Below are 57,671 nucleotides of genomic sequence, written 5' to 3'. Positions count from 1 at the left end.
CGGAGAGCCCGATTCCTCCTCGCCCTCAAAGAAGAAGGTGATGCGGCAGGGCAGGGATCCATGCACGGCCTTCCAGGCGCGACAGGCTTCGACAAAGGTCATCAGTTGCCCTTTGTCGTCAGATGCGCCGCGCCCGCGGATGACAGGTCCGTGCGCGGTGTCTTCGATGGCAGGATCGAAGGGCGCGCTGGTCCACAGATTCAGCGGATCGACTGGCTGCACATCATAATGGCCGTAAAACAGGATATGCGGGGCGTCCGAGTCTTCTCCTACATGACCGACAACCATGGGGTGGCCCGGAGTTTCCCGTTTTTCCGCGTCAATTCCGATACTGCGCAGATCGGTGACCAGCCAATCTGCGGCGCGGCTGACCTCGTCTTTAAATGCGGGATCGGTCGAAATGGACTGTATCCGCAGCAACTCCATTAGGCGGTCGATCGAGGCGTTAAGATCATCGTCAATCCGGTTCAGCACGGTGTCTAGCGGCATAGGGGGCTCCTGCTTTTCTAGGTTTGGCGAACCCTAACAGCGTGATCAGCGCCGTCCAGAGTGGTTGCAGGGAAAACCAAAGCGATCGCGCGAAGTATTGTAACAAAGCGGTGCCTGCGTCGTTTCCACGCGTTCGATGGCCGTAACAATACTTGTCGTAGAAGGCGCAACCTTCTATTTGATGCAAATCAAAGTTGGGTTCACATGTTCGGCTGTAACCAGCTGTATAAAGGAACACAAAGCCGCCAAAGCAGGGTACACTGTATAAGTGGCAGACTATTTGCCCAGGGGAAACCGATATTGGGCGCTCAAGGAGGGTCCGTTGGACTATACTGCTCAGCTCGATTCAGCGATTGCCAGGCTGCATGATGAAGGACGTTATCGGACCTTTATCGACATCGAACGTCGCAATGGACATTTCCCACATGCGGTGCGCACGCGCCCGGATGGGTCACAGCAGAACATCACTGTATGGTGCGGCAACGACTACTTGGGCATGGGGCAGCATCCGGTTGTTCTGAATGCCATGCACGAGGCCGTTGACGCCGCAGGCGCAGGCTCGGGCGGTACGCGCAACATCTCTGGCACCACGGTCTACCACAAAAGGCTTGAGGCCGAGCTGGCTGATCTGCACGGCAAAGAAGCCGCGCTGCTGTTCACCAGCGCGTATATCGCCAATGATGCGACGCTCAGCACGCTGCCCAAACTGTTTCCCGGTCTGATCATCTATTCCGACGCGCTGAACCATGCCTCGATGATCGAAGGTGTGCGCCGCAACGGCGGTGCCAAGCGTATCTTCCGGCACAATGACGTGGCGCATCTGCGCGAGCTGCTTGAAGCAGACGATCCGCAGGCGCCCAAGCTGATCGCTTTCGAGTCGGTCTATTCGATGGATGGGGATTTTGGCCCGATCGAAGAGATCTGCGATCTGGCGGATGAATTTGGCGCGCTGACCTACATCGACGAAGTGCACGCGGTCGGCATGTACGGCCCACGTGGTGGCGGCCTGACCGAGCGGGATCGCCTGGCCCATCGGATCGACATTATCAACGGCACTCTGGCCAAGGCGTACGGCGTGATGGGCGGCTATATCGCGGCCAGCGCCAAGATGTGTGACGCCGTGCGCTCTTACGCGCCGGGCTTCATCTTTACCACATCGCTACCGCCTGCTGTTGCAGCTGGGGCTGTTGCTTCGGTTGCGCATCTAAAGACCGCGCAGGATCTACGAGATCAGCATCAGACCCAGGCAAAGATCCTCAAGCTGCGGCTGAAGGGGATGGGTCTGCCATTGATCGATCACGGCAGTCACATCGTGCCCGTGATCGTCGGCAACCCTGTGCACACCAAAAAGCTCAGTGACATGCTGCTGGACGATTATGGCATTTACGTGCAACCGATCAATTTCCCGACCGTCCCGCGCGGAACCGAAAGGCTTCGTTTTACCCCGTCTCCGGTGCATGGACCCGACGAAATGAACCGTTTGGTGCAGGCGATGGACGAACTTTGGTCACATTGTGCGCTAAATCGCGCCGAACTTGCCGGATAACCTCACGCCAAAGTGTGCAACGAGTTTGCCGCGTGTTAAGCTTACGCTAACAAAATAAGCAGACGAATCATTGTTGAGATGATTCGCCGCTAACGCGAAATACGCGACAGGCAGAATGGGGCAGCAGGGATGATTGGGCGCAGATCACAGCGCAATTCCGAAGAGGACGTGGATGTCAGACCAAAAGGGTTTGACGATTACGAGATTCGTCTAGGCGACAAGATGCGCGGCGAACGCGCAACGATGGGCAAATCTCTTTTGGACGTTCAACGCGAGCTGCGGATCAAAGCCAACTACATTGCTGCAATTGAAAACGCCGATCCCGATGCGTTTGACACACCCGGCTTCATAGCCGGGTATGTGCGTTCTTATGCGCGGTATCTGGGTATGAACCCTGATGACACCTTTGCAACCTTCTGTATGGAAAGCGGGTTTGAGGTGGCGCACGGCATGTCGGCCGAGGCGTCCGTGGTTCGCAAGCCCACTGGCGGACTGCCAGCGCGTGGCCCGATGGGGCGCGATCCGTTTATCTCGCCCAACACGCCCTTCATTCCGGGCAAAGAACCCCTGGTCAGTCAGATTGAACCGCGCGCCATCGGCTCATCGCTGGTGTTGTTGGCGGTGATTGGCGGCATCGGCTATGGCGGCTGGGCTGTTTTGAACAAGATTCAGCAGGTTCAGGTCAGCCCAGTCGAACAGGCACCGGTGGTCCTGTCGGATCTCGATCCGCTTGATGCGGCGCGCAGCAGTGCTGCTGATGCCGAAGTGGAAACTGCGAGCACCGAAGCATTGGATCGTCTTTATCGTCCTCAGGCGCTGGACGTACCGGTTCTGGTGGCCCGTGATGCACCGATATCCACTCTTGATCCACGCGAGGTGGGTACCTTCCGTCCACCGGAATTGCCAAAGTTCGAAGTGGCTGAGTTCCACACAGTTGAACGTCCGGCGCTACCGCAGGTGGTCGAACAGATCGACACAATGCTCAAGATCGTGGCCGTTGACCCCGCTTGGATGCGTGTGACGGCTGCGGATGGCAGCGTCATTTTCGAAGGCACGCTGGGCACGGTTGAGCAGGGTAGCGTATTTGAAGTGCCGTTGACCGAAGAGCCGCCGTCATTGCGTGCGGGCGCATCCGGGTCGGTTTATTTCTCGATGAATGGTGAACATTACGGCCCGGCGGGCGCACCAGGCACCGTTGCCAAAGGGGTTGTCCTGTCGAAAGACGCAGTATCCGAGACCTATGCGGTGGCCGATCTTGAGGCAGAGCAGAACAGCGCGCTCAAGCAACTGGTGGCGGAACTCCAGACCGAGGCGACAGAAGCGCCCGCCGAGTGATCTAGCCATTGCGATAACCCGGTTGCCGAACTATCTACTGTCGCAACTCAGGCAGATGCGGATCCGTCCTTATGTCCCTCAATCACGTACGTCCCTGGCGCGACATATACCGTCGCAAATCCCGTCAAATCATGGTCGGCAATGTCCCTGTTGGGGGTGATGCGCCCATTGCGGTGCAGACCATGACCAACACGCTGACCACCGATGTGGCAGGCACCGTGGCGCAGGTTCAGGCGGCGGCTGAGGCGGGCGCGGATATCGTGCGCGTCTCGGTCCCGGATGAGGCATCGTCCAAAGCGCTGAAAGAGATCGTGCGCGAAAGTCCGGTGCCAATCGTGGCAGATATTCACTTTCACTATCGCCGTGGCATCGAAGCCGCTGAGGCGGGGGCAGCCTGCCTTCGCATCAATCCGGGTAATATCGGGGATGAAACCCGCGTGAAAGAGGTCATCCAGGCCGCGCGCGATCACAACTGTTCGATCCGTATCGGGGTCAACGCGGGGTCACTGGAAAAGCATCTGCTTGAGAAATACGGCGAGCCGTGCCCCGAGGCGATGGTCGAAAGCGGACTGGAACATATCCGCATCCTGCAGGACAACGACTTTCACGAGTTCAAGATCAGCGTGAAGGCCAGCGACGTTTTCCTGTCTGCCGCTGCTTATCAGGGCATTGCCGAAGCTACCGACGCACCGATCCATCTGGGCATCACCGAAGCCGGAGGGTTGGTCAGCGGCACCATCAAATCCGCCATCGGTTTGGGCAACCTGTTGTGGATGGGGATCGGTGACACGATCCGCGTCAGCCTGTCCGCAGATCCAGTGGAAGAGGTGAAGGTCGGGTTCGAAATCCTCAAGTCGCTGGGGCTTCGTCATCGCGGCGTGAACATAATCTCATGCCCGTCCTGCGCGCGGCAAGGCTTCGACGTCATAAAAACCGTCGAAGCGCTGGAGCATCGGCTGGAACACATCAAGACGCCCATGTCTCTGTCGATCATAGGTTGCGTCGTAAACGGTCCGGGTGAGGCGCTGATGACGGATGTTGGCTTTACCGGTGGCGGGGCAGGGTCCGGAATGGTTTATCTGGCGGGCAAAGCCAGCCACAAGATGTCGAACGATCAGATGATTGAACACATCGTTGAACAGGTTGAGAAGAAAGCAGCAGAACTGGACGCCGCAGCAGAGGCAGCGGAGTAGATGTGTATCGTCAGGATCATTTCGTCGAAGGCATTTCTGCAAGGTCAACAAAAACGAACTGCCGGTCTTCACTGAAATGAACTGGCGGTACTCTTAGATTTTGGTTGGTTGGGCCTTTTCTGGGCTGGCCCCACAAATCAAAATGTACGGCTAGGCATGGATCGAAGAATCCACCGTAGTCCCCAGCGTTTGTTTGAACGATGCATCCATATCCCCCGACATTTATGGGGCTGACGATCAGCCATTCCAGTTGGGCGAAGGCCTCTTTGTCGAGGTCGCGTGTAAGAGATCCGTCATTCAGAACTGCAGACCAATCTTCCTGAGTTATGCTTGGGTCGAGCTGGGCCATCGCTGCGGCCATTTCGGTAAGGTCGCGACGCCACAGCACAACGGGTTTCCCATCAAATAGAAGAGTTTTGGCATCACCGGGTTCCCAGTTTTTTGTCGGGACAGAGTGTACGCTGGATTGATATTTGGCTTTGACGTCAGCTGTAGGTTTCGTGCTGGAAGTTAGAAAAAACAGTCCTGCCACAACGGTCAGCAAGGCCCAACCTGCCGTTACATAGTAAACGAGAGGACCCCTGTTTTTCATTTGTTGTCTGCTCTGAATCGGTACAATTAACCGCGTTCAGGTAGAATAATTATCTAAATGCATTCACCGCTGGAAGCGGTTTCGATCTACTGAGATGCATACAGCGTCAGTAAAGTAACCCGTGGTTTACTCCAATCAGATACTTCTAAAGCCTTGAATTAGAGAAACGACAAAACTCTGGCCTATGCGTGGTGTAGGGCGGCGATGCCGCCCCACTTCCTTAACCCTGTTCTGCGCGTACGCCGTCCGCAATTTGCTTCATCTGATCGGCGGGCAGGAAGCCACGCAGCATTTCGGTGCCCAGAACAAAGGACGGGGTGCCCGAAATCTGCATTCGCTGCGCCAGCGCGCGGGTGCGGGTGATTTCGTCCGACACGCGGTCGCTGTCCATCGCGGCAATGATTGCATCGCTGTCCAGACCCAAACCGTCCGAGATGCGGCGCAGCGAGACTTCAGAAGGCTCGCCGGTGAACTCCAGCAGGGCGTCATGGACCTGCTTGTAGGCATCGTCGCCAGCCACGTGCTTGGTGGCGACGGCAAAGCGCGAAGACAGGACAGACGCGTCACCCAGAATCGGGAACTCCTTGATAACCAGACGGATGTTGCCGTCTTCGGCCAGCAGGCTGGCCACTTCGGGGACAGCACGGCGGCAATATCCACAGCGGTAATCCATGAATTCGACCAGAGTGATATCCCCGTCCGGATTGCCACCGACCCAGCTATAGCCATCGTTGAACAGCTCGTCCGCGTTGGCTGTGACCAGCTCTTTGTCTGCAACAGCTTCGGCAGCAGCGTTGCGTTGTTCGAGAATGTTGATCGCCTCGATGATCACTTCGGGGTTTTCCAGAAGGTATTCGCGCACCTGCGCGCCGAATTCGGCCTTTTCGGCATCGCTCAATGCGTTCAGGTCCAGCGCCTGCGCCGAGGTCGCCGCCATGGAAAGCCCCAGAAGGGCGGGTGCAGCATGTCTGAGGATCATTTCCGTTTCCTTTTGCTTTTCTTGAATCGTTCCGACGCAATCAACACGTCTTGTGCCCTTTGCCAACCCGGTGAACCTTCGGGCAGTCGCGCTACGGCGCGTTTCGCGTGAATTCCGGCATCTTCCAGCCGCCCTTGCAGCGCATACCGCTCTGCCGTCACGGTTGATGCCATACCGTTATTACCAACCTTTGAATAGGCCACACCCAAATCCTGCATCAGGCGCGCGTTGCGAAAATCTCGGGAACGGGCCTGTTCCAGTGCCGTCAGGGCCTGATCGGTTTCGCCCTGCGCCAGCAAGGCGCGTCCATAACCTGCAAGGATCAGCGCGTTGTTCGGAGCCATTTCCACGGCGCTCTGAAACGCTTGCACTGCGTCGTTTATCTGCCTGTTTTCCAAAAGGATTTGCCCTTTTAGATCGTAATAGAATGGGTCATTTGGGCGGATGGTCAGCGCCTCATCTATGGCGGCACGGGCGCGGGACAGGTCGCGGTTCTGGTGATATGCCGATGCCTCGCGCATCAGCCGGATGTCACGGTCGGATTCTTCTTTGGCACGCCGCAAAGTCCAGCTTGGCGACCGCAGGAATGCTGACAGCTTGCCTTTGACGCGGGCGAACCAGTAATCGGCACTGGAATTGGGCACGGCCCTGTCACCAAATTCGTCCAGAAAAGCTTCGGCGGCACGCAGGCGTTCGCGGCTTGTTGGGTGCGACCGCATGTAAGGGTCCTGATTGGCAACGCTCAGCAATTCCTGACCAGCGAACTTCCGGTGCAGCTCGACCATGCCGCTGGGAGAAATTTGGGCCCATCTCAGATAGCTGGCGGCACTTCGATCGGCCGAGGATTCTTCGGCACGAGTGTGGCCCAGAAAACTGCGAAGGGCCGCGCCCTGAGTACCTGCGGCGATGCCGATGGCTGCTTCGCCACCACCGGCAGCCGCCGCCAGCAGGGCCAGAGCGGTGCCAAGGCCGGCATTGCGCCGTGCTGCCTTCAGGTTCTCGGCCCGTCGCGCCAGATGGCCATTGGCGATATGGGCGGCTTCGTGCGCGATGACGGCTTGCAGCATTTCAGGGCTCTCGACGCTCAGAATCAGGCCGTAATTCACATAGATCGCGTTGTAGTCGATGACGAAAGCGTTGAACGTGTTGTCATTGACCACCAGAATCTGAACGCGATTGGTGTTTAACCCGGCAGCGCGAAGCACAGGAAAGGCCAGTTCACGCAGCCCATATTCGATATCAGGATCACGGATCAGGCTTTGCGCATGGGCTTGCGCCGCCGCCACGAGCCAGACGACAGCTGCAAGCATCAGAGCCGGGATTGACGCCAGCCTGGATACGCGTTCAAAAGCCATGGCTGCAACATGGGAGATGGGCATGAGAAACTCAACCCGGTCCGGGGTCGATCCGTTTATTGTGATGGACGTGATGGAGGCCGCGCGCAAGGCGGAAGAGGCCGGACGCCACATCATCCACATGGAAGTGGGACAGCCCGGAACTGGTGCTCCTCAAGGGGCAACCGAAGCCCTGGCAAAGGCAATGGAACAGGGTCCTTTGGGTTACACGGTGGCTTTGGGGCTGCCCGCGCTCAGGCAACGGATCGCGCGGCTTTATGGCGAATGGTATGATGTTGACCTGAACCCGGATCGAGTGGTGATCACCCCTGGATCCTCAGGCGGGTTTCTGCTGGCCTTCACAGCGTTGTTCGACAGCGGGGACCGGGTTGGCATCGGCGCGCCCGGTTATCCGTCCTACCGCCAGATCCTCAAAGCGCTGGGGCTGGTGCCCGTCGATCTGCCAACCGCGCCGGAAAACAGGTTGCAGCCCGTAGCCAAGGATATTCAAGGGATGGACCTGAAAGGTCTAATGGTTGCCTCGCCTGCAAACCCAACCGGCACAATGCTGGATCATGCAGCTATGGGCGCGCTGATTGAAGCCGGGCGTGGGCAAGGGGCGTCGTTCATCAGCGACGAAATCTATCACGGGCTGGAATACGAAGCCAAAGCCGTGTCCGCGCTGGAGCTGACGGATGAGTGTTATGTGATCAACTCATTCTCAAAGTACTTTTCGATGACCGGCTGGCGCGTTGGATGGATGGTCGTGCCCGAGGATCAGGTGCGTGTGGTCGAACGGATAGCCCAAAACATGTTCATTTGCGCCCCCCATGCCAGCCAGGTCGCGGCATTGGCCGCGATGGATTGCGAAGACGAATTGCAGGCCAATCTGGACGTCTATCGCCAAAATCGTGCACTGATGCTTGCGGGGCTGCCCAAGGCCGGGTTCGCAAACATCGCCCCGCCTGATGGCGCGTTTTATGTCTATGCCGATGTGTCTGACCTGACCAATGACAGCCGAGCCTTTGCGGCAGAGATTCTGGAAAAGGCAGGTGTCGCGGTCACGCCGGGGTTGGATTTCGACCCGCAAAGGGGTCATACAACCCTGCGCTTTTCCTACGCCCGTGCGACGGGTGATATCAAGGAAGGTCTTGCCCGTTTGCAGCGTTTTATGGCGGACCGAAAGGCCGTTGGCGCGCAGGTTTGAACCGTTCACAAAGTTCCCCGTGTGGTGTAGGGTTCGATCCAAACGATCTCGGGAAAACTTGAGGCTATGAGCAGGATCTTCTTTTGCATCGCTCTGATCTGGGCGCTGGCGAGTGGCGCGGTCGCGCAAGACTTCAGCGCTCTGGCGCGTATTCAGCCGGACCAAAGCCGCATAACAGACGTCGGGCGCACTGGCGTGCGGGTGGATATCGGCCTCAGCCAGGGGGTGCCGTACCGGATTTTCACCTTGCAGGATCCCTACCGGATGGTTTTGGATTTTAACGAGGTCGACTGGACCGGGTTGAAGCCCCGGGACTTCCTGCAATCTGATCGTATCAGCGGTGTTCAGTTCGGGGCCTACGTTCCGGGTTGGTCGCGTCTGGTGCTGGAACTGGGCGCGCCTATGGCGGTCGAGACAGCGCAGTTGACTGTCGCCGAAGACTCTGGCGCGGCTTTGTTGACCCTTAACCTCAAAGGCACGGATTTCGACACGTTCAACGCAACTGCGGGCGCGCCACGTAATCCGGGATGGGACCTGCCTGAACCCGCCAACCTGCCGCAAACAGCACCCCGCAGTGCTGACCAGCCCCTTCGCGTCATGCTGGACCCGGGGCATGGCGGTATAGATCCAGGGGCCGAGGTTGGTGGGGTCGATGAGAAAACCCTGATGCTGACCTTCGCACGCGAGCTGCGCGAAGTTCTTTTACGTTCAGGCGGATATGAGGTGGTCTTGACGCGGGTCGAAGATCAGTTCGTCTCGCTTGAGCGCCGGATTGCTTTGGCTCATCGGGCCGGGGCGGACCTGTTCATCTCGCTGCACGCTGATTCCCTGTCCGAGGGACAGGCACATGGCGCGGCGGTTTATACGTTGTCCGAGGACGCCTCGGACGTGGCGAGTTCAAAGCTGGCGGAACGGCACGATCGCGGGGATTTGCTGTCTGGTGTTGACCTCAGCGGCTCGGATGATCAGGTGGCTGATATCTTGCTGGACCTCGCGCGGCAAGAGACCAGGCCACGCACACGGTCCCTGGCCACAGCGATTGCCAACGGTATGGCGCAGCAGGGCGGCCCGATGAACCGCAAACCGCTGCGCACGGCGTCTTTTTCGGTGCTCAAGGCCGCAGATATCCCTTCGGTTCTGGTCGAACTTGGGTTTCTGTCCAGTCCTAGAGATCTAAAAAATCTCAAGGATCCGGATTGGCGGGCAAAAATGACGCTGGGGATTTATCAGGGGCTTGAGGATTGGCGCCAACAGGATGTGATCCGCAAATCCCTGATTGGCCAGTGACCTTACGGCGCAAAACGGCTAGAATACGCTTGGTGTTTTGACCCTTGGGCGGTGCGACACTATATAGGCACCACCGCGAGAAAAAGGCAGTAACGTGATCCGGTTCATACTTTCGATTTTCGGGGCGATCTTCAGTATCGTCACCTTGGGTATCTTCATGGTCGCACTGGTAATCGGTGCGGTGTTCTGGATGTATGGCCGCGACCTGCCAAGCCATGAATCGCTGGCCCAATACAAGCCGCCAACCATCAGCCGGATTTATTCGGGCGAAGGGCAGTTGATCGACGAATTCGCGCAGGAACGTCGCCTGTTCACCCCGTCCGAAGACATCCCCGATCTGGTAAAGCAGGCTTTCATTTCTGCGGAAGACAAGAACTTTTATACCCATCAGGGGTATGACCCGCGCGGCATTATTGCTGCCGGCGTTGAGGCCGTACGCACCAAGGGCGAAACCGTGCGCGGGGCGTCGACCATCACCCAGCAGGTGATGAAGAACTTCCTTTTGTCGGGCGACCGTCGGGCTGAACGCAAGATCAAGGAAATTATCCTCGCCACCCGGCTTGAGGATACCTTGGACAAGGAACAGATCCTCGAACTTTACATGAACGAGATCTTTCTGGGCCAAAACTCCTATGGCGTAACCGCTGCCGCGCAGACCTATTTCAACAAGACCTTGCAGGAACTGGCCCCGCATGAGGCCGCAATGCTAGCGGCCATGCCCAAGGCACCGTCCGACTATCACCCGGTTCGTCAAAAAGAGCGCCTGCTGGCCCGCCGCAACTATGTTCTGCGTGAAATGAATCAGAACGGCTATATCGATCAGGCGACCTATCAGACCGAGGTCGAATTGCCGTTGCGCTCGGTCCAGAACGGCGATTTCGAAAGCTTCCGTACCGCTTTGCCGCCGCGTGACTACTTCACCGATGAAATCCGTCGTCAACTGAGTGAGGATTTTGGAGAAGGTGAGTTCTTTACCGGCGGCTTCACGGTCCGTGCGTCTGTAGACGAAGAGATGCAGGTCGAAGCGGCGCGTGCCCTGCGCGAGGCGTTGCAGAAATACGACCGCTCACGCGGCAAATGGCGCGGCACGGGCGAAGTCGTTGCAGAAGAACAACTGACCGACGAAGCGCAATGGCGCGAAGCGCTTGCGATCATGGAAATCCCGCGTGACGTTGTTCTGCCAACGCGCTGGCATCCGGCTGTGGTTCTGGACGTGGCCGACCAGCAATTGACGGTTGGTATCGAGGACGGCCCCGCCGATGGCGCCGTCCCGCGCTCGGACATCAAATGGATGCAGGGTGATTTTGCTGCAAACTTCAAACGCGGCGACGTGATCCTTGTGATGGCCGGGGAAGAGGGGCAATGGTCCGCCCGGCAGGTGCCCGAAGTGCAGGGCGGCTTTGTTGCGATGGATGTGAACTCGGGCCGCGTTTTGGCCATGCAGGGCGGGTTCTCGTATCAGGACACTGTGTTCAACCGCGCCACGCAGGCGCAGCGTCAGCCTGGCTCATCCTTTAAGCCTTTCGTCTATGCCGCTGCGCTGGACAGTGGCTATAGCCCGGCTACCATCGTTGTGGATGCACCGATTGAGGTGAACACCCCACAGGGACTGTGGCGTCCCAAAAACTCGTCAAACAAATTCTACGGACCAACGCCGTTGCGCACCGGGATCGAGCAGTCGCGGAACCTGATGACCATCCGTCTGGCGCAAGAAGTCACGATGCCGGTTGTTGCGGGGTATGCGGAACGTTTTGGCGTCTACGACCGGATGGGGGCTTTCCTTGCGAACTCGCTGGGATCCGAGGAGACGACGCTGTATAAAATGGTCGCCGCCTATGCCATGTTTGCAAATGGTGGTGAGCGGGTCGAACCCACGCTGGTTGACCGTATTCAGGACCGGTTTGGCAAAACCATCTATCGCCACGATGATCGTCAGTGTCTGGATTGCGATTCCACATGGATGGCGCCCGACGAATCTCCGACCCTCGTGACAGATCGCGCGCAGGTCATGGACGCCATCACGGCCTATCAGCTGACGTCGATGATGAAAGGCGTGGTGGATCGCGGTACGGCATCGCGCGTTGTGAATCTGCCGGTTCCGACAGCGGGCAAGACCGGAACCACCAACGAATCCAAGGATGCGTGGTTCATCGGGTTTACCTCGAACATCGTGGCGGGCTGCTACATCGGGTATGACCGCCCGCGCCCGATGGGACGAGGGGCTTATGGTGGCACGATGTGTGGCCCTGTGTTCCAGAGCTTCATGGAAAAAGCTGTCGAGAAATACGGTGGCGGTCCGTTCGAAGTGCCGGAAGGCGGGCACTTCATCAAAATCGACCGGTTCAGTGGCGCACGACTGCCTGACGATGCCAGTGGTGACTATGTCGTTGCTGAATTCTTCCGTGACGGAGTCGATGGCTTTATCGACCGCGTCTACGATGGCGGTTTTGCGATCGGTTCGGACCTGCCGTTGTTCGAGGAAGTGCAGCGCGCAGGCGTACAGGTGCAGACCTCGACAGGTCAGACGGTGACTGTTGGGCCCAAAGCCACGCAGGGCGACCTGAGCACAGGTGGTCTTTATTGATCGGCGTGACGCAGCAGAAATTGAAGCAAGTCGGCCTCTGCATCCTGTGTGATCGGGCCGCGTGATCTCCAATAGATCGACAAGGCACATTTTGCGGCGGCCCATTGGGCCAGCCGGAGCCGTGGTACGTTCAAGGCGCGGGCATACAGCGAAAGACAATACTCAATTTGCGTGGGTTGTCGCACCAGGTCGGGCATCCCTTTGGGGTGTCGCAAGGCATTCGCCAGCTCAAAAGCCGGGTCGCCAAAATAGCCTTTGGCGTCAATGATCTTGGGGCCGTCAGGCGTTAAAATGATGTTGTCGGGGTGAAAGTCGCCGTGCAGAGCGGTGCGATGGGGCTGTTCATCTAGCAGGGCTTGGGCAAGGGTGGTCGCTTTTTCAATGTCCCGCCTCAGTGACCCTGGGCAATTGGTGGCATATTGAACAGTGAACAGAGGTGCGAAGACCCTTTCTAATGGCTTCAGCCCCTGCACACTGATTTGCGGTGGTTTATGCAAGCCCTGTGCGGCCCGGGCCAAAAGCTTTACCGCGCGATCCGGATTACCGTTGCGGGCAATGTCCCCCAGGGATGGACCTTCCAACCACTCCATCAGCACAGCACTTGCCGTTTCGTTCACGATCCGAACGGCCCCGCGACCTTGCCAGGCTGCCATCAGGTGTGCGCCGGGGGCCTCATTCCCCCGATCTATACGTCGATAGGCTTTCAAAGCCCGGTCAACACCAGCCTGAGCCCTTACCTTCCACACCCACGCGTGCGCGGTTTCGGATACCTGTGAGATTGGGGTCAAACCCCATCTTTCCAAAATCTCGGCCGGTGCAGCCTGCATTCCCGTTCTGCCTGTCTTGTGGTGTCTCGCACCTCTTGCTATCACGCAGGCCTGATTGAGCAAGTTGGGACAAGACCATGCGCGCCGAAACCCAGAACATCGTGACTGAAATCGAAAAGTCGCTAGAGCTGCTGGCGCAGCGTATGGACTATGAAACCGCACCGCATCGCCTTGAGGAATTCAACGCGCGTGTCGAAGATCCCAACCTGTGGGACAACCCCGAGAACGCGCAGAAGCTGATGCGCGAACGGCAGATGCTGGTCGACGCGATCGAGACCTATGAAACCATCAAGACCGATCTCAGCGACAATATCGAGCTGATCGAATTGGGCGAAATGGAAGAGGACGAAGAGGTCGTTCAGGATGCCGAAGCGGCGATCAAGGCGCTGCATGGCAAAGCCGCTAAGAAAGAGCTTGAGGCTCTGCTGGACGGCGAGGCTGACAGCAATGACACGTTTCTCGAAATCAACTCGGGTGCCGGTGGCACCGAAAGCTGCGACTGGGCCTCGATGCTGGCGCGGATGTATGTGCGCTGGGCCGAGAAGAAGGGCTATACCGTCGAGCTGCAATCGGAGACGGGCGGTGAAGAAGCAGGGATCAAGTCCGCCGCTTACAAGATTTCCGGCCACAACGCTTATGGCTGGCTGAAGTCGGAAAGCGGAGTGCATCGTCTGGTGCGGATTTCGCCGTTCGATTCTGCGGCCAAGCGGCATACCTCGTTCAGTTCGGTCTGGGTCTATCCGGTGGTCGACGACAATATCGAGATCGAGGTGAACCCAGCCGATATTCGGATCGACACGTACCGATCCTCGGGTGCGGGTGGTCAGCACGTGAACACAACCGACTCGGCAGTACGGATCACGCACATCCCAACCGGGATTGTTGTGACCTCGTCCGAGAAGTCGCAGCACCAGAACCGTGACATTGCCATGAAGGCCCTGAAATCGCGCCTCTATCAACAGGAACTGGACCGCCGGAATGCCGATATCAACGCCGCGCATGAGGCCAAAGGCGATGCAGGCTGGGGCAACCAGATCCGGTCATACGTGTTGCAGCCGTACCAGATGGTGAAGGATCTGCGCACCAATCACGAAACCTCGGACACCAAGGGTGTGCTGGATGGTGATCTGGACGGGTTCATGGCGGCGACGCTGGCCCTGAACGTTGCAGGCAAAAGCCGGTCCGAGGCGCAGGGCGACAGCTAAAGTGCAAGGCCAGAGCGCTTTCCTGAACCTGCTGAAAGGGCACTGGCAGCTTATTCTGATCACTGGTTCGGTCTTTCTTCTTTGGAACACACCCGTTGTGATTCCACTGAAGATTTTGACCGTCTTCCTGCATGAGCTGTCCCACGCCGTGACGATTCTTTTGACCGGTGGATCTGTCGAGAGCTTTTCGATCTCACCACAGCAGGGTGGAATGGTGATCGGCCGGGGCGGCAACCGGTTTCTCAGCCTGACCGCCGGATATCTTGGATCGCTTATGCTGGGTATGGTTCTGCTGATCCTTGCTTTGCAGACAAAGGCCGACCGCGCCGTTCTGGCGGTTTTCGGCGGTGTCATGTGTCTGGTGGCCGTGTTGTACATCCGTGACCTGTTTGCGCTTGTTTTCTGCGTAGGAACCGGGGCGGCGATGATCGCCACGGCCTGGTATCTGCGCCGCGAAGTCAGCGACCTTGTGCTGCGTGTGATCGGGCTGACCAGCGTGATCTACGTGCCGTTCGATATCTTTGACGATACGATCCGGCGCTCTGGGATGCGGTCAGACGCGTTCATGTTGGCCGAGGAGTTCGGCGGAACCACGATGATCCGGGGCGGGGTATGGTTGGTGTTGAGTGGCATCGCGATCTACTTGTGCCTGCGCTACTGCCTTGGACCCGACAGCAACCTGCATTTTGGTCAGGCAACAAGGTGAAGCTGTCCAGTGGTGCAGTCAGGAAAAGATACATTTAGACAGTGGGTTTAAATGAGCTGAACCGCTCGCTAGGTTGTTGAAGACCAACAACAGAATGGCGTTTTATGGACCTGACCCGGATATCGGCCAAAGAGCTTTTGAAACAGCTGGCAACCCGTCAGGTTTCAGCCACGGATGTGATGCGCGCCACCCTGGATCGCATCGCCAAAGTGAATGGCGAAGTGAACGCTATTGTAGCGCTACGGGAACAGAGCGCGTTGATGGCCGAGGCACAGAAGCGCGACAGCGGCCCAGTCACCGGCCCGCTGCACGGTCTACCTATTGCGGTCAAGGATTTGGTCAATGTAGCAGGTGTGGTCTCGTCTCACGGATCGCCTTTGTTCAAGGGCGTCGTGCCGGACAGTGACGATCTGATTGCCGCCCGGATGCGGAACGCGGGGGCCATTCTGATCGGTAAGACCAACTCGCCGGAATTTGGATTGGGCTCTCACACGTTCAACCCGGTTTATGGCGCGACGCGCAACCCGTATGACGCGGATCATACCTGCGGAGGCTCGTCCGGTGGCGCGGCGGTTGCCTTGGCCACGGGTATGGTAGCGCTGGCAGACGGATCCGACATGATGGGCAGCTTGCGCAATCCGGCGGCCTGGAACAACGTCTATGGCTTTCGCCCAAGCTGGGGCAGGGTGCCATCTGACCCCGTTGGCGATAACTTTCTGCATCAACTGTCCACGCTTGGTCCCATGGCGCGCAACCCCGAGGATCTGGGCATCTTGCTCGACGTAATCTCGGGGCCAGACCCGCGCCTGCCTTTGGTCTCTGAAAGTGCTCCGGTGTCTCCGGTGGCTGCGGCGGATATGAAGGGGCTGCGGATCGGTTGGCTTGGGGATTGGGGCGGGGCGTTCCCGACCGAGCCAGGCATTCTCGACCTGTGCAAAGATGCTTTGAACGTGTTTGAAGGGCTTGGTGCTGATGTGCAAGACGTGGATCCGCCCTTCGATGCTGAACAGCTTTGGACCAGTTGGATCACGTTGCGGTCCTTCAGCGTTGCAGCGGGGCTGGAGCCTTTGGCCTCACAAAAAGACCATCTGAAAGACACAGCGCAGTGGGAGCTGGATCGCGGTTTGGCGATGCGTGCGATGGAGGTGCAGCACGCCAGTTTAATTCGCTCGGACTGGTTCCGGCGCGCAGTGGACCTGTTCAATCAGTTTGACGCATTGGTCCTGCCATCCACACAGGTCTGGCCCTTCGGGGTCGAGACGCCGTACCCGACCAGTATCGCGGGCCGGGCCATGGATACTTATCACCGATGGATGCACGTCACAGTACCGGTCAGTCTGATCGGTTTGCCCTGTCTGGCAGCACCTGCGGGGTTCGGTTCAAACGGTCTGCCGATGGGGTTCCAGCTGTTTGGGCCACGGGGCGCGGATCAGAAACTACTGTCGGTTGGGGCGGCCTATCACGCCGAAACCAATTGGCCAAACAAGAGACCGGCGATGTCATAACGTCGGACAGGGAGGAGGAGACTACATGGATAAGCCTTTTGGTGTGCCGGAATTGCGACCGGTCGATACCGCCATGCTGCGTACTGCATTGCAACGCGCGTGGGCTGATTTCCGCCGCGCACCGCTTTTCGGGCTGATCTTTGCGGGCTTTTACGTGCTGGCCGGCTGGGCCATGGCGTGGGTGACTGTGCAGACCGGAACAACCTTCTGGCTGGTGCTGGCGGCCATTGGGTTTCCTTTGATCGGACCCTTCGCAGCGGTCGGGCTTTACGAGGTCTCGTACCGGATTGAGCAGGGTAAGCCCTTGGATATTGGTGCGATCTTTGGGGTGGTGCTGCAGCAAAGCCGCAGGCAGTTACCCTCAATCTGCGCAATCATCGTTGTGATGTTCCTGTTCTGGTTCTTTTTGGGGCACATGATCTTTGCCCTGTTCCTGGGGCTGGCCACGATGACAAATATTTCGACGTCGACCGAAGTGTTCCTGACGCTGAACGGTCTGACCATGCTGGCCGTAGGCACGGCGGTTGGGGCGGTTTTTGCAACCGTCCTTTACATGATCACTGTTCTCTCGATCCCATTGCTGTTGGATCGCGAATTGGACTTTGTCACCGCCATGATCACAAGCTTTTCCTATGTAAAGGAAAACCTGTTCGTGATGCTTGGGTGGGGGGCGCTTATCGCGATTTTGACATTCGTGGCGATGGTGCCCTGGTTTCTGGGACTGTTCGTGGTTTTGCCATTGCTTGGCCACGCAAGTTGGCATCTTTATCGGCAGATCACGCAGGGCGATAATCCGCAGGCATCCGCATCTGCGACAGGTTAGACCTGCTGTGCAAGATTGTTCGTGGACAGGCGCGCAGCGGCAAATATGGCAGCGGAATCGTGCCCGAGATACTTGAGAACAACAGGTTCCGGAGAGGACGCCTCGGCTGTATTGATGACCGACCCACGCCATTGAACCGCTGTACCTGTCGGGTCCGGTGAGATCAGATAGACCCGGCTGTTGTGACCGGCCCGCTGGGAGGTCAGCATATAAACGGTGTCGCCGCTACCGGCTGCAATCCCTTGTATCTCACGGGCCTGCGGCGTTGCTTCGGGCATCGCCGCGCGGGACAAATATCCACGTATCAAGGTGCATTGGGGCAATGGTCGGGCGTGCAATAACGTCATGCGATGCTCGTCCGAAGTGCTTTCGATCACCGCATAAAACCCTGGTGAAAAGGCGGATTTTTCAATGGCGTCAGACCCGGACCCCAAAAACTTGGTCAGCGTCGAGGTGGCGGGGTGGTCTTCTATTTTTTCGATTTCATCCAGTGGTTTCAGAAGGATGCGGGCGTCCACATCGAAAAAGCGACAAATCCGATCCAGAACATCCGGCCGCGGAACGCTTTCGCCGGAAAGATACCGATTGAACTGAGTCCGGTTCACGCCAAGCTGACGACACAGGGCCGAGACCGAGCGATGCTGCCGCGCCAATTGACGAAGGTTCGCGCTGAACATATCGCGAAGTTCTTCAGGACTGCGGATGTCTTCGGTCATGGGCGCCCATGTTTAGTTGTTTTTCCAGATGAAACCATCCGAGCACCAAGGCCGAAGCTGGATGCGCATAGATAAATCGTACAGAATGACCCCAAGCAACGTATCCCCACGTCGCGTTGCGGCACAAAGGTTAATACCCAAAAGCGCAAACGCAATAGGGTTTATCCCATTTTGCGTGATCTTTATCTGGAAAAACTGACCCTATGGTAAAATTAGCGCATAGAGATCGTATGAGTTGAATGCGTGGTGCTATCAACTTCAAGGATGTTCCCGCCTTGGATTAAGGAAAAGCTCCAAGGCGGGAAACGTATTTAATCGCCGCGCAGAAGGGCCGCTACACCGGTCCGTGCCACCTCGACCAGACCCAGCGGGCGCATGAGGTCGGCAAAGGCATCGATCTTGTCGGGCGCGCCGGTGATCTCGAAGATGAACGAGTTCAATGTGCTGTCGACGACGTTGGCGCGGAAGATGTCTGCCAGCCGCAACGCCTCGACCCGTTTGTCGCCTTCTCCCACAACCTTGATGATAGCCAGCTCCCGCTCGACCGAGGGGCCTTCGACCGTCAGGTCATGCACGTCATGCACGGTCACGATCCGGCCCAGCTGCGCTTTGATCTGTTCGATCACCTGCGGTGTCCCGGTGGTGACGATGGTAATGCGGCTCAGGTGTCCGGTGTGGTCGACCTCGGCCACGGTCAGGCTTTCGATGTTGTAGCCGCGGCCAGAGAACAAGCCGATCACACGAGCCAGAACGCCCGGTTCGTTCTCGACCAGAACGGCAATAGTGTGCCGTTCCTGAACGTCCGAAAAGGTAGGCCTTAGATTATAGGCCGAATGGCGGGTTGAGCCCTTTACGATATTTAGCGGTGTCATGGGAAAACCTCATCATGAGCAGAGAGTTCGGATGGTCTTCGCAACTCTGAAATCAAAGCACGAAGGCAGACTAGGCAAGCGAGTATCAGAATGGGGAAGAACAACAGGCGAAGAGAAAAAACCGTGCTGTCTCGAAAGGCATCAAACAGGAACGCAGGCGTGACGCCGATCCACATAGCTGCCGCCAGAAGGATACCCCACGGTCGCTGTGTCAGGACGCCGGCCCTCAGCAAAAACAGGGCCGCCATTGCAAGCAAAGCCGCTTCGTAGTGCCAAAGATATGGTGTCGACAACAAGATACCCAGAATGAGCACGGCAACCTGCAGATCAAAGCCAACTTTAATGCTGCGCCATGCCAAGAAGACGGCGATTGCAGCCAGAGCAGTTATCACCCACTGCAGGATCAATGCGAATAACTCGCCGAAACCAAGGCTTGCCAATAAAGAGTATGGGCTCACCATATAAGGGTTCGAACCGATACCGTCCCTGATTTTGTCGGCATGTACGGACATCATTTCCCGCAATTCCAACCAATATTCGGCGCCGAAAACCAGTGTTGCAAAGACGGATATCGCAATGGTCGTGATGACGGCTGAAGCGATTGTTCTCCAGGCTCCGCAAGCAATCAAAGCAACGGGGATCAGCAATCCCAACTGCGGTTTAAGCGTTAGCAAGCCAATGAAAATGCCAGCAAGAACATAGCGATGATCGCGAAGCGCAGCCAGCGCCGCCAAGAGCCCGGCTGTCCAAAGCGCAGCTGTTTGCCCCAAATACAGACTTGGAAGAAGAGCTGGCGGCAGGGCAAAGGCAAACCATACCGGTAGGATGCCGCCGGAAAAGGGGCGGACGGCCAGAACCAGCGCCAGAATCGAGATGGCAGAAAAAACCGCCCAGGCTTGGGGAAAGGTCAAAGCGCCCAGCGGTTGCATGGCCAGCAGAAAAGCAGGTGGGTACAACCAGGGACCCCACTCGCCTTCCTTGTACGCCTGGTGGACATCGATCAATCGTTCGACATCAAATGCGGCGAGGGGCTCGCCCAGGTAAGCAAGCCGCCCAGCGGACCAGAAAACTTTGAAATCAAAGTTCAACGCCTGCTTCCCCTCAAGCGACAGCTGGTACCAAGCGGACCCTAGAAAGAACACAAACAAAGCCAGCACAAATGCGGGTGCCAGCGTGCCGACTTGCCAACCACGTTGGCCGTTAAAAACAGCCAAGTTCTCCTCTGCGCTCGAGGCGCTTGAGGGTATAGACGTGTTTCGGTCACGCATGTTTGTTTCCTTTCGGACTGCGCGCGGCAACGTCAGCGATGCCAAAAACCGATCTATAGATCGCTTCGACAAACGCCGCCACGAGAACGGTCAAACCAGCACGGCGCCGCCAGCCTGAATCACGCCCTGCGTTTCCGCTTCACCCAGCAGCATCTCGTTATGCGCCTTGCCTGACGGGATCATGGGGAAGCAGTTCTCGTGCTTTTCAACCAGACAATCGAAGATCACCGGACCGTCATAGTTGATCATCTCCATGATCGCATCGTCCAGATCGGCGGGATCGTTGCACAGGATGCCCTTGGCACCAAAGGCCTCAGCCAGCTTGACGAAATCGGGCAGGGCTTCGGACCAGGAATGCGAGTACCGCTCGCCATGCAGCAATTCCTGCCACTGACGCACCATGCCCAGGCGTTCGTTGTTCAGGATGAACTGTTTGACAGGCAGGCGGTACTGAATGGCGGTGCCCATTTCCTGCATGTTCATCAGCCACGACGCCTCACCGGCCACGTTGATGACCAGCGCGTCCGGATGTGCCATCTGCACACCGATAGAGGCCGGGAAGCCATAGCCCATAGTACCCAGACCGCCCGAAGTCATCCAGCGGTTGGGGTCTTCGAAGCCAAGATATTGCGCGGCCCACATCTGGTGCTGACCGACCTCGGTGGTGATGTAACGGTCGTGCTTTTTCGTCAGTTCTTCAAGACGTTGCAGGGCGTATTGCGGTTTGATGGACTTTTCACTGTTGGTGAAGGCCAGACAGTTGATCTTGCGCCATTCCCCAATCTGCGCCTGCCATTGCTTGATGGCCGCCGCATCGGTTTTTCGCCCGCGCGCTTTCCAGACCTTCAGGATGTCTTCCAGCACGTGGGCTACGTCACCGACAATCGGGATGTCCACGCGGATCACCTTGTTGATGGACGAGGGATCAATGTCGATATGCGCTTTCTTCGAATTCGGCGAGAATGCATCGATGCGACCGGTGATCCGGTCATCAAACCGTGCGCCGATATTGATCATCAAGTCGCAGTCATGCATCGCCAGGTTGGCCTCATACAGACCATGCATCCCCAGCATCCCCAGCCAGTTCTCACCTGATGCCGGATAGGCGCCCAGGCCCATCAGGGTTGAGGTGATCGGAAAGCCGGTACCATCCACCAGTTCACGCAGTAACTGGCTGGCCGCAGGGCCCGAATTGATGACGCCGCCGCCGGTGTAGAATACCGGCTTCTTGGCGGTTTCCATCGCGGCGACCAGTTCGGTGATCTCTTCCAGATCGCCTTTGACCACGGGCTGATAATGCGACGTCGACGGCTTTGGCGAGGTATACTCGCCATTGGCGAACTGTACGTCCTTGGGGATATCGATCAGCACCGGGCCGGGGCGGCCCGAGGTGGCGACGTGGAAGGCTTCGTGCATGGTTTCGGCCAGCGAATCCGTGTCTTTCACCAGCCAGTTATGCTTGGTGCAGGGGCGGGTGATCCCAACTGTGTCAGCCTCTTGAAACGCGTCCGAGCCGATCATGAAGGTCGGAACCTGACCCGTCAGAACAACCAGCGGGATCGAGTCCAGCAGCGCATCGGTCAGGCCGGTGACGGCGTTGGTCGCTCCGGGGCCTGATGTAACAAGTGCTACGCCGGGTTTGCCGGTCGAACGGGCATATCCTTCGGCAGCATGGATCGCGCCCTGTTCGTGACGCACCAGAATGTGGCGAATGTCATTCTGCAGAAAGATCTCATCATAGATCGGTAGGACGGCGCCACCGGGGTATCCGAATACCGTGTCCACGCCCTGATCCTTGAGGGCCTGAACCACCATCTTTGCGCCGGTCATCTCACGTGTCATCTGCTTTGCTCCGTTCGCGACATGTGTCTTGCGTTCTGCCAAAAAAAAGCCCCCGAGATTTTCGGAGGCGCATGGGTTCGATTATGGTTTTCCGTTACCGGCCCATGCGCGTTTTTCCTACGATTACGACTAGCGTTTTCATCGCCAGAGGCTCCTTCTTTGCGTGCAGGGACATTATGATCGAGGGGAAGGGGCGTCAACAGGCAAAATCGCAAATTTCCTGTCTTGGCGGCGGTATTTTGCGACATTTTATTGCGCAGATTGCCGCATGTTGGGAACTTCTGGGAAAACGCGGTTCGATTTTCTGGTTTTGAGGTTGCGTTTGGGGGTCTGAAAGCGTCAAGGCGATGTCTGAAACTGGCATGATACGCGCAGGTGACTGCGTCACGCTGACCCTGGGGGAACACACGAGGGAGGCGGAAAATGCTGCAAGATTTGTTAGATCTTGGACGTTACCCGATCGATTGCCCAGACTCGCCAGCTTATGACCGATTGATCGGGGAACTGAGGCAGGAGTTGGAACAAGATGGATGCGCGGTTCTGCCGGGGTTCGTGCATGAAAAAGGCATTGATCTTTTGGTTGAAGAGGCGAACGCAGTCGCGTCCAAGGCACACCGCTCGTTCAGCCGCACAAACGCGTATTTTACCAAGGACGACACGAGGTTTGGCATCGGTCATCCGATCCGCCGGTTCTATGAGCGCTCGAACGCTTTTGTGCCAGCGGACAGTTTCCCCAAGTCCGGCCCCTTGCGGCGAATTTACGAGTTCGAAGATTTTCTGCCTTTTATTCGGGATGCTCTGGATGAGCCTGCGGGCCGTTTTTACCGTTACGATGATCCGCTGGCAGATGTGATCGTCAACGTGGTGGAAGAAGGGCAGGGCTTTCCCTGGCATTTCGACACCAACAACTACACGGTAACACTGGCTATTCAGAATGGTGAGGAAGGTGGCGCGTTCGAATATGTTCCCAATCTTCGCACCGCAGAGGATGAGAATTTTGCTCAAGTCGCCTCTGTCTTGGACGGGAACATGACACGCGTTCACCAGTTGAAGCTTCAACCCGGAGATTTGCAGATCTTCAAGGGGCGGTATTCACTCCATCGGGTCGCGCCGGTAACGGGGCCGCGCCGACGCTATGTCGGGATATTCTCGTTTGTCGAGGCCGAGGGCATGTGTGGCGGAGTCGAGCGAACGCAGCAACTGTATGGGCGGGTGCTGCCGCACCATCATGAACGTGCAGGTCTGCGCAATGACCAATTGCTGGACTAAGAGACTATCGCGGGTAATCTGAAGCTGTTTCCAGTTCGGAGCTTCAGATGCCTGAGATCTTGCAACTCACCCCTTTCGTGCTGTGTTCATCCTTGCAGAACCAGATCGATTTCTACTGTAACCGCTTGGGATTCACCTGTGGATTCAGGCAGGACAATTACGCGTTTTTGTCGCTTGGGCCGGTGGCCATACGCTTGTTGGAATGCCCGCCGCGAGAGGATGGAAGGGCGTTGGGCGATGACCAGTCGTTTTACATTGATGTAGACGAAATAGACGGCCTTTTTGAAAGCCTGCGGGCCGGGCTGGCCGATTTGCCCGAGGGGCGCGTAAGGCCCCCGTTTGACCAACCTTATTTGCAGCGTGAGTTTCACGTTCTGGATGAAGACGGAACACTTGTGTTCTTTGGTCAGGGTATCAGACCCCGGGCGTGAACACTCCCGCCCATTGTCGCCATGCCTGTGGCGCGTCTCATTTGGTTGGGCCAGGCAGCGCCGCGCGCTGCGTGTGCGCGCAGATCAGAAGCCGACGCCGGTGCCTTGCAGAACGCCGTGTTCGAGCGCATAGCGCGTCAGACCGGCTGTCGAGGAAATGCCCAGTTTGCGCTTGATATTCTTGCGGTGGGTTTCGACCGTACGCACCGAAATCTCAAGCGCCTGAGCGACCTCTTTGTTGGACTTGCCCTGTGCAAGTTCAAGCAGGATCGTCTGTTCGCGCCCGGTGAGTGCTTCGCGCGCGCTATCCCCTTTGGGTTTAAGCGATCCGCTGGCACCAGTGCACAGATATTGCTCACCCCGCATGACGGCGTCGATGGCCTGTTTAATCTCGTCCGTAGGCACATCCTTGAGAACATAGCCTTTTGCGCCGTGGCTGAGAGCAGTAGAAATATATTCGGGACTGTCATGCATCGACAGGATCAGAATGCATGTTGCGGGAAGGCGTTCCAGAATAATCTCCGTGGCGCTGAGACCCCCAAGGCCGGGCATGTTCAGATCCATCAGGATCACGTCGGGGGCCAGATTGACGGCCTGGTCCACCGCAGCCTGACCACTGCCGAGGGTTCCGACCACGTTAATGTCGTCATAACTTTCAAGGATCGACTGAATGCCCTCGGCCACCATCGGGTGGTCGTCAACGATAAGAACTCGGGTTCTGTCGGCGCTCATGTGCCGGCCTTTCGGTTCGGAGTTGCATCTTCCTGCGGCGGCAGAAGGTGGCTCAGCGGCAGGCTGGCCTCGATAACCGTACCGCCACGCGGTCCGCGTGATGACAGAATCCGTAGGGACCCGTCAAGCTGTTCGATACGTTCCTGCATATTGCGCAGACCGATGCCCGTGGTGGTGGTGCCGGACTCGGTGCGCAACCCACGGCCATTGTCGGTGATCCGCATGGTCGCACCTTTCTTATGCCCGCGCAGGTCTATGATAACATGCGTGGCCCCTGAATGGCGTTCGATATTGGTTAGGGCTTCTTGTGCAATTCGGTAAAGGGCGATCTTGCTGTCTTGATCCAACCTGTTGCGGAACACCACGGTCGAGAATTCTGTCTCGATCCCGGTGCGGTCGCGGAAATCGTCGGTCAGAGCCTTCAGGGCGGGACCAAGACCCAGATCGTCCAGAACGCCGGGGCGCAAGTCGCGGCTGATGCGGCGAACCTCGGTAATGGCGGTGCCAAGGTGATCGATGCCTTTGTCCAGCGGATCGCGCGCGCCTGCACCATCGCCGCGCGACACGCGGCGGCGCGCATTGTCCAACGCATAGCGTACCCCGACCAGGATCTGGCTGATCCCGTCATGCAATTCGCGTGCAACCCGGCCGCGCTCTTCTTCCTGCGCATCAAACACCCGCTGGGTCAGTTCCTTCAGCTTGGCATCGGCCAGCCTGCGTTCGCGAATATTCAGCAACATGCCCGAGGCAAAAACAATGAGTACAGCGGCGACAACGATAGCGCCGATATACATGAAGGTTCGTCGCACACGGGCTTCGACCTCAGCCCGCGCGTTAGCAACCGTTGCGACAATATCGTCGATGAAGACACCGGTGCCCACGACCCAGCGCCAGTCTTGCAGCCCGACGACATAGGCAATCATCTGCGCCTCTTCCCCTGTCGAAGGTTTTTGCCACATGAAACTGTGCCAACCCGCCCCCTGACGGGCGAGGCGGATAAATTCGTCAACGATGGGCGTGCCTTCGCTGTCGGTCAGACCCTCCCAATTCTGGTTGATGAACTGCGTCTGGCGTGGGCTGACCAAGTTGGTGCCGTCATAGTCGTAGACAAAGAAGAACCCGTCCTGACCATAGATCATTGCCGAAAGAATCTGGGTGACGAGGTTTTTGGCCACTTCATCATTTGGCTCAGCCCGGCCGTAGATATACGCAAACCCGTTGCGCGCCTGCGTGACGTAGTTTCGCAATTCTTCCTTCTTGGCCTCGATCAAGCTGCGTTCCAGAGCCTCGATTTCACTTTCGGCGGTTTCACGCGCCTCGTAAGCCACCACTACAGCGATTGCAGCCACGGTGAAGACAAGCGGGATTGCGGCCACCAGTGACAGTTTCTGTGCATAGGTCAGCGAGACCAGATGACGGAGTCTTTGCATAATCGAATCGATACGCAAGCAGCGGCGAAAATGCAAAAGGAATGGCCCGGATCAGGAAAATACGCTGATTGCAGTGGCGTTCGACAGTATGTTGCCCAATTTTCTGCGGCTATCCGTAAAAGAATGCGCTTCTCTACGTAGTAGTAGGTATTTCCTTTCACATCTCTGTCATTACGCTGGCGCGCACTGAATGCGACAGGTCCGGCTGTGCCGGATTGTGACTATGAAGGGGAGGAATACTCATATGGATCGTCGTTCATTTCTGAAAAAATCCGCGTTGGGCGGCTCGGCAGCGGCAGCAACCGCTCTGGCGGCACCGGCTTATGCGCAGGGCCAGCGTACCCTGACAATGGTGACCTCGTGGGGTCGTGGTCTGGCGGGCGTGTTTGACAGCGCGCAGCGTTGTGCCGACAGCATTAATGCCATGTCGGATGGCAGCCTGAATGTTGAGATCAAGGCGGCGGGCGAGCTGGTAGGTGCGTTCGAAGTGTTTGACGCGGTTTCGTCGGGTCAAGCCGACATGTACCACGCGGCAGACTACTACTTTGTGGGCCAGCACCCGGGTTATGCCTTCTTTACGGCGGTACCCTTTGGCATGACCGCTCAGGAAATGGTGAACTGGTACTACCAGGATGGCGGCATGGAGCTGCATGACGAGCTGGGCGAAATCTTTGGCCTGAAGTCCTTCCTGGCCGGTAACACCGGCGCGCAGGCGGGCGGCTGGTACTCGAAAGAGATCAACAGCCCCGAAGACTTCAACGGTCTGAAGTTCCGTATGCCGGGTCTGGGCGGTAAAGCTCTGGGTAAACTGGGCGCATCGGTTCAGAACATTCCGGGCTCAGAGGTGTATCAGGCACTGTCGTCGGGCGCGATTGACGGAACTGAGTGGATCGGTCCCTGGGCGGACGAAAAGGCCGGTTTCCAGGAAATCACCAAGGTTTACTACACCGCTGGTTTCCACGAGCCGAACGCGGGCTTGTCGCTGGCCACCAACCGCGAAGTCTTCGAAAGCCTGACACCGGCGCAGCAGAAGATCATCGAGATCGCCGCTGCCGAAGCGCACCAGTGGAATCTGGCGCAGTTCCTGGCCAACAACGGTGCCGCTCTGCAGCGTCTGCAGTCAGGCGGCGTCAAAGTCATGGAATTCCCGGACAGCGTTTGGGATGCCTTTGGAACGGCCAGCCAGGAAGTGCTGGACGAAAACATGGGCGACGAGCTGTTCAAAAAGATCCACGACAGCGCAATGGCGTCGTCGGCGTCGTCGTCGGGTTGGCAGGGACTGTCGTCGGGTGTCTATACCGCGCAGCGTAACCGCGTTCGCGGCTAAGACTTTCTGATCCAAGGAAAACCGGTTCCCCCGCGCGGCGGGGGAACCTTTCCCGTTGCACTAAGGGGTATGGGCAAGCAAAACTAATCCCACGTGCAACTGAGACGACCTGGGGACAATATGCAGGACGAAAACGGTATCTCGTTCTTCGGCGCCCTGTGGAATGGACTGGTTTGGTTCATTCAGAACATTGCCGAAGCCTTCTATAATTTCGGATACGCCATCACGCATCCGCAACTCTGGCTGGACTGGTCCGACAAGGCGTCGATCATGCGCTTTGTCTATTACGGTGGTTCGGTCGAGTTCTTCTTTGTGGTGTTCACCTTCTTTCTGGTTCTGACAGCCATCGGGCTGTATTACCGGAATTTCATGTGGGCCATCGTGCGGGGTCTGGAAGGGTTCGCGAACACCACCGGGCGCTTCTTTGCCTGGGCGGGGTTGCTGATGGTGATCCAGCAGATCGTGATCGTATTCATGCAGCGAGTGTTTACGCGCCCTGACATGTCCTTCGGTCTGGGTATTCCGTTCCAGATGGATATCAGCTGGTTTGCGGAAGAACTGAAACTTTACAACGCGATGGTCGTCTGCCTGTGCTGTACCTACACGTTTGTGCAGGGCGGCCATGTGCGCGTTGACCTCATCTACGCCGGCATCAGCCACCGCGCCAAGCGCGTGGTGGATATGTGCGGCGCGGTGCTGTTCATGATGCCCATGGCCGTGCTGACCTGGATGTATGGCTGGTACTTCATGTGGCGGCACCTGATCGTGCCAAAACCGTCGGCCAGTGACTCGCTGGATCGTTTGGTGGCCAAGTCCCGCGCGTTGCGCTGGAACGTGGAAACCATCGGGTTCAGCCCCAATGGCTTTAACGCCTACTTCCTGTTCAAGATCCTTCTGGTGGCCTTTGCGGCCATGGTGTTCCTGCACGCCATTGCCTTCCTGTACCGGTCGTATCTGGAATATGTGGAAGGGCCGGAAAGCACTGGAAAATACCTCGACAAGGACAGCCTTGGTGAGGGTGAAGAAGCCTACGAAGGCGCGCATTAGGGACGGAGAACCAGACAATGCTATTCGGACTTGATGGCGTCGAGATAGGCCTCATTATCGTGTTTTTCTGCCTTTTCGGAGGCATTCTTTCCGGATTCCCGGTGGCCTTTGCCATCGGCGGGGCCGGGGTCATTTCCTTCGGGATCATCGCAGCGCTCGACAGTGCCGGGCTGTTGATCCATCAGGCAATCGACACCGGGTCGCAAGCCTATAGGGATCTGGTGAATTCCGGGGTCAAAGCGGATGCCGTATCCGTGTTCCGATACCCGGACTTGCCAAGGATTGCCGAGCCGGTGTTTGTCTCGGGCTGGGAAACAGCACTGGACCGCAACGTTTCGTTCATCGTGAACCGCATGAACGAGCGCGTACTGGCGGGGCAGTCTATCGAGACCCTGTTGGCCGTGTTGATGTTCGTGCTGATGGGTATCACGTTGGAACGCTCGAAGATTGCCAACGATCTGCTGACAACAATGGCGCGCGTGTTTGGCCCGCTGCCGGGTGGTCTGGCTGTGTCGATCGTGGTTGTGGGGGCGTTTCTTGCGGCTTCAACCGGTATCGTTGGTGCGACCGTTGTGACCATGGGCCTGTTGGCTCTGCCAACCATGTTGCGGAACAATTATTCGCCAGAACTCGCAACTGGCGTGATCGCGGCTTCGGGCACGCTGGGACAGATCATTCCACCGTCGATCGTGATCGTTCTGCTGGGTACACTGGCGGGCGATCTTTACTCGACAGCGCAGGAGACGCGGGCTGTTGAGGCAGGGTGTACCGACGCGCTGACCTATCTGGGGGAGCCTGCGGTTGTGTCGGTCGGGACGTTGTTCCAGGCGGCGCTTTTGCCGGGGATCCTATTGGCGCTGCTCTATGCTCTTTATGCGTTTGGATATGCGCTCCTGAATCCGGACAAGGCGCCTGCCGTTGCAATGTCGGGTGGGTCTGGTGAGCCAATCACCCGGTCTGAGGGTCTGACCTGGCTGCTGGGCGCACCGGTTGCGTTGATTGTCGGAGCCGTTCTGCTGGGAAATGTCGGTGTTATCGGCAGCCAGAACATCTCGGTCTCGGCCTTCTCGGATATCGGGCAGGGGGCGTCCTTGCGCACCAACGTGTCGGAAGAATGCAAGGTAGCAATGATCGATCTGCACGGTCAGTCCGCATGGGATCAGGCCGTGGCCGAGCAGGAAGCCATTGACGCGGCAGGTGGAGCAGCTGAATCGCAGCGCTTGACCGAGGAAGAACTGGCAGCAGCCCAGCAGGAAAGGATCGCAGAAGCAGCACCGATTGGAACAGGTGTGGCCGTTGTCGTCCTACTGTTGGGTCTGACCCTGGTTCTGGGCCGTGGGATCGCACCGTCGCGCGCGCCGCAGCCGTTGATCCTGGGTGCGATTGGTTTGCTGCTGATGTTGCTGGTCGATATCCTGATGATCTCGCCCACCACATCTTCTGGTGCGACATTCGTGTTGCTCGCCTTGCCGTTCGCGCTGGCCATTTATGGCTGTAAGGAAGCTGCGGCACGCTGTGCGACCAATGATCTGATCCGAGTGGTTTTTCCGCCGCTGGTTCTGATCATCGCGGTGCTGGGGTCGATCCTGGGCGGCGTGACCAACCCGACACCGGCTGCTGCGTTGGGTGCGGGTGGTGCGATCATGCTGGCGGCGTATCGCAAGCTGCAGGATCAGGGCCGGTCTGGCAAAGTGATCATTTGGTCGACCTTTGCCGTGATGATTGCATTGCTGATGGGGGTCAACTTCGATCTGCGCATCAGTCAGGGCAATGTGCCGTTTGAAACCTGGATCGCCTTCATCATCGCATATGCGTCATACCTGTATGCCCTGTTCGGGCTGCTGTTCGGGTGTTGGGTGCTCTATTCCAGCGGAGTTCTGACTCCGGTGGTGCGAGAGACGGCCAAGGTGACCTCGATGGTGTTCACCATCCTGATCGGGTCGCAGTTGCTGAACCTGGTGGTGATTTCCTTCGGAGGGGAGCACTATATCCAGCAGTTCCTGAAAAGCTTTGACAATGAGTTCACGGTCTTCCTGATCGTGATGCTGGTGCTGTTCATTCTGGGCTTTGTGCTGGATTTCCTCGAGATCATATACATCGTGATTCCCATTGTGGGCCCGGTGATCTATGGCGGTTCTTTTGATCCCAAATGGGTGACGATCATGGTGGCGGTGAATCTGCAGACGTCGTTCCTGACACCGCCCTTCGGGTTTGCGCTGTTCTATCTGAGGGGGGTGGCGCCAAAAGAGGTCACGACCGGGCATATCTATCGAGGAATCATACCGTTTGTGTTGATCCAGGTGGTCGGTATTGCGATCTTGTGGTTCTTCCCCTCGATCGTCACCATAGTGCCGGATCTGATCCCGAATTGATCCCGGTTAACAAAATGCAAAGGGGGCCCGGTGGCCCCCTTTTCTTTTTTTGTGTTGGGAAAGGGGCCAGCCCCTTCTTGGCCCGTGGCCAATTCATCCCCGGGATATTTCTGGCCAGATGAAGCGGCGGATCAGGTGAATTGGATCAGGTCCCACCGATTGCCGAAGGGGTCGCGCCAGACTGCGACGTTGCCATAGGGCTCAGAGCGGGGGTCTTCTTCGAATGTGACACCCTGCGCCAGCATGTCGACATGGTCGCGGTGGAAATCATCGGTTTGTAGGAAGAATCCGACGCGGCCACCGGTCTGGTTGCCAATGGCGGCCTCTTGCTCGGGGCCGACGGCCTTGGCAAGAAGAATGGCGCTGCCCTTCGATCCGGGTGGGGCGACCAGCACCTAGCGTTTGCCGGCGCCCAGGTCGATGTCTTGCAGGAGCTGGAACTTGAGTGTTTCGGTGTAAAATGTGATCGCGGCGTCGTAATCGGGCACTACAAGGGCAACCGCGTGCAGGTTCTGCTTCATGGCATTGTCAGCCTTTGGTCGGATGTCGGTCGGGCAGCTGGATATTGGCCACTTGTTCTGCAATGGGCGCTGCGGACAACGGGTGATGCGCAGCGTCGGAAAAAGCATTGGGATTGTTGATCTTCTGCCATTGACCTTGAATATAGGCTTCAAGCCCAGAGAACTTAGCTTTGTAGCCCATTTTGGGGCTGCCAGGGACCCAGTAGCCCAGATAGATATAGGGCAGACCGGCCTCGCGTGCGATGTCAATATGATCCAGGATCATATAGGTGCCCAGCGAGTTCTGGGGCTGGTTCGGGTCATAGAAGGAATAAACCATGCTCAGTCCGTCATCGAGCACATCGGTTAGGCTGACAGCGATCAGGTCGCCTGTTTCCGGGTCTGCATATTCCACCACGCGGCTGCGGATCGGGGTTTCTTCGACCATGGCGGCAAATTCGAACACGTCCATGTCCGCCATACCCCCGTCGGCGTGCCGGGTATCGAGATAACGGCGGAACAGCTCGTATTGATCGTCCGTGGCCCAGGGCGATGTTGCGCGGCGTAGCAGATACCCGTTGCGCCTGGCCGCGCGCTTCTGGCTTTTGGTGGCGCGGAAGGCCGAGACATCAATTCGGGCGGACAGACAGGCGGCGCAGTCCGTGCAGGAGGGTCGGTAGAGCACATTCTGAGATCGACGAAACCCCTGTTGAGACAGTGAATTGTTCAGCTGTTCCGCGCCTTCGCCTTGAAGGGCTGTGAACAGTTTACGCTCCATCCTGCCGTCGAGATAAGGGCAGGGTTGCGGGGCGGTTACATAAAACTGTGGCGCTATTGGCAGCGTGTGTCGCATGAAGTTCCCATTTAGCCTCGGGACGGATGATAACAATCGTTCCCGAGACCGCCAAGTGATTCACGCAGCTGGTTTTCACGCCCTTTGGTTGATCATGACCGTGCCCAGGAAACTGTCGGTCAGCCCCTGACCGCGGGCGCTGGTCAACATCATGATGACCGAAATGATCTGGATTACAGCAACGGCCATGCTGACGAAGTAGCCGGCAGTGTGCGCGATGGCCTTGCCCATATCCATACGCTCGCCAAATGCATCACGAAGCTCGATCCCCATGAACCGCATTCCAAGCGTGGCGGAGCCGTTGGCGATGGTCACGACGCGGTAGACGAAGCTGACAACCGCGTAGATCAGAGCCAGAAAGAACAGGCCCAAACCTGCGGTGAGAAGGATTGCGACCGTACAGAGCAGCGAGATGAACGCGACATCGAACAGCCACGCGACAAATCGCTTGGTCGCGACCGAGCTGTAGAATTCGGGTTGGGTCTCCGGGTCAGGCAGGTGGTTCATTCTTCATGTCCGAAATAGGGGTTGAGGCACCCTGACCCGAAATACCGGGTCAGGGCAAGGCTCATCAAGCAGGCGCGCCGTTGCCGTCGTCTTCGTGGTTTTCGCGTGCGCGATCGTCCATGAACTGGTCGAACTCGGCCTTATCCTTGGCTTCGCGCAGGCGGCGCAGGAAAGCCTCGAAATCCTGTTGTTCGCGTTCCAGACGGGCCAGGGTATCGGTCTTGTAGGCGTCAAACGCGCTGTTTCCCGAAGGCTTCATTGCGCTCATGTGGCTGTGCCAGGATTTGCGGCGGCTGCAGGATTTGCTGAACATGCGTTTGCTCCAGATCATGTAGGCCAGAAGGGCAAGGCCAACGGGCCAGAAGAATATGAAACCAAGGACCATGGCGGCGATCCAGGCCCCTTTGCCTTTGTCGTCCAGCCAGGCTTCAATTCGATAAAGCCATCCCGGATTTGCGGGGACGGCGGGGTCGGAAAGTGCAGTCATGAAAGCTCTCCTGGGTTGATGTAAACTGTTTTCACATTGTCTAGATGGGGGCGCTTTCGGGTGTTGCAAGGGGTAATGTGAAAAAGATTTACATCCCGCCATTCGGTTGACGCAGAGCATCTCGGATCGCAGGGCGCGGATGTATGTAGCGCGCCGCGGTTTCTTGCAAATTTTGACACGGAAGTTTGCAGCAACTCTAAACTCGGGCTGAAGTGAGCCCTTTGCAGTCATTGACCGCTCACCAACTCCTTGCACGTGCAGCATTTCGTAATCAGCGCTAAGCAACTGTACAAATGACCGCCGCCGGAAGACAGCGAAGCAGGCAAAGCAGGCGATGAACCGCCCTATTTTCAGCTAGCGCGAGTGGCGATTGTCTTTAGCTCCTGCCATGCTCGCTTTTTTTTCGTCGAATTCAGAGCTTTTCCGAAGTGGGTGGAAGTTCAAGGCAATCCCAATCGGGTTTCCTTTGTGACCAAACTATAATGCTAGGCCAAGAACAGTGTGTTAGTTCATCTTACCCAATGACTAAGTGGCACGTCGAACTCTTTGAACTTCGAAAGCCTAGCATGAGCCAATGCAATGCCCACTGATGTCAGCACTGCGTCACGTGCACCACTGCTATCATATTTTTTAACCACACGCTGCGTCCCTTCAAAGTGAGGTAGCGCAACGCTATAAAACTCAGCTTCAGTCATCGGGAAATCTTTCACTAATTTGGCATACCTCGCCCCCGGGCGCTCGGGTAATCCGGCGTTCTTGTATGCATTGTCGATCATATCCGCATCACCTGTTACGAGTAATAGCAAGTCATCCGAAAATACTGATTGTTTAAGCCAATCTGATCTCCAAAGGGGAGATTCCGAAGGGAAAACTGTCTCTAGTTGTTCCACAGTAACACCCCTTGTAAGCGCGCCTGGGTACCTCTGAACAAGAATTTGAAATCCGCTTTGGAACGTTGCCAACCCTCCAACGGTAGTTTTCAAGCATCCATGAGACTCTAGATAACTAATGGCCAAGTCACCTTCAGCAGGGTTGGCCGCAAGTGGACCAAACAACCATTCCAGCCGCTTTGCAAGTTTCTCGACACCAGAAATATTGGCTAACTGCATGTTTTTAAATACAAATACTAAAGCCAAAAGATCGAAATCCTCGTTGGTCAAAGAACCAGCTTTGTAAATTGCGTCATTCAAAGTGAGGGATAGGCGGTCTCTTTTCGGGCATTGTGATTTTTGACTAACAAGATCAATGAGAACTTCTTCAAGCGATTCATCCCCGCTACGAGCAATTGCCTTTTGCGCATCCAGTAGCGCACCTTGGAAATCTGGATCCGCAAAGGCTTCGGGTTTTCCCTTACCAAGTTCGGAAAATTCTCTAATCAGACCGTCGCGGAAGCCTTCAAGCCTCTGTTCCATTACGTCTTTTGATTGTTCCGAATAAACTTGTACAAGCCTCTGAACTGAATCAATGATCTCAATCATTTGCGTTGGCGATATCCCTGCGTTGTAGCTCACATCACCAGCAGCCTGAACGGCGACAGAGTTGTCTGAAACGCTCTGACCCTGCTTACTTGTCATCATTAACCTTGGTATCTCGGCCCGATTGTATCGATACAGAGCCAGAAGAGGTTTTCTGAATTTGAGAAGTTCGACTCCGGTAACTCCGAAGGCCAAGTATCCCAAAGATTACAGCCACCAGTAGTCCAACTGCCCACAAAATTATCGCTTGTACTGTCATCTAAATCCTCCGACGGGTTTTGTAGGGCGAGATTAAGCACGACTAGCAATTTGTCGATACCCGCAATCGGGCTTTCCAGTAATTCAGCCTTAGTATTTTCTTTTTGCATCAAGAGCTACACGGTAAATGGGGTGCATTCTTACCCCAGAATATTGAGTAGACCGCGTGGGAAGATTGACTGGAAGCTAGCTCTCGAACGTTACGTATTGATCACCTGACATCCAGTTCTACAGTCAGGGCTTTGTGCAGACCCCATTTTGCACAAAACGGGAGTTGGGACGTTCGGTTTCTTGATCGCAGCGAAGGTCCGCTTGGTGGCCAGAATGGGGTAACATAGTCATCGGATCTGAGGTCGGTGGCGCTTTTAGCGAACGAGATGATCCGCGCCTTGCTGTCTGTTTCATTCCAGGAGGCTTTGACGGTGTAGACGCCTCCGGGCCTGACATTCATCGTAACACGATAAGTGATTCCCAATCGGCTCATTGACTGCGGTCAGGTGCAAGAATCATAACGAAGGACAGAGCGGGATTCTCCGCTCGACGAATTTAAAGGCAGACTGCAATTGCGCCGGTTGTTTGTCTGAACCACTGCACCGCGAGGTGATCGAAACGATCTGTTTTGGCCGCGCCCATTGGTGAGCTTATCCGCATATCACCTTGAATTCGTTTATCGGCTGCCACCAGCCATGGCCGCAGGCGCGGCAAAAGCATCGAAGAGTGGCGGTTTCGCACAGGCACGAATCCGAAATGACCGGTTGCCGGGCGCCATCTTCGGGCACCAGCTTTCGTGACAAATGCCCGTTATTGGTGTATGGTCGAGCGTTATTAAGATGTCGGCAACAGATCGAAATCTCGATCCATATGTGACGGCATTTGACGGGATTTTTTCGTGGAGAATGAATTTAGATACGCACCTGCAGCGGTGACGGTTGATGGGCTATTTGCAGTCCCGGTCAAAATTGAATCGGTCACAGCAACCTACGCGATTGATGCTGCTGCAAAGACCGCCTCCGCAACAGCAGAGATGGCGTTCACCTTGGGGTTGCATGATGGCTTTCCGGTCTTTGATCTCAGGCAGACGATTGCGTCCGCAACGCTCGACGGCGTAACAATTAGCCCTTCGGATATGGCGCATCACGACTTCGGCGGTGGCGTCAACGCCGAGATGCGCATTCTCGAACATTGGCTGATCGCAGGCACATCTCACGTGCTGAGCCTGGACTATGCGTTGCAGCAGCCGGCGTCACCCAACTCCCGGGGCCTTGTCTGGGAGACCGGATCGTCGCGCCTGTCATTCGATTTCTTCCTCAGTGATCTGAACCCGGCACGGTATCTGGAAAGCTGGCTGCCTTCGTCCATGCTGTGGGGGACGTTTCCCGTCACGCTGGACATCTCGATGTCGGGCGCGCCCGCGCATGTGCTGATGTCGAACGGTGCCGTTTCCGTGTTGGGGACAAATCACTGGTCGATCGAGTTTCCAGCCGATTTCGCACCCTGTTCGCATTTTTTGGTGATCGAGGCTGCGGACAGGATCACGACGCAAACGCAGAACACCATCCTGCCTGGGGGACAGGCGGTTTCGATCGAAGTGGCAAGACGCACCAGCGATAGCGTCGATCTGGCATCCGGCGCCGCAAGCATCGCCGCGGATCTTGCAACCAATACCTCGCAAATCGGCCCCTACCGTCACGGCGGGCGTTACGTCGCCCTTCTGACGGATCCCGGCTATCACAACATGGAATATGACGGGGCCACCACGACCAGCACCGGGGCGCTCTCGCACGAAGTTTTCCACAGCTGGTGGGCCCGCGGTCTGGTCCCGGCGCAGGGTCAGGACGGGTGGCTGGACGAGGCATGGACGAGTTACAACACTGGGGCGGGCGGGCCATCCGCGACTCCGCTGGATTTGGCGGACCCGCCGGTCACGCTGTGGCCGGGGAATCCCTGGGCGCGGACCACGCCGGGGGCGTCCTACGGGCATGGCGCCAGCGTCTTTTCGGGTATCGCCGCTGACATCGGGATCAATGCGCTGCAAAGTCATATGTCCGCGATCTATCAATCCGCGCAGCGACGCCACTACAACACCCCGGGGATCGAAGCTGAACTGATCCGCAGATCCGGGCATATGCCCATCGCGGACTACTTTGAGCGTTTTGTCTATGGCGGCGATACCGCCCAGCCCGGTGCAGCCAATCTGCATCTGCGCGATGCGTCTGATGATACCGGTACCGAGCCTTATTCGGGGACCTTCTGGCTGTCGCCTGACGTGTGGGTGCGACAGGCCGAAGATGGCGGCACCAGCCCGCAAAGCCCGGAATTCGGTCAGGACAACTGGCTTTATGCCCGGGTAAGAAATCGCGGTTCCGCAACCGCCCGGTCCTTCGTCGTGGGCTTCAAGCTGCAGGTCTGGGCGGGAACCGAGTTCGTCTATCCGGGCGACTGGTTTCCACTGACCGGTGTGGCCGTCGGGTTCGATCTGGCGCCGGGGGCGTCACAGATCGTGCACACCCGCTGGCCTGCGGGCGACATTCCGGCCGAAGGCACTCATGGCTGTCTGCTGGCCATGGCATGGTGTCTGGACGATCGGCCGGTTCTCGGACGGCATGTCTGGGAAGAGGACACGCTGGCGCAGCGCAACATGACGGTTGTCGATCTGGCCCCCAATGAATGGGAACACTATGCCCTGCGCATCGGCAGCCGCTACCGGAAATTTGCGGAATTTCACCGGCTGGAACTGCTGCGTTCACGCACCGCGCGCGCCGTCGAGGTGCAGCTCACCCATCGCGATCCCGCGCGGGTCGAGGCCCTGTTTCGCAGCGCCGAACGGCTGAAGACCGCCGATGCGCCGCACGCCGCAAAAGCGAAGAGTGCCATCCTGGATCCCGGACCAATTCTGTTGGTCGGCGGATCTGCAACCCTGCGCCCGGCACCGGGATCAAGCCTTGCCTTCGTGAAGAGATCGCAGCTTTGGCCTGTGGGCGGCGCGCAGGGCGCGCGCCTGGTGAAAACCCGCGAGGGCGGGCTGGCCATCGCGTTCGATCCCGGGCCAAGGGCTGGCCTACTCATCGGGCTGTTGCCGGGGCAGGAGCATCACTTCCAGCTCTGTCTGCGCGCGCCAAAGACCCCGCCGAAAGGCGGTCGTATCGACCTCGTCCAAAGCGATCGCGAAGGCCGGGCAGTGGGTGGCGTGTCCTACGGCCTGGGAAACCCTGAAGAAATGGAGCCGCGGCAATGACACCTCCCGTTCTATATTTCGACCTGGGCAACACCCTGGTTCACGGGCCATCCGACAACCGGGTGCCGCTGCCTGACGCGGTCGCCACGATCGAGACGCTCTGGCAACGCGGCTACCGGATCGGGATTCTGTCCAACCAGCCGGTCGGGATGACGAATGCGCTGATGATCGACAAGCTCAATGACTACGGGCTGGACGCCGCAAAATTCGACGCGATCACGTTTTCCTCGGAATTTGATCCGCCCAAGAGCAAGCCGGACCCGGAAATCTTTGACCACGCGCTGAGCAAGGTTGGGTACACGGCGGGCAGCATACGCACGGTTTTCATCACCGAAACACTGAACCATATCGAGGCGGCGCGCAATCTTGGCTGGCGGGCGATCCACACCCCCTACAACGCCACCTGTACAACTGCCTCGGGGGAATGCGTCGAGGCACTGGACGATCTTCTCGACCTGTTTCCCCCGCTTGAGGTCGACGTCTACATGCGGGACAATTCAGGCGATGACGGAGACGAGCCGTCGAGCGGCAGTTTTTGGAATTCGCCGGACCTGTGGATTCGCAATCAGAACGATGGCGGCACCGCGCATCAGAACCCGGAAGCCGGGACCGACAACTGGTTTCATACGCGGTTGCACAATCGCGGAGAAGGCATCGCACGTCTCGTGCTGGTCACGCACGCTGTTCAGGAATGGGCCGGAACGCAATTTGTGCACCCGAACGATTTTGTCCCGCATACCGCAATGATCGGGATACTCAATCTTGTGCCGGACGAGCCGCAGATCGCGGCCGTCAAGTGGGAAGCGGACAATGTCCCGCCCGAGGGCACCCATGCCTGCTGGCTGTCCGCCGCCTATTTCACCGGAGACGCAATCGCCACAGGATCTCATGTCTGGGACTCCAACAACCTCGGGCAGAAAAATCTCTCGGTTGTCGAGATGGCGCCGGGCGAGACTGCGGAAATGGCCTTTGTGATCGGCAATCGCGCCGTGCGCACCTCCCGCCGCGTGGTTCTCGAGCTCTGGCAATCCGTCAAAGGCCCCATGCTGTCGGCCGCGATCCGCAGTCAAAGCGCCCCGGCGCTGGGCCGGGCGGTGCGGCGCAGCGGCATCTTCGCGCGTGTCGCACGATCCGCGCCGCACAGGAAAAACGTTGGCCTGCGCTTTCTGACCGAGGCACGTGTGGAACTGACCGAGCTGCTGGACGCGAGCAATGACACCGCCGTATTCGACCTCGCTCCGGGGTCCGAGATGACATTTCCGCCCGGAAAAGCCGCTGAGAAGAAGCCGCGCGTATGGCCCGATATGCGGCTGACGGCGCGCCTGCGTAAGGATACGAAAGGCAACGAAGAGGTTGTTTTTGATCGCGCCGCGTCCAGTGGCATCGCGCTTGGGCTGCGCGAGTGCGAACTGTTGCCCGCCACATTGCGGTTGACCGCCCCGAAAGATGCCAGCGAGGGCGACCGGATCCGCGTCGATCTGGTCCAGCGCGATGATGACGGCACCGTGATCGGCGGCATCTCGGTCTCGGTCGTCATCAGGGCCCGCAAATCCCGCAAATCCCCCGCGAAGAGACGCTCCAAGACTGCCCGCAAGAAGTCGTAACAAACAGACTATGGGAGACATTTGTCATGAAAGAATTTTATCGTTCCGACCTGAAAGCGCATGTCCGCACCGATGACGGCAACCATGTCCGCAAGATCCGCCATAGCCAGCAATACTGGGAAAGTCCGGTTGGAGGCGGCGGGCTGGCGACGGCGACACGCTATCTGCGGGATCTGGCAAGCGTCTACGAAATCGCGACGCCACGCCTCGACAATCTTGAAACGAAGGTCACGTATCTCGATCCGAAGAAAGCCCCGGAAGACTACCGGCTGTCCGATGAAAAGGGGCGGTTCGACGGGCGCGTCTACGGGTTCTTCCAGACTTATCTCAACGTGCCGGTCTGGCGCGCCGGACTGCGCGTCACCATCAAGCAGGGACCCAACCGCGTCATCGCCTCGGAGGACACGACAGTGCCGGGCATCGATGCCAAGCTGCCGTCGCGCAAGACCATAGACCGGTGGCGGTCGGTGTTTGTGAACGCGAATACCGTCACGACCCAGACCCATGCGCTGCGCGCGAACGCCGACCTGCGCACGACCACCTTCGGGCCTGCCGCGGGCGAGGCCGGAGAAGATGGCGAGCAGCCGGGCAGCGACCTGATCCGCAAGGCGCTTACCTTCCAGGAAAGTGGCGAGGATCAGCGGGTCTCTAGCCGTTTGATCCAGGGGCGGTTCTGGATCTACCGTTTTGATCCCGACCTGCGCCTCGATCCGCATCACCGGCACGATCCGAACCCGGTCATCCAGGAGGACGACGCGCCAGCCCGCCGCCGGAGCAAACGCAGCGGGGGTGAGGTGTTCGATCACGGAATGCCGCAGCCCTTCGATCTGCCGGCCGTTCCCGACCGGATCAAGGATGGGTCGGATTACATGGTGGCCGAGGTCAATTTCGAGCTGACGGTCGGTGCGGATAAACGGGTCTGGCGCATGCTGGTCGAGCTGGAAAGCAATGCCGTTCTATACCTGCGCTCGCTCTCGGGCTGCGTCGACGGGCTGGTGTTCGAAGACGACCCGATCACCAAGACCGGCAACACCGCGTTGAACAGCGCGTCGAACAACGCAACGCTCAATCCCCAGAGGGACGACGTGACACTGCAAAACCTCGATCCGCCCTCAGGCGGCACGCAGTCGCTGATCGGCACTTATGCGGAAGTGACGCAGGTTGCCGGCCTCGATCCCGGAGAACCCACCGAACCCACAGGCACCGATTTCGACTATGATGCCCGGACGCATGATTTCGCGTCCGTGAGTGGCTATTTCCATGTCGACCGAATCTTCCGGACGATGGAGGATTTGGGCTTTACCGTGATCGGCGATTACATGGCGAATACGAGCTTTCCGATCCCCGTCGATATCCGGTACTGGTCGAACAACACGATCAACGCGCTCTGCAACGGCAACGGGTCGGGCGGCATCGGGTCCGTGGGCTACGGCCTGATGGATACCACCGATACCACGAATCCGCTGGGCCGCGCCGCCGACCCCCGCGTGCACCTGCACGAAGTGCTGGGCCACGGCATCCTCTATGAAGGGGTCGACTTCGCCAATTTCGGCTTTTGTCACAGCGCCGGTGACGTTCTGTCGATGATCTATTTCGACCCGGACTCGAACTGCTGGGGCGTCGATGGCACCGCGGTCAGCAAGCCGGGTGATCTCCGGTTCACCTATGTGCCATGGCATCCATCCCTGAACCGCCGGGCAGACCGGGACATCGCGGATGGCTGGGCCTGGAACGGCTCGCGCGATACCGGCGGCTATCCGTCCGAAGAAATACTGTCGACGACGCTGTTCCGGTTCTATCGCGCCATTGGTGGCGATCATCCAAATCTGGGCCGCCGACAGTTTGCCTCGCGCATGTCGATGTATCTGATCATGCGCGCGATCGGGGACCTCACCTCGGGCACCAATCCCGCCTATGCGCGTGATTTCTGCGATCAACTGATGAGCACCGACGCGCTCAACTGGACCAGCGAGGGCGTCTTTGGTGGTGCCTATCACAAGGTGCTGCGCTGGTGTTTCGAACAGCAGGGCGAATATCAGACTCCGCTGGTGGTCGATGGCATCGCTCCGGACGGGACGATAACGACCGCCGGTGATCCGCCCGATACCGATGTCTATATCGATGACGGGCGCGCCGGAGGGTATGACTTTCAGCATGTCCACTGGAACACCACGACGATATGGAACCGGCGCATGGCGGACGGGATCGAGGCCCACCAGGAACCGGCCCTGAACGAAGTGAATTACGCCTATGTGAAGATCAAGAACCGGGGCACGGCGCAGGCGCAGAACGTGGTTGTCTACGGCTATCACACGAAACCCGGGGCCGGGCTCAACTGGCCCGCCGATTTCGAGGCTTTCAGCACGCCGTCAGTCAATGCCGGCACGCTGGGCGCGAACGATTCCGAAGAAAAGATCATCGGACCGTTCGATTGGACGCCGAATATCAACGCCTACGGTCATGATTGCATGCTGATAGTCGTGACCGCCGATGGCGATGCGTCGAATATCGACAATTTCACCGCCGGCGAAACCATCCCCGAATGGCGTCTTGTCCCCAACGACAACAATGTGGGTCAGCGAAACGTCAATCCGGTTCCGGGCGGAGGCGGCGAGCAGGGCCTGATGGCCGGGCTCGACAATGTGAGTTTCTGGGCGGGCAATCCCAACCCGGAACGCGGTCAGATGACCTTCGACATCCATCTGCCCAGACTTCTGCGTGATCGTGGCTGGCGGCTGGAGCTCGTCGGTGTGGGCGCGGGCTTTTCGCTGGCCTCGGGGGCCAAGCGCGAGGTGTTCATCAAACTGCATCCCGGACAGCCCTTCACGCGCGACTCGGTCGAAACGGCCTCGGACCGGGATATCCGCATTGACGTTCTGGCCAATGATGGGCTCGTCGGCGGCATGACCTATCAGCTCGACCCGGATATCAAACGGCCCTACAACGCCGACAAGCCCAAAGACAAGGATTGCCTTGACGAGGCGCAGCGCCTTGCGAAATGCCTCGGTATCGATCAGGATATCAGCAAGGTCTGCGTCAAGGAGATCGTGCTGGGTCTGAAGGTCAAGTCAGACGATTGCTGCTAGCATCTGTATTTCTCAGACGTTCAGAGTGGACCGTTTTTGCTGAGATTTGAGGGGAGGGTGTTGTCACGTTAATTTCCGGTCGACCAAGCAATGTTGATGCTTAGGTTTCAAGCTGCTCGGGTGGCTGCATTCCAGACGCCATATGCCTCGAGACGGTGGTATCGAAGTGTTGAGGCGGAGCGGCGGCGAGCAGGAACGCTGATGCAATTGCAGATGGTTGAATGGGTCGCCACGAACCTCTGAAGTCCGCCTGGAGACCGATACCCTTGCATCGCTCACTCTCGCTTTCGGAACGGCAAGTGGTTGTTTTAAGCGCGGTTGTTTAGGCCCTTGTGCGACCAATGATCCAGGCCCGGGGCGACCTCTCGCTTGGTAGCACTATACGACCTTGGCTTGTCGGTGATGATACGTTTGGGAATGAAGCCGAGACTCCTTATCAAACGCCGCAACAACCGATTTGCTGCCCGTTTGTCCCGTTTCGGTTGGAGGATTTCGTTCAGCACGACGCCATGCTAATCGACCGCACGCCATATCCAAAACTTGCGACCTTGAAGAACCAACTGGCGGTATGGGTAATCAGTCTCTGTATCCAGCCCGGCATCCAATAGGGGCCGACGCCGTTGCCGAAATTCAGTTTCTGCTCTTCGGTCAGAACGTCAATACTAGGTCGCTTCTTGACGTCGCCTTCAGACTGTCGCTGATATCCGCCTTCAGGCCGCGTTCACCTGCGATCTGTCCAACGATCCGCTCGATCGAGAGACCCAGCCAGTCGCGCGTTTTTAGGGCGCGGACTTCGCCCAGCATGTCCGTCGCCTTCGCGTCGATTGTAAGGGTGGCCGGGTCGAAGTCGCCAGACCGGTCATCGACCACAAAACGGCCCATCGACACCAGATTGCCGGTAAAGCCCATTGCCATCTCCAGCGCCGCGCCGGTCGGGGGCCGGGCCAACTGAAAGTCATGGTTGTCCACGCGGAACTCTGCGGTGTCAGACTTGGACCCGGCTTTGTCAGTGATCGTCATACTGATCAGACGATCCTGAAATGATGCCGTGACATCGGTGCCGTCAGCGAGGATGCGAAAGTCGATTTCCATGCCTCAACCCCAAAGCCGTTTTGGTGTCCTGACCGGATGTTGCTGAACAACCGGGAGGGTGATCACCAGCCCCTTCGGCAGAACCGGCCCCATTGCTGCCAGGCCGGGGTTGGCTTCGTAGACGACAATGGCGAAATCCTCGCGGCCGTAATGAGCCTTGCAGATTTCATCTACCATGTCGCCGTCGATGGTTCGGTACGTTGTCACAGAATACCCCCGATCAAACCTGTGAGACCCTGTGCATCCGGGCCATAGGGTTTTGACGTCAGAGAGAATTCGATCTGGCGCGGGGCCCCGTCAGGCATGAAGTAGCTTTTGCGTTCCTCGACCTGAACAATCACCCAGCGCTTTCAGACCCCACCCAACCTGTCGACCATCATCAACAGCATCTTCAAAGCTGCCTGCGCCCGCATCAACTCTACCTGCCGCAAACCAACTTTGAAATGCAGGTAAATGACCCCTTCAATGGTGATTTGCTGAGCGCTTTGGCCCAAGTATTGCAGGGCGGCTTCCCGCCCGATCCGGTTGACCTCGGTCCAGCGATGTCCGGCACTTCGGGCCATCTTTTGATAGGCCCCGTTTGACATGCCAAACCGGAAAACACCGAGCGCCATCATCACACCGCCAAACTGCATCAGTAATCCACCCGGTCATTAAGATCCGCGTTCCGCTTTTGTTTGAGGCGCTCAATCTGGTCTCGCACCATGCACGCGATCTCTGCCGGATCGGTACCTGGCGGTGGTGCGATCGTGATGGTGATCGTGTCGCCACCTCGCATGCCCTGGAGCCCACCAGACAGAGTTGAGATCGGTGGTCGGCTGTCGATCATACCCGACAGCTCGCTTTCCCGACCGAGTTTAACCAACAAATCCATCACCGGCACGAGTGACAAGTGCGCCTCATACGGCTTGTTTAATAAGGTATTGCGGCACTCAAGAGGGATTGCAGTATTTGGTGTCACAATTTTTAGAACCGAAGCGCAGACGCCCATTTTAACGGTTTTTGAAAGCCACTATGGTTCAAGCAACTTTTAGGGAGGTGCTTGGCGATGAGCCCTTTTTTACAACGCCCTTCCGGCTTCTTCCAGTTTCCTGCAATAACAAGTGTCACACAACAATGAATATGACTGAAAACAAAACGGCGCCTGCGCTGAATGATATCCTGGATCTGGAAAAACAGGTATGGATGGCGCTGGTGGAAGGAAATGCAAACGCGGACCGGGCTTTGCTGAGTGCGGATTTTTTGGGGGTTTATCCCACCGGGTTTGCCAATCGAGACGATCATGTCGGTCAATTTGCGGACGCGCCGACGATGGCGGAGTTTGACCTGAGCGATGCGCGGTTGCGCGTTTTGACGCCTGACATTGTGCTGTTGTCCTATCGGGCAGAATATCTGCGACCGGGTGCAACACGGCGTGACACAATGCTGATTTCCTCGCTCTGGGAAAGAAGAAACGATGTCTGGGTCAACAGCTTCAGTCAGGACACACCTCTTCAGGAGATCTGATCAGAATGCCCCATTGACGATCACACACGGCAATGCGCAGTTTGCGGGCATGACTGACGCTCTTGCTATTACCCGACTTCCACGTGCTTTTGATCCGTCTTTAGGCGACGAGGCACGGGCTTTGATCCCAGGATTGACTAAGGGGTTAGGGGATTTGGTTGCGGGAACCGCCGGGTCCAGCCCTTATCTGAAAGGTCTGATCGAGCGGGAGAAGGATTGGCTGCCTGAGGCCCTGATGCAACCGGATCAAGCGCTGGCGGAGGTCATGACCGCTGCACGCGACCTGCCGCCAGACCAGTTGAAGCCCGGCTTGCGGCAAGCCAAGCGGCGAATGGCTCTGCTCACGGCATTGGCCGATATTGCAGGTGCTTGGTCTTTGGAGAAGGTCACGGCGGCACTGACCGATTTCGGAGCTCTGGCAGCGGATATTGCAGCCAAGGCCGAGATTGCAGCATTGATCCGGCGCAAAAAGCTGCCCGGGATGACCGAGGATGATGTCGAAACTGCAGCCGGTTTGGTCATCCTGGCGATGGGCAAGATGGGCGCGCATGAGCTGAACTACAGCTCGGACATAGATCTGATCGTTCTGTTTGACGAGACGCGATTTGACCCAGATGACTTTTATGAGGCCCGGCAGGGTATGGTTCGGGCAACGCGGAATTTCTGCGCAACGCTCAGCGACAAGACGGCTGATGGGTATGTGTTTCGAACCGATCTGAGGCTGCGCCCCGATCCCGCCGTGACACCGGTTTGCATGGCGATGGAGGCGGCTGAACGGTACTATGAAAGCCTTGGCCGTACCTGGGAGCGCGCGGCTTACATCAAGGCGCGGCCCTGTGCTGGGGATCTGGCCGCGGGTCAACGATTTCTGGACAGCCTGCGCCCCTTTGTATGGCGCCGCCATCTGGACTTTGCCGCCATTCAGGACGCCCACGATATGCGTCTGCGTATCCGGGAAAACAAAGGAACAGGTGGGTCTTTGTCGATTCCCGGCCACGACATGAAGCTGGGGCAGGGCGGTATCCGAGAGATCGAGTTCTTTACCCAGACCCGTCAACTGATCGCGGGCGGCCGCGACGCGGACTTGCGGGTGAGGGGGACTGTTCCGGGGCTGGCTGCACTGGCCTCGAAGGGCTGGGTGCCGCAGGACGTGGCCGAAAAACTGACCGATCATTACCGGGCGCACCGCGAGGTCGAACACCGCATTCAGATGATTCACGACGCTCAGACCCATAAAGTGCCAAATTCGCCGGATGGGATAGACCGGGTCGCTTGCCTGATGGGGATCAGCAGCGCCGAGTTGACACAAGACCTAACCCGCCGCCTGACTGAGGTGCATGAGTTGACCGAGGGGTTCTTCGCTCCGGGCCACTCACCAGCCCCCGCGCTGGTTCAGGACGTGGAGTTCGACAAAAACATACTGGCCCGTTGGACGACGTATCCGGCCTTGCGAAGCCAGCGCGGCGCTCGGATTTTCGAACGCCTGCGGCCCGAATTGCTATCACGCCTTGCCAAAACGGCCAAACCGGACGAGGCGCTTATGGCCTTGGACGGGTTTCTGGCCGGTCTGCCCGCCGGGGTGCAGCTGTTTTCACTGTTCGAAGCAAACCCGCATCTGATTGACCTTTTGGTCGATATTGTTGGCACATCCCATGCGCTTGCCTCGCATCTGTCGCGCAACGCGTCTGTGTTTGATGCGGTGATTGGGGGCAGTTTCTTTACCGATTGGCCAGGGCAAGAGGCGCTGCAGATCGAACTGGTACAGGCTCTGTCGGAAGAAACGGACTATGAATCCCAGCTTGATCTGGCGCGGCGCTGGTGCAAGGAATGGCATTTTCGCATCGGCGTGCATCATCTGCGGGGCCTGATCGATGGGGCACAGGCCGGTCAGCAATATGCAGAGCTTGCGCAGTCGGTGATCGCTGCCATACTCCCTCATGTCACGGACAACTTCGCCCGCAAACATGGTCCCGCGCCAGGGCGAGGAGCCGCCATTCTGGGTATGGGGTCGCTTGGGGCAGGGCGCATCAACTCGCAATCCGATTTGGACATGATCGTGATCTATGACCCCCTGGACCAAGAGATGTCGGATGGCCCGCGCCCACTGGCGACGCGGACTTATTACGCCCGGTTTACGCAGGCGCTGATCACTGCACTCTCGGCCCCCATGTCCCAAGGGCGCTTGTATGAGGTCGATATGCGATTGCGTCCCTCAGGCAACCAGGGGCCGGTGGCAACAAGCTGGGCCAGCTTTACCAACTATCAGCAAAATGAAGCCTGGGTGTGGGAGCACCTGGCCCTGACCCGTGCGCATGTCGTTGCGGGGGACGCGGGGTTGGCTGAGGACATTGAAACCTTCCGGACCGAATTCCTGTCACGCCCAAGGGATCAGGATAAAGTCCTTCGCGAAGTGGCCGAGATGCGTGCGCGTCTGGCCGCCGCCAAGGCGCCTGCGGGCATCTGGGATGCCAAGAACGGTCCCGGCCGTTTGATGGATATCGAGCTGATGGCGGAAACTGGCGCCTTGTTGGCCGGGTCTCAACAGCGCGATGTATCGTCCGGTTTGGATGGGGCCGTCGCTACCGGGTTGCTGGATGTCGCGCAGGCGCAATCTTTGAAAGATTGCTATAACTTATGCTGGTCTGTGCAATGCGCGGCGCGGCTGCTTTCTGGCAAGGTCATCGAAGCCGATAAGATCGGCGAGGGCGGTGCGGCCTTTTTGTGCCGGGCGACCGGGTTCGAACAGGTCGAGGCCCTACAGGCGGCATTGCAAGAGAGCTATGAGACCGCAGCCGATCTGATCGGTGGCGTAATTAAAGGGGGCGAAGATGGCGCGCAGCACTGATCCCAACGACCACAAGGGCTTGATCCGCGAAGCCTATCGCATCGAAGGCATCACCTTGCCGGAATGCCGCAGCATCTTTCTGGACTGGGCGCTCAGCCTGCCCGCCGATCGCGATCAGAATACGGCGCTGGCAGAATTGCACGCGGGCTACGTAGATCAGAACCCAGATCATCCTATGACTCAGGTGCTGAGCGAGGGCCTTCAGGCGGCTCAGGCCCCCAAACGCCGGGGTGGATGGAGATCTCGTAACCGCTAGGGCTTTTCCACCGGCGCGTTCCCGACTATGAGGGCGCCATGACCCAATCTGCCGACCGCCCCCGTATCCGCCTGAAACCCAAAGCCAATGCGCGCGGCCTGCGTCATGGTTTCCCCTGGGTCTATGCCAATGACATCGTCACCGACCGCCGCACGCGCAAGATCCCGGCGGGCGCTTTGGCCGTGCTTGAGGATGACAAACGCGCGCCCATCGCGCTGGTGGCGGTCAACCCCGAGTCCAAGATCATGTGCCGGGTGCTGGACCGTGATATTGACGCGCAGCTTGACGCCGTGTGGTTCCAAACCCGCCTGCAACGCGCCCTTGAGATGCGCGAAAGTCTATTTGACACCCCATATTATCGCCTGATCCATGCCGAAGCGGACGGCTTTCCTGGCGTGATCATCGATCGCTTTGGCGATGCCTGCGTCATCCAGCCGAACGCGGCCTGGGCCGAAGCGCATCTGGACCTGCTAACCACTGCTTTGCTCAAAGTCACAGGCGTGACCACTGTGCTGAAGAACGCCTCGGGTCGCACACGCGGGTTGGAAGGGCTGGACGACACCAATCAAACTCTGCACGGCACTGCACCTGATGCACCGCTACCGGTGCCGATGAATGGCGCGACCTATATGGCCGATCTGACCGGTGGGCAAAAAACCGGCCTGTTCTATGATCAGCGCCCCAACCATGCCTTCGCTGCGCGGCTTGTACAACCAGGCGCGCAGGTGCTGGACGTTTTCAGCCATGTGGGCGGCTTTGGTCTTGCCATGCTTGCAGGCGGTGCAGAACAAGCGCTGTCCGTCGATGGTTCCGCCGCCGCACTGGCACTGGCTACAAGTGGGGCCGAAGCTTCAGGTTTTTCCGACAAGTTTCAAACCCGGCAGGGCGATGCGTTTGACGTGCTGACCCAACTGGGGGAAGAGGGTGCGCAGTTTGATGTGGTGATCTGCGACCCGCCCGCTTTTGCGCCTTCGAGACAGGCGCTGGATGCGGGTCTGCGTGCTTATGAACGGATCGCCCGACTGGCCGCAGCTCTGATCAAACCCGGTGGTTATCTGGGGTTGTGCTCATGCTCGCATGCCGCTGATCTGGGCCGTTTTCGCGATGCATCCTCCCGTGGGATCGGTCGCGCCGGACGGCAGGCGCAACTGATCCATACCGGGTTTGCAGGGCCGGATCACCCGCAATTGCCGCAACTTGCCGAAAGCGGCTATCTCAAAGCGGTGTTCTACCGACTATGAAAGCCGTGCTCGACACCTGCGTCATCTACCCCACGGTGATGCGCGAGATGCTGTTGGGTGCAGCACGTCTTGGTCACTTTACCCCGATCTGGTCCGCACGCATCCTCGAAGAATGGGCCCGGGCGGCCCGAAAACTGGGCCCCACCGGTGAGGCACAAGCGCGTGCTGAAATCGCGCTGACACAAGCTAACTGGCCAAATGCCGGGCACGCATCGAATGAAGGTCTGCAAAACCGACTTTGGCTGCCGGATGCCGCTGACATACATGTACTGGCGACGGCAGTTGCGGCCTCTGCCGATATGATTGTCACAGTGAACGCCAAGGACTTCCCGCGAAATATCCTGTCCGAAGAGGGGCTTGAGCGTCGCGATCCCGACACTCTGCTGCATGGGTTCTGGCAGTCGGACCCGGAAGGCTTGAACGCGCTCGGCATTCAGATCCTTGCCGAGGCCAACCGTCTCTCGGGCGACAAATGGACCCTGCGCGCACTAATGAAGAAAGCCCGCCTGCCACGCCTTGGCAAAGCCCTCAGCAGCTAAACGGGGTCCACCTTCATCTGGCTAAAAATATCCCGGAGAGCGCGAGAGGCTGGCCTCTCGCTGCACACCCTCATCCACGGTCCCAACGCTGCTCAAGAACTTCCAACGCTGCAATCCGCTCGTCCGTCTTGGGGTGACTCATCAACCACGCCGGAACGACACCGGCGCGCTGCTGGGTCAGGTTCTCCAACTTTTGAAACAGTGATTTCTGCGGTCCTATGCCGATACCGGCCTTGGTCAGCAATGCGGCAGCATATTCATCCGCCTCATATTCATCTCCACGTGACAGGCGTGAGGCCAAAAGGGCGGTCAACGCGTTGGCAATCATCGCGCCGATGAACGGGATGAACCGGTTCAGTACCAATATCAATGCTGTCCGCATCGCATTCTGACCGGAAAAATCAATCATCCGCCGCCGCGCATGTCCAAGGGCCACATGCCCGAGCTCATGCGCGATGACACTGGCCATTTCCTCGGCCGATACCTCGCCATTGCGAAACTTCCGATAAAACCCGCGCGTAATGAAAATGCGCCCGTCCGGAGCGGCCAGCCCGTTCACCGGGTCGATCTCATAGATATAAACCGGCACCCGATCGATACCCAGGGCGGCGGCCAGACGGTCCGTCATGCGTTTCAGCGCTGGGTCGGCCAGTTCCGTTGATTTCGCGTCCAGTTCTCGATGGGTGCGCCAGACGGAAATCCGGTACATAGCCAGGCCGTATAGTAAGGCCAGAAGGATCGGAGTGAGTTTGATCATAGCCCAGATATGGTTCTTCGTCGCGAGTTCGGCAAGGCACAATGGCGCTGTCAGACGCTTCAATAACGTTTTGTACTGCCGGGAATATACTTACTTCCCTAGTGCTGGAAGCTTCAGGTTTTCATGTAGGTCAGCCAGAGTTCCGATTGTCAGTGTGGACCCCTTGGAGGCTTCAAAAAACGCGTGTTCAGCCTCTTTTTGCGCGACTAGGCTATCCGTCCTCAAATCTCTCAAACCAGCGCGCAGAGCGTCCTGAGCCTCCTCAAAGGTCTGCGCGTCCCGCAGTTCGTTATCCAACGCATCGAGTTTCTCGTTGTAGTCCGAGTCTCCGGGATCAAGCGCAGCGATGTCATCGGCAATCTGGTCGCTGCTTCGCCCGTCGTAACTTTCGTTCAGATCTCGCAAATCGCGTCGCGTGTCATACAACTGCCCGCGCAAGTCGTAATATTCCGCGGCAGCAGCCTGATAAGTGGCGATTTTCCCAACATTGCTGTTGGCCGCAGCGTTCTGGAAGGCCGGGGCCGCCGCTTTCGACGCATTCAGATTGCGCAGCTTGCCCGAGCCATAAGGATTGGTGATCGCAGCAACCAGCGGGTCATGATAGCGGTGTTTTTTAACGTCATGAGGCGTGCCAAAGCGAAGTTGATACTCGGTTTCTTTCGCATTGTAGTTATGGGTCTGAGAATACTGGTGATAGCTTGGATCGTGAGGCACCGGTTGCACCGTTACATCGTCTTTGTAACGGTTCTTGGGTTGCGGAAGCCCAAGATTGTCATGGAAATCTCCCAAGGTATCTTTGGTCAGACTACGCCCTTTGGAGGCGTCAAAGAACGCATCTTCAGCCTCTTGCAGGGCATCATTTGTCTGATGCCGAAAGTCTTTCAGATCGGCGCGCAATCCGTCGCGTGTTTCCTCATATGCTTCAGCGTCCCGCAATTCGGATTCCAGAGCTTCACGTTTGCTGTCGTAATCCGGATCATTCGGATCAAGCGCTGCAATGTCATCGGCAATCTGGTCGCTGCTTTGCCCATCATAACTTTCGTTCAGATCCCGCAAATCGCGTCGCGTGTCATACAACTGCCCGCGCAAATCGTAGTATTCCGCGGCAGCAGCCTGATAAGTGGCGATTTTCCCAACATTGCTGTTGGCCGCAGCGTTCTGGAAGGCAGGAGCCGCCGCTTTCGATGCATTCAGATTGCGCAGCTTGTCCGACCCGTAAGGATCGGTGATCGCAGCAACCAGCGGGTCATGATAGCGGTGTTTCTTGCGGCCATCCAAGTTAGGAGTAACATCATACCGGACAACAGGACGTAAAGAACGTTCGATCGGTTTGACCGAAACGGTCTGGTATGCGCGTTTCAAATTTGCGGACTTGCCGTTCGACTTCTTTTTAGGCTGCTTCCCAAACAGTTGCTGGACATCCTTCTTGAATTCTCGCCCAAATTCGCCAAGCGAGACTCGCCGAGCTTTTTGGTTTCCACCAACGTTAGATTTAGACTTTTTTGTCTTGGCGGCGTGTTGCTTTTTCGCGCCAGCACCTTTCCCCGAAACTGAGGCCTTGCCTTTGGGTTTGTTTTTGCCGGCACTATTTGCACGGGATCCTTTTGAGGAGTTTCCGTTTCCTTTGTCGGCTTTTCCGGAGTTTCCTTTACCACCGCCGTCGGCCTGCGACCCCCTTGACGAGTTTCCTTTTCCTTTAGATCCGCCCCCATTGTCGGCTTTCCCAGAATTCCCATTCCCCTTGCCGTTCTTTGCAATGGCAGTATCCGGCGCAAGTGCAAACGTCGCGGCCGCCCCGAACGTAACAATCAATGATGTGGCGGTTGCCACGGACGCAAGAAGATTTCTTAATTTGTGGTTGGTCATGTCTGCCCCCAAGCTTCGACCCGCTTGCACCTTACCACGAAACTGAAAATCGACGAGCCCTTAGGAGTCTCTTACACTGTGATCGTAAGCAATATGCGCTTGGGAAGGATTGTATTTGAGGTCTGTTTGGAATCATGAAACAATAAGGCGGCACTTGGGGCCTTACTTTGGCTAGCGGGTAAGTTCCCTCATGCCTCGTTCCAAGCCGGCCAGCGTCATCGGCACCATACGATCCTCGAAAATCTCTCGGATCATGTTAACGGAATGGGTGTATTCCCAATATTTCTCGGGCACCGGGTTGATCCAAAGATTTGACGCCCATTGCTCACGCGCGCGCTCTAACCAAACCTGACCGGCTTCCTGGTTCCAATGTTCATTGGCACCACCGGGATAGGCGATTTCGTAGGGACTCATCGAGGCGTCGCCGACAAAGATGCACTTGTAATCACCGCCATAGGTGCGCAGCACTTCGTGGGTAGGCGTCTGCTGATCCCAGCGACGTTGGTTGTCGCGCCATACGCCTTCATAAAGACAATTGTGGAAATAGTAGTATTCCAGATGCTTGAACTCGGTGCGGGCGGCCGAGAAAAGCTCCTCGACCACTTTGATATGCGGATCCATCGAGCCGCCGACATCCAGAAACAACAGAACCTTGACCGCGTTGTGACGCTCGGGGCGGGTCTTGACGTCGAGATAGCCGTGCTCAGCCGTGGCCTGGATGGTGCCGTCCAGATCCAACTCTTCAGCCGCACCTTCACGGGCCCAGCGGCGTAAACGTTTCAGAGCGACCTTGATGTTGCGGGTGCCCAGTTCAACTGTGTCGTCTAAGTTCTTGAATTCCCGTTTATCCCAGACTTTGACGGCGCGCTGATGGCGGCTTTCCTTTTGGCCAATGCGGACACCTTCGGGGTTATAGCCATAGGCGCCAAACGGAGAGGTCCCGGCCGTGCCGATCCACTTGTTGCCGCCCTGATGGCGACCCTGTTGATCTTTCAGCCGCTCGCGCAGGGTTTCCATCAACTTGTCAAAACCGCCAAGCGCTTCGATCTCGGCCCTTTCCTCGTCCGACAGGTGTTTTTCGGCCATCTTGGCCAGCCATTCGGCAGGGATATCCACGGCTTCCAGAACCTGATCGAAACTGATCTCGTTCAGCCCATCGAAACTGGCTGCAAAAGCGCGGTCGAACTTGTCGATGTTGCGTTCGTCCTTCACCATCGACACGCGGGCGAGGTAATAGAACGCTTCGACATCATAAGTGGCGAGGCCTTTTTTCATGCCCTCCAGAAAGGTCAGGTATTCGCGTAAGGAAACGGGAATACCAGCTTTGCGAAGGTTTTCGAAAAAGGGCAGAAACATCGCGTTAGCCCACCAAACGGACCAGAACCAGCGAGATCACCAGACCGATCAGCGCAAACGCGATCCCGTAACCGGCTGCATATTGCGCCATATCGGCCCCGTTGCCGTTGCGTTTCTTCGCGGTCAAAGCGCCCAGGATTGCTCCCAGTATCGCCATTCCCAGAACTACCACCATGTGTGTTTCATCCGTCTGTCGTGCTGCCCGAGGCCCGCTGACCCGCGCTTTCAACCAAAGACCGGGCCACCAGATCCGAGCCAAAGCCGTATCGCGCCCAACCCAGACTGTCCAGCCTGACCGAACGGGCCTGTTGAACCTGTCCGGCCTGTTTCAGCGCCTCGGATTTCAACAGCAGCAACGTGGCCAGGATCGAGGCGTTCTCGGCGCGGGTCATCACGTCGATGGCGTCGTTCAGTTCGGGTAAAGCGCGGGGTCCCTGATCTTGAGCCAGCGCAAAGGCAGTGGTCTGAGTGGTGACATAGGCCCTGTGGACCTCGGTTCCAGGCGTTGCCTTCAGAAATTGCTGCGCGATCTGGAACTGTCTCAGTGCTTCGTTCGGGTCGCGGAATTGCTCCATCCGCCCCATAAGGTAGTGCGGGTAGGCACGGCGGTGATCCGTCCACCCCAATTGTTGGCCAATGCGGGCCGCTTTTCTGGCAGCCCTCATTTGCCGGGGCGATCCTGGCCCGGGGCCCACCGATTTCTGAATGGCTTCGACCCATTCGCGAGGCGTTTCGGTCGCGGGTTGCACAGCCAATCTGTCCCCGCGCGGGTTCAGGCGGCTCAGCACTCCGGGGATCACGGCCTCGACCTGTTCCCGGCTCATTCCCGTTCGCAGCTCAGGCGCATAGGCGGCGCGCAGGATCAGCATGTCAAACCCGGTCAGAACGGTGTGAATGTTGTCGTCGTTGAACACTGAATCCGGCAGATGATAGAGGTCATTCAGCGGCCCCAGCGCCTGAGCCAGCTCTTCATGCAGACAATCGCGTATTTCCTGTGGGCTGACATCATAAGGAATGAAAATGCCAAGCCGTTCACGTTGGCGTAGCTCGGTCCAACTGCTTTTGGCTTTCCGGCGGTCACGGCGATACTCGTCCAGGCTTGAGGCATTTGGGACCACGAAACAGGCCGCATTGGGCAGAATGCGCAGGATGTCTTCCTGACTGACCGCCTCGATCGTGATATTGGCCTGACCCTCACGGATCTGCCGGATATTGATCCCGGCTTCGCGTTTCAGACGGTTCAGCAGGCGCGTCAGGTCCTGCTGCATACTGGCGGTCGGCGACCCGGTCAGCCGCACCGTGACCGGCGTTTCAAACCGGGTGAACACGGGCAGGGCGGCCCCGCTTTCCAACGCGAAATGCAACGACACAAAGTCAGCGGCGATGTTCTTGTTGGACCGCGCGGGTGGCCATGGACGAGGAGAGCCGAACGACTTGGTTGGAGGAAGCGCCACTTCGACCGAGGTCACTTTTTCGGACAGTTCGATTGTTTGAACCGATGTGCAGCCCGTCACAAACAGTGCCAGCACCAAAGCGGACCAACGCATCATGAGCGGACGTACTTGATGAACGGTGAGAGCGTTCCGATGCGATCATACAGCTGCCGCGCGGTGTGGTTGAACTCTTGCGTCAGCCAGTAGACCGACGGGGCACCTTGCCGGTCGGCCTCGTCATAAACCGCCTGGATCAGCGCACGTCCAACCCCCTTTCCACGGGTTTCGGGTCTGGCGAACAGGTCTTGCAGATAGCACACCTTTTCCACCTTCCATGCATGTCGATGAAACAGGTAATGCGTCAGCCCGACCAGAGCGCCATCCTGTTCCGCGACAAAACACGAGAAGTCCTGAGGGTCTTCATCCAAAAGTCTGGAGAATGTTGTCTCGTACATTTCAGGAGGCAGGGTGGTTTCGTAAAATGCCAGATAGTCCCGCCACATATCAGCCCACTGGTCTTTGTCCTCGGCGCGAAGTGGGCGGATTTTCAGTGCATTCGCCAAGCGGTGTATCCAATTCTGTGGGTTTGAACTTGTTACTGTCGCGATGCTGGCATTCGGGGTGCTGCAACGCAACCCAAGATCACCGATTGTAAGGGTGTTGGCTATCGTTTGCCACGCGCCATAAAGGCCAGACGTTCGAACAAATGCACATCCTGCTCATTTTTTAGCAATGCCCCGTGCAATTTGGGCAGGGCGCTGGCCCCGTCGCGCTTGAGGTCTTCGGCGCTCAGATCTTCGGCCAGCAGCAGTTTCAGCCAGTCCAGAACCTCTGAGGTCGATGGCTTTTTCTTCAACCCCTGCGTCTCGCGGATTTCATAGAACTGGGTCAGCGCAGTAGTCAGAAGTGCGTCTTTTATGCCCGGGTGATGCACCTCTACGATGCGGCGCATCGTGGCCTCGTCGGGGAAGCGGATGTAGTGAAAGAAACACCGGCGCAGAAACGCATCGGGCAGTTCCTTTTCATTATTCGACGTGATGATGACGATGGGACGGTTCTTGGCCCGGATCGTTTCGGCGGTCTCGTAGACATGGAACTCCATCTTGTCGAGTTCTTGCAAAAGGTCGTTGGGAAACTCGATATCAGCCTTGTCGATTTCGTCGATCAGCAGAACGACCTTTTCATCGGCCTCGAACGCCTGCCAAAGCTTACCCTTGCGGATATAATTCGACACGTCATGCACACGCTCTTCACCCAACTGGCTGTCGCGCAGTCGGCTGACCGCATCGTATTCATACAGGCCCTGTTGCGCACGTGTGGTGGATTTCACGTTCCACTCGATCATCCGCAACCCCAACGCCCCGGCCACCTGTTTGGCCAATTCGGTCTTGCCGGTGCCGGGTTCGCCCTTGACCAGCAGAGGGCGTTCGAGTGTGACGGCAGCGTTCACGGCAATGGTCAGATCGTCCGTGGCGACATATTCGGCAGTGCCTTGAAAACGTGCGGTCATGAGCCTCTCGTGTGGTTTTATGGCATGGATGGGTGAACTGTGTTTTCCGGGTTACAGAGAGGCAAGGATTTTGACAACCCGCGTCCCTGCGTCGGTCAACAGGATTTTTTCTGCATCTCCAACCCCTTTTGCTTGATTCGCGCGCTGCCAAAGCTTGGCATCGTGCGGTTCGCCCTAAAAATGCCTGCTGAATTTCACAGAAAAACAAGGTTTTGTTGATGTTTGTCTCATAGTTAGACAAATCCACGCGGGCACATGTGGACGCAACGTTTGTGTAGTGACATTCCACCGCCCGTCGGCTAAACGCTGCGCAGAAGGGAGAGCCAAATGTCAGGTGAAACAGCCGC

48 protein-coding genes and 3 pseudogenes (1 of these 51 cut by a window edge) are annotated in these 57,671 nt (G+C 57.7%); 23 read left to right on the top strand and 28 right to left on the bottom strand.

The window, feature by feature from the left end; all coding sequences use genetic code 11:
- Positions 1–489: the 5' portion of a dipeptidase gene (locus tag AC2FLD_RS10025; protein WP_496669060.1), read on the bottom strand. The gene continues 897 nt to the left of window position 1, outside the view; 489 of the gene's 1,386 nt are visible here — the first part of the coding sequence; its start codon is at positions 487–489; its stop codon lies off the left edge, out of view.
- Between the two features lie 322 nt (positions 490–811).
- Here AC2FLD_RS10025 and hemA point away from each other — a divergent pair, with 322 nt between their 5' ends.
- The 3 genes from hemA to ispG all read left to right on the top strand — a co-directional run bounded on the left by hemA (position 812) and on the right by ispG (position 4,563).
- Positions 812–2,035 (top strand): 5-aminolevulinate synthase, encoded by a 1,224-nt coding sequence (gene hemA / locus AC2FLD_RS10020; protein ID WP_496669057.1) that lies wholly within the window; start codon positions 812–814, stop codon positions 2,033–2,035.
- A 129-nt stretch (positions 2,036–2,164) separates the two neighbouring features.
- Complete coding sequence (locus AC2FLD_RS10015) at positions 2,165–3,370, top strand: helix-turn-helix domain-containing protein (protein ID WP_050602152.1); 1,206 nt, start codon at positions 2,165–2,167, stop codon at positions 3,368–3,370.
- Between the two features lie 71 nt (positions 3,371–3,441).
- On the top strand, positions 3,442–4,563 hold the full coding sequence (gene ispG, locus AC2FLD_RS10010) for a flavodoxin-dependent (E)-4-hydroxy-3-methylbut-2-enyl-diphosphate synthase (RefSeq protein ID WP_496669055.1): 1,122 nt from the start codon (positions 3,442–3,444) through the stop codon (positions 4,561–4,563).
- Positions 4,564–4,579: 16 nt separating this feature from the next.
- On the opposite strand, the gene AC2FLD_RS10005 is transcribed toward ispG, so the two are convergent.
- From AC2FLD_RS10005 to AC2FLD_RS09995, 3 genes are all read right to left on the bottom strand, one after another.
- Complete coding sequence (locus AC2FLD_RS10005) at positions 4,580–5,155, bottom strand: Rieske (2Fe-2S) protein (RefSeq protein ID WP_496669054.1); 576 nt, start codon at positions 5,153–5,155, stop codon at positions 4,580–4,582.
- 220 nt (positions 5,156–5,375) lie between these two features.
- Entirely contained in the window at positions 5,376–6,134 is a 759-nt protein-coding gene (locus AC2FLD_RS10000; RefSeq protein WP_050602154.1) for a DsbA family protein, read from the bottom strand.
- Positions 6,131–7,513: a M48 family metalloprotease gene (locus AC2FLD_RS09995; protein WP_496669053.1), complete on the bottom strand. Its 1,383-nt coding sequence runs from the start codon at positions 7,511–7,513 to the stop codon at positions 6,131–6,133. The genes AC2FLD_RS10000 and AC2FLD_RS09995 overlap by 4 nt, the downstream gene beginning before the upstream one ends.
- Here AC2FLD_RS09995 and AC2FLD_RS09990 point away from each other — a divergent pair.
- From AC2FLD_RS09990 to AC2FLD_RS09980, 3 genes are all read left to right on the top strand, one after another.
- A complete protein-coding gene (locus AC2FLD_RS09990) occupies positions 7,512–8,675 on the top strand; it encodes a pyridoxal phosphate-dependent aminotransferase (RefSeq protein ID WP_496669051.1) in 1,164 nt (387 codons plus the stop codon). The two genes, AC2FLD_RS09995 and AC2FLD_RS09990, sit on opposite strands and share 2 nt — an antisense overlap.
- A 66-nt stretch (positions 8,676–8,741) precedes the next feature.
- On the top strand, positions 8,742–9,962 hold the full coding sequence (locus AC2FLD_RS09985) for an N-acetylmuramoyl-L-alanine amidase (RefSeq protein WP_496669049.1): 1,221 nt from the start codon (positions 8,742–8,744) through the stop codon (positions 9,960–9,962).
- Positions 9,963–10,056: 94 nt separating this feature from the next.
- On the top strand, positions 10,057–12,546 hold the full coding sequence (locus AC2FLD_RS09980) for a penicillin-binding protein 1A (RefSeq protein ID WP_496669048.1): 2,490 nt from the start codon (positions 10,057–10,059) through the stop codon (positions 12,544–12,546).
- On the opposite strand, the gene AC2FLD_RS09975 is transcribed toward AC2FLD_RS09980, so the two are convergent.
- Positions 12,540–13,373, bottom strand: coding sequence for an aminoglycoside phosphotransferase family protein (locus AC2FLD_RS09975; protein WP_496669046.1), 834 nt, complete (start codon positions 13,371–13,373; stop codon positions 12,540–12,542). The genes AC2FLD_RS09980 and AC2FLD_RS09975 overlap by 7 nt on opposite strands.
- Positions 13,374–13,450: 77 nt before the next feature.
- Here AC2FLD_RS09975 and prfB point away from each other — a divergent pair, with 77 nt between their 5' ends.
- From prfB to AC2FLD_RS09955, 4 genes are all read left to right on the top strand, one after another.
- A complete protein-coding gene (gene prfB / locus AC2FLD_RS09970) occupies positions 13,451–14,578 on the top strand; it encodes a peptide chain release factor 2 (protein ID WP_496669043.1) in 1,128 nt (375 codons plus the stop codon).
- 1 nt (position 14,579) lies between these two features.
- Positions 14,580–15,284 (top strand): M50 family metallopeptidase, encoded by a 705-nt coding sequence (locus AC2FLD_RS09965; protein WP_496669041.1) that lies wholly within the window; start codon positions 14,580–14,582, stop codon positions 15,282–15,284.
- Positions 15,285–15,388: 104 nt separating this feature from the next.
- Complete coding sequence (locus AC2FLD_RS09960) at positions 15,389–16,789, top strand: amidase (RefSeq protein ID WP_496669038.1); 1,401 nt, start codon at positions 15,389–15,391, stop codon at positions 16,787–16,789.
- Between the two features lie 25 nt (positions 16,790–16,814).
- Positions 16,815–17,612 carry a DUF2189 domain-containing protein gene (locus tag AC2FLD_RS09955; RefSeq protein ID WP_496669036.1) on the top strand — a complete coding sequence of 266 codons (798 nt, stop codon included), beginning with the start codon at positions 16,815–16,817 and terminating at the stop codon, positions 17,610–17,612.
- Here the strand turns inward: AC2FLD_RS09955 and AC2FLD_RS09950 are convergent.
- From AC2FLD_RS09950 to AC2FLD_RS09935, 4 genes are all read right to left on the bottom strand, one after another.
- Positions 17,609–18,328, bottom strand: a complete 720-nt coding sequence (locus tag AC2FLD_RS09950; RefSeq protein WP_496669033.1) for a helix-turn-helix domain-containing protein — start codon at positions 18,326–18,328, stop codon at positions 17,609–17,611. The two genes, AC2FLD_RS09955 and AC2FLD_RS09950, sit on opposite strands and share 4 nt — an antisense overlap.
- Before the next feature lie 311 nt (positions 18,329–18,639).
- Positions 18,640–19,200: an acetolactate synthase small subunit gene (gene ilvN, locus AC2FLD_RS09945; protein WP_050602164.1), complete on the bottom strand. Its 561-nt coding sequence runs from the start codon at positions 19,198–19,200 to the stop codon at positions 18,640–18,642.
- A complete protein-coding gene (locus AC2FLD_RS09940) occupies positions 19,197–20,414 on the bottom strand; it encodes a glycosyltransferase family 87 protein (protein ID WP_496669030.1) in 1,218 nt (405 codons plus the stop codon). Before AC2FLD_RS09940 ends, ilvN begins: the two co-directional genes overlap by 4 nt.
- A 144-nt stretch (positions 20,415–20,558) precedes the next feature.
- Positions 20,559–22,310, bottom strand: a complete 1,752-nt coding sequence (locus AC2FLD_RS09935; RefSeq protein WP_496669027.1) for an acetolactate synthase 3 large subunit — start codon at positions 22,308–22,310, stop codon at positions 20,559–20,561.
- A 423-nt stretch (positions 22,311–22,733) separates the two neighbouring features.
- Between AC2FLD_RS09935 and AC2FLD_RS09930 the strand changes: the two genes are divergently transcribed.
- Both AC2FLD_RS09930 and AC2FLD_RS09925 read left to right on the top strand, forming a co-directional pair.
- Positions 22,734–23,579, top strand: coding sequence for a HalD/BesD family halogenase (locus AC2FLD_RS09930; protein ID WP_496669024.1), 846 nt, complete (start codon positions 22,734–22,736; stop codon positions 23,577–23,579).
- A 47-nt stretch (positions 23,580–23,626) separates the two neighbouring features.
- Positions 23,627–24,010 (top strand): bleomycin resistance protein, encoded by a 384-nt coding sequence (locus AC2FLD_RS09925; protein ID WP_496669021.1) that lies wholly within the window; start codon positions 23,627–23,629, stop codon positions 24,008–24,010.
- Between the two features lie 84 nt (positions 24,011–24,094).
- Here AC2FLD_RS09925 and AC2FLD_RS09920 read toward each other — a convergent pair whose 3' ends face one another.
- Both AC2FLD_RS09920 and AC2FLD_RS09915 read right to left on the bottom strand, forming a co-directional pair.
- Positions 24,095–24,742, bottom strand: coding sequence for a response regulator transcription factor (locus AC2FLD_RS09920; RefSeq protein ID WP_050602169.1), 648 nt, complete (start codon positions 24,740–24,742; stop codon positions 24,095–24,097).
- On the bottom strand, positions 24,739–26,172 hold the full coding sequence (locus AC2FLD_RS09915) for a cache domain-containing protein (protein WP_496669018.1): 1,434 nt from the start codon (positions 26,170–26,172) through the stop codon (positions 24,739–24,741). Before AC2FLD_RS09915 ends, AC2FLD_RS09920 begins: the two co-directional genes overlap by 4 nt.
- 244 nt (positions 26,173–26,416) lie before the next feature.
- On the opposite strand from AC2FLD_RS09915, the gene AC2FLD_RS09910 reads away from it, so the two are divergent.
- From AC2FLD_RS09910 to AC2FLD_RS09900, 3 genes are all read left to right on the top strand, one after another.
- Positions 26,417–27,499, top strand: a complete 1,083-nt coding sequence (locus tag AC2FLD_RS09910) for a TRAP transporter substrate-binding protein (RefSeq protein WP_496669016.1) — start codon at positions 26,417–26,419, stop codon at positions 27,497–27,499.
- Positions 27,500–27,619: 120 nt separating this feature from the next.
- Complete coding sequence (locus tag AC2FLD_RS09905) at positions 27,620–28,546, top strand: TRAP transporter small permease subunit (protein ID WP_496669014.1); 927 nt, start codon at positions 27,620–27,622, stop codon at positions 28,544–28,546.
- 17 nt (positions 28,547–28,563) lie between these two features.
- Positions 28,564–30,918: a TRAP transporter large permease gene (locus AC2FLD_RS09900; protein ID WP_496669011.1), complete on the top strand. Its 2,355-nt coding sequence runs from the start codon at positions 28,564–28,566 to the stop codon at positions 30,916–30,918.
- 131 nt (positions 30,919–31,049) lie between these two features.
- Here the strand turns inward: AC2FLD_RS09900 and AC2FLD_RS09895 are convergent.
- The 5 genes and pseudogenes from AC2FLD_RS09895 to AC2FLD_RS09875 all read right to left on the bottom strand — a co-directional run bounded on the left by AC2FLD_RS09895 (position 31,050) and on the right by AC2FLD_RS09875 (position 34,839).
- A pseudogene (locus tag AC2FLD_RS09895) lies at positions 31,050–31,439 on the bottom strand (VOC family protein).
- Positions 31,440–31,446: 7 nt separating this feature from the next.
- Entirely contained in the window at positions 31,447–32,271 is an 825-nt protein-coding gene (locus tag AC2FLD_RS09890; protein WP_496669009.1) for an arginyltransferase, read from the bottom strand.
- A gap of 75 nt (positions 32,272–32,346) precedes the next feature.
- On the bottom strand, positions 32,347–32,778 hold the full coding sequence (locus tag AC2FLD_RS09885; protein ID WP_496669007.1) for an RDD family protein: 432 nt from the start codon (positions 32,776–32,778) through the stop codon (positions 32,347–32,349).
- A gap of 64 nt (positions 32,779–32,842) precedes the next feature.
- Positions 32,843–33,265 (bottom strand): DUF2852 domain-containing protein, encoded by a 423-nt coding sequence (locus AC2FLD_RS09880; RefSeq protein ID WP_050602176.1) that lies wholly within the window; start codon positions 33,263–33,265, stop codon positions 32,843–32,845.
- A gap of 509 nt (positions 33,266–33,774) precedes the next feature.
- Positions 33,775–34,839, bottom strand: coding sequence for an LPO_1073/Vpar_1526 family protein (locus AC2FLD_RS09875; RefSeq protein WP_496669005.1), 1,065 nt, complete (start codon positions 34,837–34,839; stop codon positions 33,775–33,777).
- 1,048 nt (positions 34,840–35,887) lie between these two features.
- Between AC2FLD_RS09875 and AC2FLD_RS09870 the strand changes: the two genes are divergently transcribed.
- From AC2FLD_RS09870 to AC2FLD_RS09860, 3 genes are read left to right on the top strand one after another with little or no spacing between them, the layout of a single operon-like run.
- A complete protein-coding gene (locus AC2FLD_RS09870) occupies positions 35,888–38,233 on the top strand; it encodes a hypothetical protein (RefSeq protein WP_496669003.1) in 2,346 nt (781 codons plus the stop codon).
- Positions 38,230–39,837 (top strand): HAD family hydrolase, encoded by a 1,608-nt coding sequence (locus AC2FLD_RS09865; protein WP_496669001.1) that lies wholly within the window; start codon positions 38,230–38,232, stop codon positions 39,835–39,837. Before AC2FLD_RS09870 ends, AC2FLD_RS09865 begins: the two co-directional genes overlap by 4 nt.
- Before the next feature lie 26 nt (positions 39,838–39,863).
- Positions 39,864–42,923, top strand: a complete 3,060-nt coding sequence (locus AC2FLD_RS09860; RefSeq protein ID WP_496668999.1) for a hypothetical protein — start codon at positions 39,864–39,866, stop codon at positions 42,921–42,923.
- 107 nt (positions 42,924–43,030) lie between these two features.
- Here the strand turns inward: AC2FLD_RS09860 and AC2FLD_RS09855 are convergent.
- The 5 genes and pseudogenes from AC2FLD_RS09855 to AC2FLD_RS09835 all read right to left on the bottom strand — a co-directional run.
- Positions 43,031–43,477: pseudogene (locus tag AC2FLD_RS09855) on the bottom strand (DDE-type integrase/transposase/recombinase); the annotation flags it as partial.
- A gap of 94 nt (positions 43,478–43,571) precedes the next feature.
- Positions 43,572–44,015 (bottom strand): phage late control D family protein, encoded by a 444-nt coding sequence (locus AC2FLD_RS09850; protein ID WP_496668998.1) that lies wholly within the window; start codon positions 44,013–44,015, stop codon positions 43,572–43,574.
- 3 nt (positions 44,016–44,018) lie between these two features.
- Entirely contained in the window at positions 44,019–44,222 is a 204-nt protein-coding gene (locus AC2FLD_RS09845) for a tail protein X (protein WP_496668997.1), read from the bottom strand.
- Positions 44,219–44,629 (bottom strand): annotated as a pseudogene (locus AC2FLD_RS09840) (phage tail protein). Before AC2FLD_RS09840 ends, AC2FLD_RS09845 begins: the two are co-directional and overlap by 4 nt.
- 20 nt (positions 44,630–44,649) lie before the next feature.
- Positions 44,650–44,907: a hypothetical protein gene (locus tag AC2FLD_RS09835; RefSeq protein WP_496668996.1), complete on the bottom strand. Its 258-nt coding sequence runs from the start codon at positions 44,905–44,907 to the stop codon at positions 44,650–44,652.
- Between the two features lie 230 nt (positions 44,908–45,137).
- Here AC2FLD_RS09835 and AC2FLD_RS09830 point away from each other — a divergent pair, with 230 nt between their 5' ends.
- Genes AC2FLD_RS09830 through AC2FLD_RS09810 form a run of 5 tightly spaced genes read left to right on the top strand, consistent with a single transcriptional unit; the run spans position 45,138 to position 50,402 of the window.
- Positions 45,138–45,521, top strand: coding sequence for a DUF4440 domain-containing protein (locus AC2FLD_RS09830; protein ID WP_496668995.1), 384 nt, complete (start codon positions 45,138–45,140; stop codon positions 45,519–45,521).
- A gap of 49 nt (positions 45,522–45,570) precedes the next feature.
- Positions 45,571–48,366 carry a [protein-PII] uridylyltransferase family protein gene (locus AC2FLD_RS09825; RefSeq protein ID WP_496668994.1) on the top strand — a complete coding sequence of 932 codons (2,796 nt, stop codon included), beginning with the start codon at positions 45,571–45,573 and terminating at the stop codon, positions 48,364–48,366.
- Positions 48,350–48,622: a hypothetical protein gene (locus tag AC2FLD_RS09820; RefSeq protein WP_050602186.1), complete on the top strand. Its 273-nt coding sequence runs from the start codon at positions 48,350–48,352 to the stop codon at positions 48,620–48,622. Before AC2FLD_RS09825 ends, AC2FLD_RS09820 begins: the two co-directional genes overlap by 17 nt.
- Before the next feature lie 38 nt (positions 48,623–48,660).
- Positions 48,661–49,863, top strand: coding sequence for an RSP_2647 family RNA methyltransferase (locus AC2FLD_RS09815; protein ID WP_496668993.1), 1,203 nt, complete (start codon positions 48,661–48,663; stop codon positions 49,861–49,863).
- Positions 49,860–50,402, top strand: a complete 543-nt coding sequence (locus AC2FLD_RS09810) for an RSP_2648 family PIN domain-containing protein (RefSeq protein WP_496668991.1) — start codon at positions 49,860–49,862, stop codon at positions 50,400–50,402. The genes AC2FLD_RS09815 and AC2FLD_RS09810 overlap by 4 nt, the downstream gene beginning before the upstream one ends.
- A gap of 70 nt (positions 50,403–50,472) precedes the next feature.
- Here the strand turns inward: AC2FLD_RS09810 and AC2FLD_RS09805 are convergent, their stop codons facing one another.
- The 7 genes from AC2FLD_RS09805 to AC2FLD_RS09775 all read right to left on the bottom strand — a co-directional run bounded on the left by AC2FLD_RS09805 (position 50,473) and on the right by AC2FLD_RS09775 (position 57,324).
- Positions 50,473–51,159, bottom strand: coding sequence for a M48 family metallopeptidase (locus AC2FLD_RS09805; protein WP_496668989.1), 687 nt, complete (start codon positions 51,157–51,159; stop codon positions 50,473–50,475).
- A 90-nt stretch (positions 51,160–51,249) separates the two neighbouring features.
- Positions 51,250–52,521 (bottom strand): hypothetical protein, encoded by a 1,272-nt coding sequence (locus tag AC2FLD_RS09800; RefSeq protein ID WP_496668987.1) that lies wholly within the window; start codon positions 52,519–52,521, stop codon positions 51,250–51,252.
- 675 nt (positions 52,522–53,196) lie between these two features.
- Positions 53,197–54,381, bottom strand: a complete 1,185-nt coding sequence (locus tag AC2FLD_RS09795) for a vWA domain-containing protein (protein ID WP_496668985.1) — start codon at positions 54,379–54,381, stop codon at positions 53,197–53,199.
- 4 nt (positions 54,382–54,385) lie between these two features.
- Entirely contained in the window at positions 54,386–54,556 is a 171-nt protein-coding gene (locus tag AC2FLD_RS09790) for a hypothetical protein (protein WP_172677845.1), read from the bottom strand.
- Positions 54,557–54,563: 7 nt separating this feature from the next.
- On the bottom strand, positions 54,564–55,931 hold the full coding sequence (locus AC2FLD_RS09785; protein WP_496668983.1) for a DUF2927 domain-containing protein: 1,368 nt from the start codon (positions 55,929–55,931) through the stop codon (positions 54,564–54,566).
- Complete coding sequence (locus AC2FLD_RS09780; protein ID WP_496668981.1) at positions 55,928–56,377, bottom strand: GNAT family N-acetyltransferase; 450 nt, start codon at positions 56,375–56,377, stop codon at positions 55,928–55,930. The genes AC2FLD_RS09785 and AC2FLD_RS09780 overlap by 4 nt, the downstream gene beginning before the upstream one ends.
- A 101-nt stretch (positions 56,378–56,478) precedes the next feature.
- Positions 56,479–57,324 (bottom strand): AAA family ATPase, encoded by an 846-nt coding sequence (locus tag AC2FLD_RS09775; RefSeq protein WP_496668980.1) that lies wholly within the window; start codon positions 57,322–57,324, stop codon positions 56,479–56,481.
- Between the last annotated feature and the right edge of the window lie 347 nt (positions 57,325–57,671).

This window comes from Ruegeria sp. CDSA021 (assembly GCF_059612325.1).
Note: the sequence above shows the minus strand (reverse complement) of the source record. Positions and strands in the feature narration are given on the sequence as shown.

Coding starts and splice junctions, on each gene's coding strand:
- AC2FLD_RS10015 (WP_050602152.1), top strand. CDS start 2,165: ATGATTGGGCGCAGATCACAGCGCAATTCCGAAGAGGACGTGGATGTC.
- ispG (WP_496669055.1), top strand. CDS start 3,442: ATGTCCCTCAATCACGTACGTCCCTGGCGCGACATATACCGTCGCAAA.
- AC2FLD_RS10005 (WP_496669054.1), bottom strand. CDS start 5,155: ATGAAAAACAGGGGTCCTCTCGTTTACTATGTAACGGCAGGTTGGGCC.
- AC2FLD_RS10000 (WP_050602154.1), bottom strand. CDS start 6,134: ATGATCCTCAGACATGCTGCACCCGCCCTTCTGGGGCTTTCCATGGCG.
- AC2FLD_RS09990 (WP_496669051.1), top strand. CDS start 7,512: ATGAGAAACTCAACCCGGTCCGGGGTCGATCCGTTTATTGTGATGGAC.
- AC2FLD_RS09995 (WP_496669053.1), bottom strand. CDS start 7,513: ATGCCCATCTCCCATGTTGCAGCCATGGCTTTTGAACGCGTATCCAGG.
- AC2FLD_RS09985 (WP_496669049.1), top strand. CDS start 8,742: ATGAGCAGGATCTTCTTTTGCATCGCTCTGATCTGGGCGCTGGCGAGT.
- AC2FLD_RS09975 (WP_496669046.1), bottom strand. CDS start 13,373: ATGCAGGCTGCACCGGCCGAGATTTTGGAAAGATGGGGTTTGACCCCA.
- prfB (WP_496669043.1), top strand. CDS start 13,451: ATGCGCGCCGAAACCCAGAACATCGTGACTGAAATCGAAAAGTCGCTA.
- AC2FLD_RS09960 (WP_496669038.1), top strand. CDS start 15,389: ATGGACCTGACCCGGATATCGGCCAAAGAGCTTTTGAAACAGCTGGCA.
- AC2FLD_RS09955 (WP_496669036.1), top strand. CDS start 16,815: ATGGATAAGCCTTTTGGTGTGCCGGAATTGCGACCGGTCGATACCGCC.
- AC2FLD_RS09950 (WP_496669033.1), bottom strand. CDS start 18,328: ATGACCGAAGACATCCGCAGTCCTGAAGAACTTCGCGATATGTTCAGC.
- ilvN (WP_050602164.1), bottom strand. CDS start 19,200: ATGACACCGCTAAATATCGTAAAGGGCTCAACCCGCCATTCGGCCTAT.
- AC2FLD_RS09935 (WP_496669027.1), bottom strand. CDS start 22,310: ATGACACGTGAGATGACCGGCGCAAAGATGGTGGTTCAGGCCCTCAAG.
- AC2FLD_RS09930 (WP_496669024.1), top strand. CDS start 22,734: ATGCTGCAAGATTTGTTAGATCTTGGACGTTACCCGATCGATTGCCCA.
- AC2FLD_RS09925 (WP_496669021.1), top strand. CDS start 23,627: ATGCCTGAGATCTTGCAACTCACCCCTTTCGTGCTGTGTTCATCCTTG.
- AC2FLD_RS09920 (WP_050602169.1), bottom strand. CDS start 24,742: ATGAGCGCCGACAGAACCCGAGTTCTTATCGTTGACGACCACCCGATG.
- AC2FLD_RS09915 (WP_496669018.1), bottom strand. CDS start 26,172: ATGCAAAGACTCCGTCATCTGGTCTCGCTGACCTATGCACAGAAACTG.
- AC2FLD_RS09910 (WP_496669016.1), top strand. CDS start 26,417: ATGGATCGTCGTTCATTTCTGAAAAAATCCGCGTTGGGCGGCTCGGCA.
- AC2FLD_RS09905 (WP_496669014.1), top strand. CDS start 27,620: ATGCAGGACGAAAACGGTATCTCGTTCTTCGGCGCCCTGTGGAATGGA.
- AC2FLD_RS09900 (WP_496669011.1), top strand. CDS start 28,564: ATGCTATTCGGACTTGATGGCGTCGAGATAGGCCTCATTATCGTGTTT.
- AC2FLD_RS09890 (WP_496669009.1), bottom strand. CDS start 32,271: ATGCGACACACGCTGCCAATAGCGCCACAGTTTTATGTAACCGCCCCG.
- AC2FLD_RS09885 (WP_496669007.1), bottom strand. CDS start 32,778: ATGAACCACCTGCCTGACCCGGAGACCCAACCCGAATTCTACAGCTCG.
- AC2FLD_RS09880 (WP_050602176.1), bottom strand. CDS start 33,265: ATGACTGCACTTTCCGACCCCGCCGTCCCCGCAAATCCGGGATGGCTT.
- AC2FLD_RS09875 (WP_496669005.1), bottom strand. CDS start 34,839: ATGACAAGTAAGCAGGGTCAGAGCGTTTCAGACAACTCTGTCGCCGTT.
- AC2FLD_RS09865 (WP_496669001.1), top strand. CDS start 38,230: ATGACACCTCCCGTTCTATATTTCGACCTGGGCAACACCCTGGTTCAC.
- AC2FLD_RS09860 (WP_496668999.1), top strand. CDS start 39,864: ATGAAAGAATTTTATCGTTCCGACCTGAAAGCGCATGTCCGCACCGAT.
- AC2FLD_RS09850 (WP_496668998.1), bottom strand. CDS start 44,015: ATGGAAATCGACTTTCGCATCCTCGCTGACGGCACCGATGTCACGGCA.
- AC2FLD_RS09830 (WP_496668995.1), top strand. CDS start 45,138: ATGACTGAAAACAAAACGGCGCCTGCGCTGAATGATATCCTGGATCTG.
- AC2FLD_RS09825 (WP_496668994.1), top strand. CDS start 45,571: ATGACTGACGCTCTTGCTATTACCCGACTTCCACGTGCTTTTGATCCG.
- AC2FLD_RS09820 (WP_050602186.1), top strand. CDS start 48,350: ATGGCGCGCAGCACTGATCCCAACGACCACAAGGGCTTGATCCGCGAA.
- AC2FLD_RS09815 (WP_496668993.1), top strand. CDS start 48,661: ATGACCCAATCTGCCGACCGCCCCCGTATCCGCCTGAAACCCAAAGCC.
- AC2FLD_RS09810 (WP_496668991.1), top strand. CDS start 49,860: ATGAAAGCCGTGCTCGACACCTGCGTCATCTACCCCACGGTGATGCGC.
- AC2FLD_RS09805 (WP_496668989.1), bottom strand. CDS start 51,159: ATGATCAAACTCACTCCGATCCTTCTGGCCTTACTATACGGCCTGGCT.
- AC2FLD_RS09795 (WP_496668985.1), bottom strand. CDS start 54,381: ATGTTTCTGCCCTTTTTCGAAAACCTTCGCAAAGCTGGTATTCCCGTT.
- AC2FLD_RS09790 (WP_172677845.1), bottom strand. CDS start 54,556: ATGGTGGTAGTTCTGGGAATGGCGATACTGGGAGCAATCCTGGGCGCT.
- AC2FLD_RS09785 (WP_496668983.1), bottom strand. CDS start 55,931: ATGATGCGTTGGTCCGCTTTGGTGCTGGCACTGTTTGTGACGGGCTGC.
- AC2FLD_RS09775 (WP_496668980.1), bottom strand. CDS start 57,324: ATGACCGCACGTTTTCAAGGCACTGCCGAATATGTCGCCACGGACGAT.